The following is a 57,037-nucleotide window of genomic DNA, read 5'->3' as shown; positions in this document are numbered from 1 at the left end:
TCACCGTCGTCGGCATCGGCGACATGAGCGGTGACGTCTTCGGAAACGGGATGCTGCTCAGCCCCCACATCCGCCTGACCGCGGCGTTCGACCACCGGCACGTCTTCATCGACCCCGATCCCGACCCGCGGCGGTCGTGGGACGAGCGGGCACGGCTCTTCGCGGTCGGCAGGTCGAGTTGGAAGGACTACGACACGGCGGTCCTCAGCGACGGTGCCATGATCGTCGACCGGTCGGCGAAGTCGGTCCGGCTGACACCGCAGGCCCGGCGCGTTCTCGGGATCGAGGACGATCGCGTCCTCACCACCGTCGAACTCGTGCGTGCCGTCCTCGGTGCGTCCGCGGACCTGCTCTGGAACGGCGGAGTCGGCACCTACGTCAAGGCGACGACGGAGAGCCACGCAGACGTCGGCGACAAGTCGAACGATTCGGTCCGGCTCGATGCGCCCGCGCTACGCGTCCGGGTGGTCGGCGAAGGCGGCAACCTCGGGCTGACCCAACTCGGGCGAATCGAATACGCGCGCAACGGTGGTCGCGTCAACACCGACGCGCTCGACAACTCGGCCGGCGTCGACTGCTCGGACCACGAGGTCAACATCAAGATCGCGCTGGCGGGCGCCACCGCCGACAACACCCTCACCGCGCAGGACCGGCGAGAGCTGCTGTCCGACATGACCGACGACGTCAGCAGGCTCGTCCTCGCCGACAACCGCAGCCAGAACGAGATGATGAGCCTGAACCGGGCGCAGGCGGGCACACTCGTCAGCTTCCACTCCCGCATGGTCGACGACCTGGAACGGCGCGGGCACGTGGACCGCGCGATCGACGTGCTCCCGACGTCCGCGCAGTTCGGGGCACTCGAACGTGAGCAGAAGGGGCTGACGAGCCCGGAGTTGGCGCAGCTCACCGCGCAGGTCAAGCGTTTCATCAAGAGCGAGGTGTCGGGCACCAGCCTCCCCGACAACGGGGTGTACGCCGGCCGGCTGCACAACTACTTCCCGCCGCGGCTCGGCCGGGAGTTCGCGCACACGGTCGCCGCGCACCCGCTGCGCCGGGAGATCGTCACGACGTCGGTCGTCAACGACATGGTCGACCGCGCGGGGATGACGTACGCGTTCCGGCTGCGGGAGGAAACGGGCGCCGACTCCGCGGAGGCGGTGAACGCCTTCACCGCGGTCACCGAGATCTTCGACCTCGGAGCGACTTTCGAGCGGATCCGGGCGACGGCCGACACGACGCCGACGGCGGGCACGAACGCACTGACGGTGCAGACCCAGCGACTGATCGACCGCGCGTCGCGGTGGCTGACCACCCATCGGCCGCAACCACTGCCGCTGGAGGCCACCATCGCCCGCTACCGGCCGGTCGTCCGCGACCTCGGGCCGCGCGTGCGGGAATGGTTGCGGGGCGACGAGATCACGGCGGTGGAGCGGCGCACCGAGGCCCTCACGTCGCGCGGGGCGGACGCCGGGCTGGCCGCGGACGTCGCGGACCTCCTGCACACGTACTGCCTCCTCGACATCGTGGACATCGCGGAGATCTCGCAGCACCGGCCCGAGGACGTCGCCGAACTGTACTTCGCGCTGTCCGCGCACCTGCACATCAACACCGCACTGACCGCCGTGACGGCGCTCCCCCGGCTGGACCGGTGGCACGCACTCGCACGGCTCGCCCTGCGCGACGACCTGTACAGCTCGCTGCGCGCCATCACCCTCGACGCGCTGTCCGTCAGCGAACCCGGCGAGGACGCGGCCGACAAGGTCGACCAGTGGGAACAGCACAACGCCGCCCGGCTCGCCCGCGCGCGTGCACTGCTGACGGAGATCGAGTCGGAGGTCGCCACCGAGCCCACCCTGGCGCTGATCTCCGTGGCGGCCAGGCGGATCCGGGCGATGACGCGGTAGGCGCTTCGCGCCCGTGCGTGGTTAAGGAGTCTCTGGACTCGTCAACCGCGCACGGGCCGCGGAGCGGCCTACAGCACCTGGGACAGGAACTGCTGCAGCCGTTCGGTTTCGGGCTTGTCGAACAACTGGTCCGGCTTCCCGGTCTCGACGACGGCGCCGTGGTCCATGAACAGCACCGTGTCGGACACCTCGCGGGCGAAGCCCATCTCGTGGGTGACGACGACCATCGTCATGCCGCCCTTGGCGAGGTCGGCCATCAGCGCGAGGACGCCCTTCACCAGTTCGGGGTCGAGCGCCGAGGTGGCCTCGTCGAAGAACATCACCTCGGGTTTCATCGCGAGGGCGCGGGCGATCGCGACGCGCTGCTGCTGCCCGCCCGACAGGTTGCCGGGCCGGGAGTCGGCCTTGTTGGCGAGTCCGACGAGTTCGAGTTGCTCGAGGGCCAGCGACCGCGCCTCGTCCTTGGACATCCCCTTGAGCTTGCGGGGCCCGAGGGCGATGTTGTCGACGACCGTCTTGTGCGGGAACAGGTTGAAGTGCTGGAACACCATGCCGATGCGCTGCCGCAGCTTGTCCGGGTTGTCCTTCAGCACCGACTTTCCGTCGAGGAGGACGTCGCCCTGATCGGGTTCGTGCAGCCGGTTGAGGACCCGCAGCAGCGTGGACTTTCCGGAGCCGGACGGTCCGATCACGGTGACGGTGTCGCCGGCGTCGACGTGGAGGTCGACACCGCGGAGCACCTTGTTGGTGCCGAACGCGAGATGCAGGTCGGTGCCAGTGAGAGAGACGGCCATCGCCTTATCCCCTTTCCACGACGATGGACTGTTCCACCGGGTCGAGCGTGCCGGACGTGTCGGCGCGGCCGGTGCGCAGACGGTACCAGCCTGCGCGCGAGAGGTTCTCGCGCACCGCGGCATCGCGATCGTCCGAGGGACGATCGGGCGCCCAGGATCCCGATGTCGGGAAAGAACTGCAAATATTCTTCACCGACGACGCGAACTCTCGAACATCGTCTTTCGTCATCGTTACGTTTTCAGTCATCGCGCTGTCGCGATCCCTTCCGAAGTGTGTGTTGCGCTGACGAGTTCGATCAGCTGCTGAGTGTGTTCACCGAGACGCGGTGCAGAACCGGCGTCGGGTCGGGCATGTCCGTCGATCTTGAAGATCGATCCCAGTACGCTGACGGGACCTATCTCGGGCTGTTCGATCGTCTGCACGAGTCCGTTGGCGCGCACCTGCGGTAGAGAGTGCGCTTGCGTGATCTCGCGAACGGGTCCGGCGGGAACGCCGAGTTCCTCGAACGCCGCGATCCAATGAGAGACGGTATCGGTCTTGATCACCTCGGCGAATCGGTGTTTCAGCGAACTTCGCATCTCCCGTTCCGCCTGGTCGGCGGGCACTGCCTGTGGGTTGACCGCCCACGGGTCGTCGATACCGAGTAGCGCCTGGACTTTCCGGCGCTGCGCCAGATTGAGACAGGCCAGCGCAATGAATCCGTCCGACGCGGCGTAGCACCGGTAGTACGGCTCCAGTTCGTCCGACTCCGTCACCGTTTCGGCCAATTGCTCGAGTCTCGTCTCGTCACAGACTCCGGGCGCGTCGTCGAACTCGCCGTCACCGACCGAGACGAACCGCTGCACCTGCACCGCCAACGACGCCCCGAGCAGCGACACCTCGAAACCTTTGGACACACCGGTCTCGTCGTGTCGCCGGAAGCGGTCGGTGAGACCGGCAAGCGCCGCCGCGAAGGTGAGCAGGCCGGCGGTCAGATCGGCCATGGCGATGCCACCGGATCGACGTGGGACCGGGTCACCACTGCGCGCATCCGCGAGCAGGAGTCCGGACGCCGCCTGCGCGATCAAGTCGTAGCCCAGGGTCTGCGACTCGGGCCCGTCGGTGCCGAATGCCGACACGCAGCACCACACCGCGTCGGGGTTGACGGATTTGACGGTGTCGCGATCCAAGCCGAACCGCAAGGCCCGTTCCGGGGGCATGTTGTGGATCACGACATCCGCGGTACGGATCAGCGCACGACTGAAGTCCTGTCCCCGTTCCGTTTTCAGGTCCGCGACCACTGACTTCTTGTTGCGATTCAGCGAGATGAACCATCGTCCGCCATCCGGAGTCAACGGCTCGTAGTGCCGCCAGGCGTCACCGTTCGGTGGTTCCACCTTGATGACTTCCGCGCCGAGATCGGCCAGCATCATCGCCGCGAACGGGCCCGCGACGTACTGCGCGTAGTCGAGGACACGCAGCCCGGCGAGCGGCTTGGCGGTCGGTACGGTCATGACGCTGCGCCTACCCTTCGCCTGGAGATGTTCTTGCGTTGAATGTCCGAAACGCCGCCCGCGATGGTGGTCGCCGCCGCTGCGCGGGCAAGTGCCGCGAGTTTGCCGTCGAGCACTGCGCCCGGGCCGCTTTCGATCAGCGCGCGGGGTCCGAGCACCTCTACGGCCGCGTCTGCCAGTTCCTGCAGCAGCAAGGCGATCGACAGTTTTGCCATCGAGGACTCGGCGCTCGCGTCCTGTCGTGCGTCGAGTCGCTCCGTGGCCCGGCGTCCGTGCAGGCGCGCGATCTGTGCGTCGCCGCGGAGCCCTGCGAGAATCTCGCGATCCTTCGGCGACGTGACCAGAGGGGCCATGTCGTCGAGAAGACGCAGGACGATGCCGACTTTCTCACTGGTAACCCTCTCGAAATCGAGTGTGCCCATGAGAATTTCCCAGCCCGCATTCTCTTCGCCGACGATCTGATCGGCCGGGATGGACACGTCCGTCAGGGTCAGTTCGCCGAGAGTTCCGCCGCCGAGCGTCTTGTGTACGTCCACGACGATGCCCGGCGTCGTGATGTCCACGAGGAAGACGGAAAGCCCACGGTGACGTGCCTCGGTGAAGCCGGTACGGACCGCGAGGTACACCCAGTCGGCGTGTTCGGCGCTCGATGTCCAGATCTTGCGGCCGTTCACGATGTACCGGTCACCGTCGCGGCGCGCCGTGGTGCGAAGTGACGCGAGGTCGGTGCCCGCTTCGGGCTCGGAGAACCCCTGGCAGAAGATCATGTCGCCGGACGCGATCTGCGGGAGGAAGATCTGGCACATTTCCTCACTGGCGAACTGAAGTAGCGCATTCCCAATCGTTTTCACCGACAGGAGGTAGCTCGAGAGTGGCAGCCAGTTGTATCCGAGCTGCTCCTCGACGGCGAAGGTGAACAGTGCGTCCAGCCCGCGGCCGCCGTAACGCTGCGGCCAGTGCATCCCGATGAGCCCGGCCTTCCCGTATGCCGCATAAGCCGCGCGGGAATCGGCGTCGGAAGGTGAACCCTGATTGCTCGGCACTCCGCAGCCACTGACTGCAAACTCCTGCGCCAAGCGGGCTGCCGTTGCAGCCGTGTCCTCGAGCGTGAGAGCGGGGTTTGCGATCTCAAAGCCTGCCGTAGTCATAGGCTTGCCTCAACTCCATTTGGTTTCACTGTATGGAAGTAACTTTTGCTATATGAGAATAGCTCCGCGGATTGGCGGGTGTCAATGAAAATTGGGCGCCCGTGCGAAGGTCAGATGTCCAGGACCAGGCGCGGCGAGCAGGACCGCCCGACGCAGATCATCATGACGGCATTGGAAGCCCGCTCTTCGTCCGTGAGCACATCGTCCTGATGCTCCGGCTCACCTTCGACGACGCGGGCTTCGCAACTGCCGCAATACCCTTCGCGACATGCCCACGGCCAGCCGGGGACGACCTCGAGCACCCGATCGAGAATCGACTCCCCCTCGTCCACCACGACCGTCGTCCCCGTCGAGGCCAACTCGACCTCGAATCGCGCCAACCCGGACGGGGCGCCGGCATCGTCGGTTCGGCGCGTCGAGTCGCCGGGAAGGCGAGCGCTTCCGAAGCGTTCGAAATGCACGGCGCCCACATTTTCGTGATTCGCGCAGCACTCCTCGACTGCTCGCAGCAGCGGTTCCGGACCACAGCAGTAGACCTGCGTACCGGCCGGTGCGTCAGCGAGTGCCCCGGCGATATCGATCCGGCCGCGCGAGGATTCCGGCACGAAGTCCGTGTCACCCTGCAGCTGTCGAAGCTCTTCGAGGAAGGCCATCGACTCGGTCGTCCTGCCGCCGTAGACAACTCGCCAGCGCTTCCCCGCCGCCGCCACGGCACGGGCCATGGGGAGGATCGGCGTGATGCCGATGCCGCCGGCGATGAACAGGTACGACTCGGCGTCGACGAGGGGGAAATGATTCCTCGGACCGCGTACCTCGATCGTCGCTCCGGGGGCGATCGAGGAGTGAAACTCGCGGGAACCACCGCGCCCCTCGGGCTGGTCGAGCACCGCGACCAGGTAACTGCGATCATCCGCGGGATCGCCGCACAACGAGTACTGGCGAGTGAGGCCCGACGGGAGGGTGAAGTCCAGATGGGCGCCCGGTTCCCAGGCCTGCAAGGCGCCGCCATCAGCACGTTCGAAGCGAAACGACGAGATACCGTCGGCTTCGCGCCGCACTTCACGGGTCACCAAGAAGGCCGACTCCGCCCTCCCCGTTGCGCCGTTACTTTCAGGGAGAGAAATTGACTTTCGCATAGCGAGAACAGTACGGACGGCAAGAACTGGCCGTCAACAGTCAGTTGCGGCCTGGAACGACTCGAGGTCGAAGCGGTTAGCGCGCCGAGACCGCTGCTGCCACGTCGCGCAGCATGGCAATCGCCGTAACCCGGAATTCCTCGGTCGCGCGACTGAGCGGCAACGAGATGTTGATCCCGCGCAGGGTCCCGTCCGACTGAGGCGGCAACGCGATCGCGATAGAGGTCAGGCCGATTTCGTACTCTTCGTCCGAGATCGAGATCCCGGTCTTGCGAACCTCGTCCAGCCGCTTCTTCAGCTCGGGCCAATCGGCTGCGGTTCGCTTCGTCGTCCGATGATACGGACCTTCACCGATACGCTCCTTGACCTCCGCGTCGTCCAACTGGGCGAGCAACGCCTTCCCCAGCGCCGTGTTGTGCGCGGAGATCCGCGCACCGATCGTCGCCTGCGGCGTGAGCATGCGCGATCCGGTCACCCCATCCAGGTAGACCACCCACGGTCCGAGCAACATGGCCAAGTTCGTGGTTTCGCCCGACTGGTTCGACAATTCGTGCAGCTTCGGACGTATCACCACGGTCGGATCGCTGCGAGCGATCAACGGTCCCGCGAGCTGCAGCAGCGTGCTGCCCAATCGCAGATTTCGACCGCCCGCGACCGGCTCGAGGAACCCGTGACCGACCAGCGTTCCCACCAATCGGTGGACGGTCGGCATCGGCAGGCCACACCGTGACGCGATGTCACTCTGGCTCAACTCCGGATCGTCCTCCGAGAAGAGCTGCAGAATCTCCAGACCGCGAGCGAGGGTCTTGACCGAGCTCGGCGAGGCTTCCGATTGCGCGCGCACGTCTGAAGTGGACATGCACGCAAAGCTACTAGCACCCCGGCCGGGCCGGGACGGCATCCCCGCCGAGCGGGACACAACCTCCTCGGCGTCGCGTACGACCGTGGCCGTCTCCACCCGACCCGGAAACCGGTGCGCACCTCGCGGGAATTCGGGTCTTGACGGCCATATCCCCCGGTAGATACAGTTCTCGTCATGCGGAAGCTGATTTCATTCCTCGAAACTTCTCGCTCCTGGGGCGAGAAGCGAATGACATCCGGCTGACAGCGCTCATCTCCGACCTGCGCTGCTCCGCGCCGACCCGAAAGGGTGGTGATTCGGCGCCGGTCGTCGAAATCGACAGGTGAGCAGCAGCGCCGCCGGCATTCGTGCAGCGACTCCTGCACTCCTGGCCTCCAGCCGCGTCGAGGCCTCACACACCATGAACCACACTGTGGTTCGAACTTCACGAAGCGGAGAAACAATGCTGGACGTGATAGTCCTCGGGGCCGGGCTCGCCGGCCTCTCAGCCGCGCGGGATCTCATGCATGGAGGTCTCGATGTCCGGGTCCTCGAGGCCAGGGATCGCGTCGGGGGCCGGGTCAAACAGACCCGACTCGACGACGGCCGGATCGTTCAGCTCGGCGGCGAGTTGGTCGGGAGTTCCCACACGTCGTACATCGGTCTGGTGAACGAACTCGGATTGTCGCTGCGTGACAGCTACATCTCCGAACCCGGCCAGACGGTGTGGGATATCGACGGAACCGTCATCCGTGATGACCAGGCAGCCTGGATGACCGAGGAAGATGTTGCGGACTACGAGCGTGTGACTCAGATGATGGTCGCTCTCGCGAAGCAGGTTCAGCCCGAGAATCCGTGGGCACATCCCGACGCGAACGTGCTGGATTCCCTGTCCTTCGCCACGTGGCTCGACGAGGTTGCGGCTCGACCCGCGGTGAGTCGCATGTTCGAGCTGGCCAAGGCGGGACTGGCGGCGGACGGCACTGCCCGGACTTCGCTCCTGGCCGAGCTGCGCAAGATGTCTTCGGTCGGCGCGACCGCCCTCGAGAGGTATTACGACATCGACCAGTGGACCCGGTCGACGGTTGCGGAGGGTAGCGCAACGGTCGCGCATCGTATGGCTGCTGAGCTCGGAGACCGAATCGAACTGTCGAGCGCCGTCACCGCTCTCCACGTCGAGCCCCACCGAGTCACCGTGGAGCTCCGCGGCGGTCGCACGGTCGCCGCCGCGAATGTGGTGTGCGCGATTCCCGTCGCTCCTCTCAGGCGGGTCGCCATCACCGGGCTGTCGTCCGAGCGCCTCAAATCGCTTCACCGGATTCGCAACTCGCTCACGGCCAAAGTGGTCGCCGCGTACGAGACTTCATTCTGGCGCAGTCAGGGTCAGAGCGGATCCGCCTACGGCGATGGACTTCTCGGGTCCACCTGGGTGCAGGGGCCGGGTGTGCTGTCCGCGCTCGTGCCGCCGGCGCAGTTGTCGTTTCACCTCGCCGGAGATCAGGCTGCGCGTGACGTGGACGCCCGCACGGCATTGTCACGGATGTACGGAGACGCCGCCGCCCACCCGACGGCACTGTTCACCGAGGAATGGTCCATCAAGCCATACTCATTGGGATACATGGCGCATTACGCTCCCGGTGATCTCTCCGCCATCGGCCCGCTACACGCGGCGCACGAACCGCCGTTCTTCGTCGCCGGATCCGACTACTGGGTCTCCGGATACATGGAGGGCGCAGTCCGGACCGGGCGTTCGGCAGCCCAGGCGGTACTGCGGCGATAGCCCGCTCGGTCCGCCGGCAGCCCACCTGCCGACCCGAATCCGCGGCAAATTCACCTGATCGACAACATGTTCCGTCATCGCCCGGGATCGCCACCGATCCCGTGCGATGACGTGCTGACGGTTCGCTGTCACAATCACGAATGAGGGAATGAATGAGCACAATCCGTAAGTCAGTGCTGCGCCGTGGGGCCCGCGTTGCCGGTCTCGGTGCCGCTGCGGCTGTAGTCCTCGGCCTGATGTCCACCGGTGCGGCCAACGCCGACACCTTCGTGCCGCTGCCGGGTGGCGAAAAGGTCGTCAACGCGGGAAGCGTCACGGCCAAGATCGCCCGCAACGCGGAGAGCGCTCTGGTTTCTCCGTCGCTGGCCGCCAATGGCGCGGGCCGCGTTGCGTGGGTTTCGGGTGACGTGTTCGCCGAGCTCGGTGGCGAGATCCCGGAGGAAGGCGCGACGCTGACCACCGGTTACATCGTGGGTTGCCAGGCCGACATCACCGGCCTCGAGGGTGGTCTGAGTGCCGATCTCGGTCTCGACTCGCTCGGCCTGGGTGGTTCGCTGTCGATTCCGATCAGCGCCGGTGAGGTGAAGTTCGCGACAGTGAAGTCCAAGACGGACCTGAAGCCGGGTGTGTCCGCGATTCAGTACCGCGACCAGCAGATCGAGGTTCAGGGTTGCGGCGGCTACGCGCAGGCCCGCGCGTACACGGTCCTCGAGATTCCGGGGAACCACTACGTCAAGTCGACCCTCTACGGGCAGCCGTTCAGCATCGGCTGATTGCTCGTAAGCAGATCCCACTTCACGACTCTCGCGTCAGCGACAAGCAACCCTAGAGGGGAACAATGAACAGCAAGACCCTGCGCCACGGCGCCAAGGCCGCCGGCGTGGTCGCCGCGGCCACCGTCGCGATCGGCCTCTTCTCCACCGGTGCGGCCAACGCCGACACCTTCGTTCCGTTGCAGGACGGCACCGTCACGCAGACGCTGCTCGACGGCACCGTGGTGACCGTGCGCCAGACCGGCAACACCGCGAACATCAGCCCGTCGATGGGTTCGACGCCGCTGCACCGCAACGTGTGGACGTCGGGCTCGATCGACGTCTCCATCGACGGCGGGACCGCGGAGGGTGGCAACATCGACGCCGGGTACATCGTGGCGTGCCAGCTCAACTTCGGTGGCTCCGTCAACGGTGAAGCAGGTGCCAGCCTGACGCCGTCCGACCTCATCGGTGCGGCCACCGGCGGCGCTGCTGCCGCGATTCCGGCCGAGGGTGGTGCCGGCAGCGGCATCACGATCGGACCCGGCCAGGCCACCAACGTGCCGATCCTCGACGTCGAGTACACGGACAGCTATGGCGCCGAGGCGCACACCAGCGACTTCGATTTCGAAGGCAACAGCGGTGGATTCACCTACTCCGACGAGACGTTCGGCGTCTCCGGTTGCGCCGGCTACGCGCAGGCACGCTCCTACGCGACCGTTTCGGTCTCGACCGACTCGGTCGACGGCACCGTCACCCTGTGGGGACAGCCGTTCAGCCTCGGCTGACCGCCGGCACACGGAGGAGCCCACTGCGTTACCGCACGGCGTCGAACGCGCGGCTGCGCTCTACGATCCGCTGCGCGCGGGCGAGCCTGGGCAGATCACCGCCGTCGCCGATGTTCCGGCCGTCGGAGCCCAGACGTTCGATGATGGCGAGTGCCCAGCTGATCTCGTCCCGGCCCGGGCTCAATGCGGCATTGATCGTCGCCGCGTGACTCTCTGCGAGACAGAGCTTTCCGGTCATACCCATCTCTGTCGCAGCGCCAACGCCGGCAATGACGTCGGCGCTGTTCTCGCCGAGGGTGGGCCCGTCGATCGGTGCCGCGATCCCCGCGACTCGGCTCGCGATCACCAGCTGGGATCGAGGGAAAGCCAGGGCAGTAGGAGTGTCGGACATTCCGGTGTCACGACGGAAGTCACCGGTCCCGAAGGCGAGCCGGACGACGGACCGCTCCGCGGCGATGGACCGGTTGCAACGCGCTGACGTCCTCGAGCCAGCGTCTGGTCATGAGGCGGGCCTGCTCCTTGTTCCGCTCCGGCACGCCGTCTTCGATATCGATGATGACCACGTCGGCGTCCGAGTTGTGTGCTGCGCGAAGCCGTTCGTCGTCCACCGCCGGTGCGAGGAGCCATGACCGGGCAAGTCCGTAGGGGATCGCGGGCGTCGAGATAGTCACAGTTGACCTTTCCAGCGGGGCAACGGTCGCTGCCGGGACCGGTGTCACGAAATGTTGTGGCGGTGTCGCTCGTCGAACCGGTGGATCTCGTCGATGACGGTCTCGACGATGCGTGGCCCGGCACCACTGACGGAGGTCGCGACCGCGAGTATGCCGACCGCACCGGGTTTGTCGGCCGGGTGGGGTGTCCAGGCGGGGACCACGCCGCAGTCGACCGTCACGCCGGGCGCCGGCTCTACCCCGCGCCCGTCAGGCGTGCCCGACATTCGCCGGGCGGCGCCGAGTGCAGTACGGGTCGCGGATTCGAGCAGTTCCGCGGCGGCACCGTCGGTCCGGGAGCAGCACATCAGATTTCCGGCGTCGTCGACCACGCTGACGGCGACAGCGGCGTCGAATGTCGCGGCATGGCGCCGAGCGAGATCGAGGGCGAGTTGCGCACGTGATGCGGTGAGTGTCATGGCGTTCTCCGGTGATAGATCGCGGACGATGCGGCTCAGCTCACCTTCTTGATCAGGTCGGCGAGCTCGGCCAGTTCGACGGCGTCGAGGTCGGTCAACGGCGCGCGGACGGGGCCGGCAGGTCGGTCGATCACCTTCATGCCGGCCTTGATGATGCTGACCGCGTACCCCTGCTTCTTGTTACGCAGGTTGCAGTACGGGATCACGAACTCGTTGAGCGCGTTGATGACGAATGCGTTGTCTCCGCTGCGGAGCGCGTTGTAGAAGTCGATCGCGAACTTCGGCACGAAGTTGTAGATGGCCGAGGAGTAAGTGGTGACGCCCAGCGCGAGATACGGCAGTGCGAACATTTCGGCGGTGGGCAGTCCGCCGACGTAGGTCAGCCGGTCGCCGAGACTCGCGTAGATGCGCGTCATCTGCTCGATGTTGCCGACACCGTCCTTGAAACCGACCAGGTTCGGGCAGCTGTCCGCGAGCTCCGCGACGGCGGCCTCGGTGTAGACGGCGTTGGCGCGACTGTAGATCGTCACACCGAGAGTGGTTGCGGCACATACCTCTTTGACGTGGGCGACGAGTCCGTCCTGGCTCGCCTCCGTGAGATACGGAGGCAGCAGCAAAATGCCGTGCGCGCCGACGCTCTCCGCCGACCGGGCCATCTGCACGGCGGTGGCCGTTCCGTACCCGGCGGGCGCGATCACCGGAAGACCGTCGGGTGCCTCCTGCACCGCTGCCCGGACCACCTGCTCCACCTCCGGCGGGGTGAGCGAGAAGAACTCGCCCGTGCCACCTGCGGCGAACAACCCCGAGGCGTCGAACTGCCCGAGCCAGCCGATGTTCTCGCGGTACGCGGCCTCGTCGAACGAGTGGTCATTCTTGAAGTGGGTGACCGGGAACGACAACAGACCGGAGCCGAGCTTGTGGGCGATCTCGTGGGGGGACGCAGTGGCCATGGGTTTCGTTCTCCTCGTTCGCAATCGCGTCACTTTCGGTGCGCGCTGTGTCCACAAGGCTAGGAGCGACAACCATTCAAGTCCAACACTAGTTCTGGATCTATTGATACCCAAAAGGTATTGCGCTCCCTGGACGAACGGGACGCTCGTTCGACCTGACGCAACGAGCGTCCCGTTCGTTCAGGAGAGGTCGAGGGCGGCGCGGGGCAGATTGTCGATCCAGGTCAGGAACGCGAGGCCGATCACCACCGCACCGAGTGGGACTGCCATTTCGGGAGCCGCCTCGGGTTTTACTTCAGAATTTGACCACGCGTCCTTCCCTCGCAAGGAAATCCTCGTCGATTTCGAAGCCCAGACCGGGGTCGTGGGGAACGTCCAGCCACCCGTCCGTGTGCTCGAGTGGGCTCGTTACCAAAGAGGTCCGGAACGGATGCGAGGAAGTGTCGAACTCGAACAACGGCTGGTCGGCGAAGAGAGAGTAATGCGTTGTCGGTGTCGCCGCGATCATGTGAAGTGATGCGTACTGTCCGACCGCGGTTCCCCAGACATGGGGGTTCACCTGGACCCCACCGGTCTGCGCAAGCACATTGATGTGGCGCAGCGCGGTGAAGCCGCCGGCGAGGCAGATGTCGGGTTGCGCAATATCGACGGCTTCATGTGCGATGAGGTCCTTGAACCCATACATCGTGAATTCGGCTTCGCCGCCGGCAATCGGGACATCGAGAGCCTCCCGGACGCGCCGATAGGCGGCGTAGTCCTCGGGGACGACGGGTTCCTCGAACCACGCCAGATCGAAGTCGGCGAGCCGGCGCCCGAGCCGGATCGCGTCGCTGGATCCGTAACCGTGGTTGGCATCGATCATGAAGCCACTGCGGTCTCCGACCGCGGCCCGGATCTTGCTCATCACGTCGAGATCGTCGTCGAGTCCAAAACCAAGTTTGACCTTCATCAGGGCGAAGCCGGCATCGGCGTGACGGGACGCCTCTTCGGCCATCGCGGCCGCTTGCCCCCGCCCTTTGGTGCGGAAGAAACCGGTGGCGTAACACTGGATCCGGTTCCGAAAGGCGCCGCCGAGGAGCTGGTACACCGGGCGGCCGACGCTCTTGCCGATAATGTCCCACAGCGCGATGTCGATCGCGCTGATCGCGCCGACGACGACGCCCTTCCGCCCGAAGTCTCGTGTACGCAGGTACATCTCATTCCAGAGCACCTCGACGTCGAACGGGTCCCGGTCGAGGACGAGGGGCTTGAGGGCCGACTCTACGACGGTGGCGGCGATCTCCGGCGGCTGTAGTCCGACGCTGAAGGTCTCACCCCATCCTTCGACGCCGTCATCGGTTCGGATCCGGACGAGGGTGGTCGATCGGGCGGTGACCCAGCCTTGGGAGTAGGCAAAGGGTTGCGGCAGAGGGCTTTTGAGGATGTACGTGTCGATGCTTGCGATCTTCATGCGGCTTCCTGATGACTGGTTGCGGTGATGATCGGTCGGCGGACGCCGAAGTGGTAGAAGACGAGGGAGAGAACGCCGACGATTGCTGCCGAGAAGAAGACGAGGTTGAAGCTGTCGGTGGCATCGATGATGATGCCCGCGACGAGGGGCGAAACGGTGGCACCGAGGAAGCCGCCGAAGTTTTGCAGCGAGGCGACGGAGGCGACGGTCTCGGTGGTCGTGACTTCGGCGGCCATCGACCAGGCGTGTGCGACGACGGCGCCATTGAATCCGAGTGCGAACGCCATCAGCGTGATGGTGAATGCCAGGCCGGTCGAATTCGACATGCCGGCTCCGTGGAGTGGAATGAGCGCGACGAGTCCGGCCTGGAAGGTCAGGGAGACGGTGATGATCCGCATCTTCGCCTTCTTCGTCGTCCAGCCGGCACGCTCACTGAGGCGCTTCGACAGCAAGCCGCTGGCCAGGTCGCCGATGATCGCTCCGATCCATGGGACGCTGACGATGAGTCCCATGGATTTGAACTCGATTCCGAATTCGTTGATCACGAACAGTGGAATGAAGGTCAAGAAGATCTGGTACACCCACATGTTGCAGAAGTAGCCGGCCATCATGCCCCACATGGTCGGGCGGGTGAAGAGTGCGCCCCACGGCACGTGGTCGGTCTTCGGGCTGCCGCTGTCATGGTCTTGCCGGATGTAGTCACGTTCTTCGGTGGTGAGCCTCGGGTGATCATCCGGGTTGCGGTAGCTGAGGAGGAACAGTACGGCGAAGACGATTCCGGCGACACCGGCGATGAAGAACAGTGTTCGCCAGCCGAACGCGGCGACTATCCACACCAGGATTCCTGTGAAGAAGGCGGGTCCGGCCTTGAGGGCGGCGTCCCAACTGGCGTTGGCGATGCCCTGTTCCTTCTTCGGGAACCAGTGGGTGACGATCTTGTTCGTCGCGAGGAGTGAGGGGGCTTCGGCCAGCCCGAGCCACGCCCGAGCCACAACGAACCATCCCATCGTGTTGAACATGCCCATGGCGGCGGTCGCCAAACTCCAGAGCACTACTGCGCCACCGAGCAGGCGGGTTCCATAGCGGTCGATCAGCCAGCCCGACGGTAGCTGGCCGATCGCGTAGAACAGCGCGAAGGCGCTGCCGAGCAGGCCGATGTCGGTGGCGGTGAGACCGAGATCGGCCTGCATGGCCGGGGCCGCGACCGACAGGGCGAGTCGGTCTATGTTGTTGATCAAGGCGAGCAGACACAGCAGCCCGAGAACGACCCAGCGTAGCCGGCCCTTCGGCTTGGTCACGGGCGCCGCGTTCGTTGCTTTCGTCATCTCGACTTCGTCGGATTTGGTGATATCCATCGCGATTCTCTCTGCGTCTCGTGGAGAATTTCAGATTCGTCCGAATTTGTCGAGCAGGTCATGGAAGGTTGCGCCCTCGAGAATGAGCTCACGCATGCGCTCCTCGTTGCGGGCGATTTCCTGTGCGCGGGCGTAGACCTCGGCCATGTCGGCGCGCGGAACGACGGCGACCCCGATTTCGTCGGCAACAATCAGATCGCCCGGGTGAACGAGGACGCCACCGCAGCTGATCGGCACATTGATCTGGAGTGGCTCGCGTCGCCCGCTGACGGCGGTATGTGCTTGTCGGGGTCCGCTGGCCTTGGCGGTAACCGGAAAGTCGAGGAACCTCGCCTCGTCGGTATCGCGGCAGCTCCCATCGATGACGGCGCCGACAACTCCGGCATTCTTCGCCAGTCCGGTCATCAGGCCGCCCCAGATCGAGGTCTCGGTCTCACCGAAGGCGTCGATGACGATGACGTCGCCGGGCCGGGCCACATCGAGGGCGTCGAGGCAGTCGACGATGTCGCCGGCAGTCAACTGGACGGTGAGTGCGGTTCCGATGATCTTCTTGTCCGCGCCCTTGGGCTTCATGTCGTGGCGCATGGTGCTCGAGCGCACAAGTGCGTCGGAGACGACACACGAGAGCGACATCACCGAGTCCATGGCCTGGAACTGTGCGACAAGTTCGGCGTCGGTGTCGGGGCGTGGGTGAACGGTAATGGTCATCGTATCGAGTTCCTTTGCTGAATAGCTCACGTCAGTGGGCGAGTGCGAGTGCGGGGACGGCGACAGGGTTGAGCGGTTGTTCTCCGAGCAGCACGGCCCGGACGTTTTGTGCGGCGGTCAGCCGGCACTCGTCCAGCGCCTCCTGGGAGATGTACGCGACGTGGGGTGTGATGACGCAGTTGTCGAGGCCGAACAGCGGGTTCTGATCCGGTGACCACGAGTCCTGCTTGGCAGGTTCCTCTTCGGTGTCATCGAGCGCAGCGCCGGCGAGGTGACCGGAGATCAAAGCCTTGTACAGGGCGTCGTTGTCGACGACCTTGCCTCGCGCGCAGTTGACCAGCAACGCCCCTGGCTTCATCGACAGCAGCGCGGCCTCGTCGATGAGATGGTGGGTTGCGGGAGTCCACGGACACATGACGTCGACGACGTCGGCTACTTCGAGTAGCTCGGCGAGTTCGGTCTTACGGACTCCATGTGTGCGCATCAGGCTCTCGGACACGAACGGGTCGTACGCGACGAGGTCCAGGCCGAACGCCGCCAGTTTCCGGGCCATGTTCTGGGCGATGCGTCCGAAGCCGACGAATCCGAACACGCTGCCACGCATCCGCCGTACCGGCTGATTCCAGCTCGCCCAGTGCCACGTGCCGGACTTGGTGGCTCGGTCATATGCCGGGATGGATCGGATCAGGGTGAACGCCATGCTGATCGAGTGGTCGGCGACCTCTTCGATGCAGTAGTCGGGGACGTTGGTGACCACGATGCCCGCGTTCGTCGCCGCTTCGACGTCGAGGATATCGACTCCGATGCCGTAGCGGGCGATGACCTTGCAGCGCTCGAGCGCGTTGATGGTGGTCGCATCGATCTTGGCGTACTGCTGAATGATCGCGTCCGCGTCGCGGGCGAGTTCACCCAATCCGTGTCCGGTGCGGCACTGCAGACCGAGGACCTCCGCGCCGATCGGTTCGAGCACCGACCGCTCGATCTCCAGATCGGGATAGTCGTAGTCGCTGACGTAGACCTTGAACGTCATTCGTCCTTCCTTCCTTTGCTGACCAGCGGCGATTCATCGCTGAAAAAGTGTGTTGCAGAGGATGCAACTGTGATGCGTATTACGCTACACTGAAGCGGCGGGGTTTCGCTAGAGCCACTGAACCGTCGAAAGGATCTGATTTGTCGTGACCGCCCACATTCGCGTCGACCACCCCGACCCCGACCTTCGTTCGAGCCCCAGCGGCGGCGAAGTGGAGAAACACCCCGAGGTCGTCTGCATCGGGGAGGCGATGGCGCAGTTGAGCCCTGTTCCTCCCGCCCGACTGCGGGACGCGGCCGAAGTACGCCTCGCGGTTGCCGGAGCAGAATCGACGGTCGCGTTGTATCTGTCGCAATTCGGACACCGAAGCGCCTGGGTATCCCGGATCGGCGCCGACCCGCTCGGCTTGCGGATCCGAGATCAGCTCGAGCAATACGGCGTGGACACCAGGTGGCTCGAAACCGATCCGACCCGGCCGACCGGGGCATACCTCAAGGACCCCACCCCCTCGGGGACGACGGTGTACTACTACCGCAAAGGTTCGGCGGCCTCCGCCATGACGCCGGCCCTGATTACCCCGCCACTGATGTCCTCGGCACGGTTGGTGCACGTCACCGGCATCACGCCCGCACTCTCCGAATCCTGCAACGCCACCGCGACCGAAATCTTTCGCAGCGCCGCTGCGTATGGATGCACGATCTCGTTCGACGTGAACTACCGACCACAGGTCTGGGCCGATCGCGACGCCGCAGTCGAGTTACGAGAATTCGCCAACCTCGCCGACATCGTCTTCGTCGGACTGGACGAGGCCGAAGAGGTCTGGGGCACCACCACCCCGGCAGCTGTGCGCGCACTGCTGCCCGGTCCACGCGAGCTCGTCGTCAAGGACGGTGCACGCGGTGTCACCCTCTTCGACGGTGCCACCGACATATTCGAACCAGCCTTACCTGTGGAGGTCATCGAGCCGGTCGGTGCGGGTGATTCCTTCGCTGCCGGGTACCTGCACGAATGGCTCGGCGGCCACAATGGCAGGTGCAGGTTGCGTACCGGACACGCGCTCGCCGCCGCAGCGCTACGAACGACCGCAGATTTCGTCGAGTTGGAGGAGACCAATGTCGCAGAGCATCGAGCGAGCCATGCGGGTGCTGAACTTGCTAGCCGAGGAACCGCAGACCCCCTCAGAGATCTCGCGGCGGCTGGACACCCACCGGTCGACTGCGCTACGCATCATGGAAGTACTCGCTGACCAGCGGCTGATCCGCCGGCTCCCAGACGGCCGGTACGGCATCGGGCCGGGACTGATCACGCTCGCGCAGCGGGCCCTCGACCAATTCACCGTCGTTCAACTCGCACGCCCGCATCTGGTGCAACTCAGCGAGCTGTACGACCAGACCGTCCATCTCGCCGAACGGCACGACGATCACATCGTCTACACCGACAAGATCGAACCGAAGCGATCCATCCGGCTCGTGTCCCGGGTCGGTGAGAACGTCCGCCTCCACACCGCGGCCGTCGCCAAGGCGATCCTGGCATTCCTTCCTCCCGTGACGCGCACGCGGCTCCTCGCTAACGCCGACTTCACCCGCTATACCGACACGACCATCACCTCCGCCGATGAACTTCTCGGTGTTCTCGCCGAGGTCGCCGCGCGAGGATGGGCGATCGACAATGGTGAATACGAGGACTACATCACCTCCCTGGCCGCTCCCATTCGTGATGCGTCCGGCGATGTCGTCGCGGCAATATCGGTAATCGAGCTCAAGGCGGTGAGCACTGCCGAGGAACTCGAGAACAATATCCTTCAGCCGCTGCTCGATACGGCCGCGACGATCTCCACCGAACTCGGATGGAGCCCCGATGAATCCGAAACCACTCCCCCAACAGCGGCATCCAGTTACCCGCTGACCTAGTCCGTTAGGAACTTCATGTCGATCGACAACTCTTGGTTCGACACCGCTTTCGGTCCCACGCCGCTGATGGCCATCCTCCGCGGGCTCGGTCGTTCCCGCGCGATCGAGACTGCCCACGCTGCTTGGGGACTGGGTGTTCATCTGATCGAAATCCCCATTCAAACTCCCGAAGACATCGAAACCCTCGCCGCGCTCGTCGACCTCGCCCGCCCCAGAGGGTTGGCCGTAGGTGCAGGAACAGTCACCACCCGCGAACACGTCGATCAGGCACGCCGCGCCGGGGCCCGGTTCGTCGTCAGTCCCGGCTGGGACCAGGACATCAACGCCTACGCCGCCGAACAGGGAATCCACCCGCTACCCGGCGTCGGATCGGCCACCGACGTCCAAGCGGCCACAGCACAAGGCCTGACCTGGCTCAAAGCCTTCCCCGCCGCCGCTCTTGGCAGCAACTGGATCAACCTGATGAAGGGCCCCTTCCCACGCATACACTTCATCGCCACCGGAGGCATCAGCGCCGCAAACGCCGACGAGTTCCTCAGGGCCGGCGCCCAAGCGGTTGCGGTCGGCTCGTCACTCAACGACCCCGAGCAACTCCCACTGCTCGCCCAGATCCGCATCTGATCTGGGGCGGTAAGTCCGAAGAAGATCGCGACCGTGACTTCGCTGCAGGATGATCCCGCTGATCGTGGAATCCAAGACACAGCACTTACCTATCCCAGGCAACACCGGGAGGGCGTCATCGGGTGCTGCGACGAAGTAGGGAACCTGCATTGGTTGAGCTGCTGTCGTAGTTTGCGTCTCTGACCACGGCAATACCACGAACGAAGACGTGCTCGACCATACCTCGACCTATGTAGTCGGTGTAGAGGTCGAAGGTATTGGAGGATGCGGCGGGTAAGTCTTTCCCTGACCATTGGCGTGCGGGGTCGAGAACGACCAGATCAGCGTCACTCCCGATTGCGATGGTGCCCTTGGCCGGATATAGGCCGAGGGCCTTGGCTGCCGACTCGGCTGAGATAGCAACGAAGTCGCTTGGCGTGAGGCCACGTCGGTTCACACATTGGTCCCATAGAACAGGGGTGCGTGCCTGTATACCGGCGGCTCCTGGTGGAGTGAGACGGTGGTCGTCGGGGTGGGCGGACTTACTGGCGAGACTGTACGCGCAGTGGTCCGAGCCCACGGAAGTCATCGTTCGGTCGGCGATTGCCTCCCACAGCCGCTCATTGTCGTGTCGTCCACGAATTGGCGGAGTGATGATGAACTTCCATCCGTCGGATCTGGAAAAAACCGAATCGTCGAACGCTAGGTAGTGGGTGCACGTTTCGGCGTGTACCACTGCTCCGGCACGGCGGCTCTCCAGGACGGCATCGAACGCCTCCGCACCGGAGACATGGAAGATGTAGACAGGGCTACGAAGAGCCCTTGCCATGTGGCTGACAGTTTTGATCGCAGTCGCTTCGGCCAGTGCGGGCCTGCTTCCGGGGAAGTCCGGTACCGCGATTCTTCCGTGCTCGACTAGCTCGTGCAGACTCTCGGTGAGGACGTCGTGGTTTTCTGCGTGGAAACCGGGCAGTCCGCCGTGAGCAACGATTTCCTGCATGAGTGTCCAGATCTGGCCGTCGTTCACTCGGTCGTCATAGGTTGTGTACATCTTGAACGATGTCAGTCCAGCACCGATGACCTTCGAAATATCCTGCTGGACAGACTTATCGGCGCGGTTGAGGATCGGGTGCAAGGCCACGTCGATTGCGCAGCCTGATTCGACTTCGGCAATTCGCTCTTCCGCTGCGTCGATGAGTCGCTGATCGGGGCGAAGCGGGGGCACGAAGTCGACGAGGGTTGTCGTGCCTCCGAGTGCGGCCGCACGGCCAGCACCGGTGAACCCGTCGTCCGTGCGTGTTCCGTCGGCGAGTGGCCACGAGACATGTGTGTGGGTGTCGATGCCGCCGGGGAGAACGTAGCACCCCTCGGCGTCGACGATGTCGTCTGCCTGGATTGCGCTGCCGGGTGCCAGGAGGGCCGACACTCGACCGGCAGTGACCGCTACATCGAGCCTCTCGAGGGCATGGCCCGTGACGACGATGCCACCGCGAATCAGCAGATCGGGATGACGGTCGCTCATTCGTCCACCTCGCGTGTGACTGCGACGGCCTCGATTTCGAACAACAAGTCCCCTGCCCCGGCGAAACGTACGCCGACTGTGCTGCGGGCAGGAAGCGGAGCGGAGAATCGACGGGCGTAGATCTCGTTGAATTCAGCGAAGTCAGCCGGATCGGCTAGGAAACACGTTGACTTCACCACGTGCGCGAGGGTCGAGTTCGCAGCCTGCAGTACGAGTTCGAGATTGTCGATCGCCTGCTCGACCTGCTGAGCAAAAGTAGGTCGCAATTTACCGGACGGATCCGCACCGACCTGTCCGGCGGTGAAGACGAGGTGATTGGTGTGGATGCCGAGACTGAACGCTCCGCCGGGAGCGGGAACGGCATCGGTGTTCACGGGTGTCCGTGGTGCCATTGGTACGCCTTTCGTCGGGATACCGAGAAGCTAACTCCCTTGAAAGACGTTCGTCAAGATTGAGGAACCTGATGGAGCGCGGCGATCAGGTTCGGGAGCACCTGCGCCATTGATCCCATGGAGAATTCCTCGACCTCGCCGATGAGGCGGCTCAGGTGGGAGTGCATCGCCCCGCTGGCGGCGTCTGCGTCGCGATTTCGGACGGCTTCGAGCACGATCGCGTGTTCGTCGGGCGAGTGCCCTATCGTGCCGTGCCCCCCAGTGATGACGTCGAGGGCTCGTTCCACCGAAGCCAGCGCCGGCGAATGCAGACTCCCGGCCAGCGCCTCGAACAGCGGGCTTTTCGCCGCCTCGACCAACAGCTGATGGAAATACATGCCGGCGGGCGTCGGATCCGCGCCGCGCAGGATGCAGCTGCGGTGCTCGTCGAGCGCCGCCTGCAACGATGCGAGGTCGTCAGTCGACACGCGTTGCGCAGCGAGCGAGGCGATTTCGGTCTCGAGCGCTCGGCGAGCACGCAGCCAGTCGAGTATCTCCTGGACGCTTCGTAGATCGAGCGCGCGGGTGAATTGTTCGTGCCGATGCCGGCTGGACAGGGTGGACGAGACGTGCCGCCGCCCCCGTGGGCTGAGAATGCGCCCCTTCCTGCCGACGGCTTCGGTCAGGCCCAGGCCGTCGAGTCGAAGAAGCACTCTCGACACACTCGCCTCGCTGAGGTCGCGGCCGAATTCTTCGACGAGAACCCGCCGAGCCACGCGTGCACCAACCGGCTCATCGGCGCGGTGCAACACGAGAAGGAGCGCCTCCGCGTCGCCACCCAGGTCGCCTACCCGGCCCTCCGGCTGCGCGGTCGCATGGTCTGCATCCGTCGACACGACATCTCCCTTCGTCCGCATTGCAGCGTAACCGACTTAACAGGATCTTTACTGAAAGGGCTTCCTCAAATTTGAGGATGCCGCTATGTTTGTGATGGATCTCGCAAGGGCGGCGCGGCCGCCGATCCGTTCGGAAAGGGAAATCATGTCTTTCGACTACAGCGAAGCACACAGCCTCGACAACGCCGAAATGGTCCGCCTCTACCGAGAGGCCGGCTTCGGTGGGCGATCAGGGTGGGGCAGCAAGCCCGCACTGCTGGTCATCGACCTCGCCGGCGCGTGGACCGCACCAGAGGAGCAGCTCGGCTCAGACGTCGAAGGTGTCATCGATGCGACGGTTGAACTCCTCAACATTTTCCGGGAGAAGGACCTGCCCATTATCTTCACCACCATGGCGTACGACCCGGCGCTGATGGAGGCTGGTCCCGTGGTCACCAGCAAGACCCCACACAGCACGCTCATGCTCCGCGACAGTGAGCGCGTACAGCTCCGCCCCGAGCTCGGTCGCCTCGATGAGGAACCACTGGTCGAAAAGCCCCGTGCATCGGCCTTCTTCGGCACCAATGCGCTGTCGATGTTGATCGGACAACGCGTCGATACCGTCGTCGTGGTCGGCGTCAGCACCAGCGGGTGCGTGCGCTCGACCTGCGAGAGTGCCTTCAACAACAACTTCCACGTCATCGTCCCCCGCGAGGCGGTCGGCGACCGCAGCCACACCGGGCACCAGGGCGCGCTGCTCGACATCGACTCCCGGTTCGGCGATGTCGTCGATCTGGCGGAGACGATCAGCGAACTGAAGCGGTTCTGAGCGACCATGATGCCCCGGAATGACGAACCATATCTCGGCGGCCGACTCGTCGGACCCTCGGTAGTCATCGCCGGCAGCGGCGCAGGGAACGGCCTCGGCCGTTCCCTGGCCCTCGGCTTCGCCCAAGCCGGAGCCGACCTGACCCTCAACTACTTCCGTGAAGATGCCGCGGCATTCAACGGGCTCCTCGCCGAGCTGAGAGGCCTCGGTGCAAGGGTCACCGCCATCGAAGGCGACATCTCCGTGGAGCCCACCGCCGAGGAACTGGCAGCCTCCGCATTACGTGAGTTCGGCCGGATCGACGTTCTGGTCAACAACGCCGCCATCTCCACGCCGACGTACACCCACGAGATGAGCCTGCAGACCTGGCAGCGGACCATCGACGTCAACCTCACCGGCACTTTCCTGACCACCCGGGCGGTACTTCCGACGATGATCGGCCGGCGCCGGGGACGCATCATCAACATCTCATCTCAAATCGCGCTCAAAGGTGGTCGAGAACACGGCCATTACGCGGCCGCGAAGGCCGGAATGATCGCATTCACCAAATCCGTCGCACTCGAGGTCGGGGCGTACGGCATCACAGCGAACTGCATCGCGCCCGGCCCCTTGGACACCCGCTTGATGACCAATGTCAGCGATCAATGGAAGCAAGACAAGCTTCGCGAACTGGTCATCCCCCGCTTCGGGACACCCGACGAGGTAATCCCGACCGCTCTCCTCCTTGCATCCGACCCCGCCGGAAACCTTTATACCGGGCAAACCCTGGGCCCCAACAGCGGCGACGTGATGCCCTAACCCCTCAGAATCGAGACCGAAGTGATACACCACACCGTCTCAACACCTATCAGCAACAAGCTGGGACTGAACAACCCGGACATGCGCCCACTGCGCCCGGACGAACGTCGATGGACGTGGTGGAACTACTCGACCATCTGGATGGGTATCGTCCACAACATCGTCGCCTGGGAAGTCGCGGCAAACCTCATCGCGATCGGGATGAGCTTCTGGCAGGCTCTCGCCTGCGTCTGCTCGGCCTATTTCATTGCCTTCCTTGCGATCCTCGCCAACAGTGTCCTCGGAGCGAAGTACGGACTGTCCTTCCCCGTCCTCATCCGATCGGCATTCGGCCGTAACGGAGCGCAAGTACCGGTGGCGCTGCGGGCCCTTATCGCCGTGTTCTGGTTCGCCGTACACATTTACATCGGCAGCAAGGCCATCGCCGCGGTCCTGTCCTCCGCGCTCCCCGGCTACTCGAGCCTGCAGCAGTACCACCTGTTCGGCATGAACGTCGACGTCCTCATCGCTTTCCTGGTGTGCTGGGCGCTTCACGCCTGGATCATGGGGCACGGCATCCAGAGCGTACGGCGGTTCGAGGTCTGGGCCGGGCCGTCCATCATGATCCTCGCGATCGGTCTCGTAATCTGGGCCGCGATGACGGCCGGCGGCTTCGGTCAGCTCGTGCACACTCCCTCGACCATCGCCCCCGCAGAGTTCTGGCCCACATTCGCCGCATCGATGACCGCGCTTCTCGGCACCGTCGCCACACTGATCCTCAACATCTCCGACCTGACGCGGTTTTCCCGGTCCCAGAAGGACCAGGCCCTCGGGCAAGGTCTCGGCTTCCCCATCATGTTCTTCGCCTTCTCCGCGATGAGCCTGCTCGTGGCGGTCGGCACCAAGAACGCATTCGGGGAAGTCGTCACCAACCCCATCGACATCTTGACCAGGTTCGACAACCCCCTCATCGCCATCTTCGGTGGCCTCTGCATCCTCGTCGCCACAGCCTCGGTCAACGTCGCCACCAACGGTGTGTCGACCGGGTTCGACCTCACCAACCTGTGGCCCGACACCCTCACCTTCAAACGATCCGGACTCATCGCCGTCGCCGCCGCCGTGGTCTTCTGCCCGTGGCTGTGGTACGACAACGCCACCCTGGTCACCGAAATCCTGGGCATCATCGGTGCCACGATGGCGCCGGTATCGGGCATCATGCTCGCCGACTTCTATTTCGTCCGCAAACGACGGCTTTCCGTTGCCGGCCTGTTCACAGAATCCCCGGCCGGACCGTACGCCTACACCAATGGGTGGAACCCCCGCGCGCTGACCGCATTCGCACTCGGAGTCCTCGCCGCCGTCAGCGGCCTCCTCATCCCCGGATGGGACGACCTCTACGCCTACAGCTGGTTCCTCGGAATCGCGTTCGGTGGCGGAAGCTACATGGCGCTGATGGCCCGCCACCGCCGAAGCACCGGCGACGCCGACATCGCCTACCCCGATGTCGACCCCGCAGCAATCCCTTGACACCCCCGAAAAATACCGGAAAGCGACACCACCGTGACCACCACCTATCCGCGCGATCTGATCGGATACGGCGCTAACCCGCCCGACCCGCGCTGGCCCAACGATGCCCGCCTGGCGGTCCAGTTCGTCATCAACTTCGAAGAAGGCGGAGAACGATCGATCCTGCACGGCGACAGGACCTCGGAAGCTTTCTTGACCGAGGAACCCACCCGTGAACTGCCGAATATCCGGAACCTCAACGTCGAGTCCCAATACGAATACGGCAGCCGAGCAGGGTTCTGGCGGCTCCACCGCGCCTTCACCGAACGCAACATCCCCGTCACCGTCTTCGGCATCGCCCAGGCTCTCGACCGCCACCCCGACGCCGTCGCCGCCATGCACGAAGCGAACTGGGAAATCGCCTCCCATGGACTGCGCTGGATCAACTACGCCGAAATGTCCGAGGACGCTGAACGCGACCACATCACCCAGGCGATCGAACTTCACGAAAAGGCCACCGGGTCTCGGCCCACCGGGTGGTACACCGGTCGAATGTCGCCGCAGACAAGGCGATTGATCACCGAGGCCGGCGGATTCCGGTACGACTCGGATTCCTTCGCCGACGATCTGCCCTACTGGGAAAAGATCGGTGACGAACCCCGACTCGTCATCCCCTACACCCTCGACAACAACGATGGCAGATACCTCAACGGTTTCGGCTTCCAATCGGAATCGTTTTCCACGTACCTCACGCACGCCTTCGACCTACTCCGCGCCGAGGGTGCCGCGGCCCCGAAGATGATGAGCATCGGCTTGCACACCCGCATCGTCGGCAAGCCTGGCCGCGCAGCAGATCTGATGCGGTTCCTCGACACCGTCGCGGCCAGCGATGACATCTGGCTCACTCGCAGAATTGACATCGCCGAACACTGGCACCAGCACCACCCCTCCACCTACCAATGACGGCACACACCGTTCCCGAAGAGGACTCCACCATGACCGACTCGACCTGGTCGACCCTTCCCAACTGGAAGTTTCGACTCTTCCCCCGCGACACCCGCACCATCGTCACCTGCGTGTTCCTCGGACTGCTGATGGCTGTCTTCCTGCAGATCACCGAACGCCTCGACCTCGCCCTGACCGGCGGCACCGTCCCCATCGTCTCCGCGGTCGTCGTCTGCGCGATATGGGTACCCGCTTCCTCGTTCTACGGAATCACCGGGGCGCTGATCGTCGCATGGATCAATCCCATCATTTCCAATCTCACTGCTTCACAACCCCTTGCACCGTTCCTGTTCGTCACAAACGCCGCCCACACGCTGCCGGTTGCACTGCTGGTATGGCTGATGAAATCGCGGGACCGCGGCCTGAATCTGTGGCAGGTACTGATCATCGGCCAGGTCGGGGGTATCTGCGACGCAATCGCTTTCGGATTCGGCAACGCGATCATCCTGCACATGCCCTTCAACTTCATCGTCGGGCAGATTCTGGTCGTACAACCCGCCTTCGTCGCCGGCAGCTTCATCACCTACATCGTCATGCGACGACTCCTGAAAACGGGACTGATTGCCCGTGAACGCGAAGCCTCCAGCGCCGTCGGAGTGGTGTGACATGAGCACCGACAACACCGATACCCACGGATCTGACACATGAGTGGCACCATGCTCTACTCCCCCGGAGTCTCGCAACTGCACCGCGCCGACCCCCGAGCGAAGATGCTCGTGGTGCTGGGCGTCATGATGTGCGCTCTCACCACCACCCGGATCGACGTCCTGCTCCTCATCCTCGCGGTCGTCGTCGCCGGTCTCCACCTGCTGGGCAACATCGGACTGACCTCCTACTGGAAGGTGCTTACCGCGGTCGTTCCCCTGATCGCCCTTCTCGTGCTGTTGCAATCGATCATCCAGTCCGGGCCGGCACTCGCCACAATCGCCGGAATCGAGTTGTCTCGGAACGGGTTCCTCCTCGGACTCGGCATCGGCATCAGGCTCATCGCACTGGGAATCTGCTTCTACGGCTTCTCCGTGGTCACCAGCCCCACCGACATCTCCCTTGCACTCCATCGTGCGGGAATACCGTACAAATACGCCTACCTGACCAGCTTCGCCTTCCGCTTTCTTCCCCTGATGCAGGACGAGGCCCGCACCCTGCTCACCGCGATGGCCGTACGCGGGTCGTCCGACACCGCCGCCAAGAATCCCGTCGTGCGCGTGCGTGCCCTGGTCCGCATGCTCTTCCCCATGCTGGTCGGCGCGCTCCGGCGAAGCGGGGACACCGCCTTGTCCATGGAACTCCGCGGATACAGCCAAGGAGGACCACGCACGTTCATCCGGACGTTGCGTTTCACCCGCAGCGACTACGCGCTCGTCGCCGGCGCCGTCCTCCTCGGCGTCACCACCGTCCTGCTGCGCCTCTACCACCTCGGTTGATCAAGGAGCCACCCATGACCGCACCCGCCATAGTCGTACGCGATCTCAGCGTTCGCTACAACGGCGCACCACACCGGGCGCTCGACGAAGTCAGCTTCGAAGTCGCAGCCGGGTCTATTGTCGGGATCCTCGGTCCCACCGGAGCCGGAAAATCCACACTCCTCAAATGCCTCGCCGGTGTCATCCCACACTACGAAGACGACGCCGCGACCGCCGGAACCATCACCATGCTCGGCACCGACATCGACACATTGCCGAATCTTGCCGCCGCCACCGCCCGCGTCGGCCTGGTGTTGCAGGACCCCGAGGTGCAACTGGTCAACACCGTCGTCCGTGAGGAACTGACATGGGGAATGGAGAACCGGGCTGTCCCGGTCCATGAAATCGAGACCCGCCTGCAACGCGCCGCCGAACTGTTCGGCATCACCGGACTGTTGGACCGGTTCACCCATGCATTGTCCGGCGGCGAAAAGCAACGTGTCGTCGTTGCCGCGACGTTCTGCCTCAACCCGTCCATCATCCTCCTCGACGAGCCCACCTCCGAGCTCGACCCCGAAGGCACCCACGACGTCATGCGGGCAGTCCACACCATCGCCCGAGAAGGGGTCACGGTCGTCATCGTCGAACACAACATCGAAGAACTCGCCGGCTGCGCCGACCAGTTACTGATCCTCGAGGACGGCCGCGTCACCGCCCAGGGCGACCCGCGCCACGTGCTCACCTCCAGCGCGGCTCCCGATCGCCCGCAAGTCGTCGATGTCGCCGTCGCCCTGCGCCGGCAATCGCACTGGCCGACAACAACAATCCCTCTCACCGTGGAAGAGGCAGTACAGCAATGGACAGAACACTCGACGCCGAACCACGCCCAACCGTGAACGTCCCCGCCACCACCGACCCCGCGTTGACGTTGGACAACGTCGAACACGTCTACAACAACACGGTCCGAGCACTCGACGGGGTCTCGCTCGATATCATGCGCGGCGACTTTCTCGCCATCATCGGGAAGAACGGTTCGGGCAAGACCACCTTGGCGAAGCACTTCAACGGCCTCCTGGCACCAACGAACACGGCCGGCACCGTCCGGGTACATCGACGGGACGGGACAACGATCCCGGTCGAAATGACCCCGCTCCACAAGATGGCATCCACGGTCGGGTACGTTCTCCAGAACCCGGACAGACAGATATTCCACGACACCTGCTTCGACGAACTCGCCTTCGGTCCCCGAAACCTCGGCGTCGACGAGGACGACATTCGGCGCCGGGTCGAACAGACACTCCACTCGACCGGGCTGTCCGGTCACGAGCAGACGAACCCGGTCCACCTCAGCCGCGGTCAACGACAACGCCTCGCGATCGCGGCCACACTGACCATGCACACCGAGATCGTCGTCATCGACGAACCCACCACCGGACAGGATCGCGGGGAAGCGCGCCTGATCCTCGACTGCCTCGCCGAGTGTCACCGCCGTGGAACGACAATCGTCATCATCTCGCACGACATGGCACTGGTCGCCGAATATGCCACTCGCATCGTCGCCATGCGCAACGGGTCGGTCCTCGCGGACGGCACACCCCGCCAGGTCTTCGGGCGTACCGACGTGCTCGAGACAACCAACATCCGCCCCCCGCAAGTCACCCTGCTCGGCACTGCCCTCGGCCACCCCGGGTGGCTCACTGTCACAGACGCCGTTACCGGTCTGCGTGACACGCCTGCACCAAAACCCCACACGACGGAAGCAGCACACCGATGAAGTATCTGATCACCGGCGCCAACGGCTTCGTGATGAGCGTTTTCGCCCGCCACATCCTCGAGCACGAACCCGACGCCCGGATCTGCGCCCTCGACCTGAACACCCCCGACGACATCACCCTCGACTATCTCGGCGACACCGGGCGCGTCGAGTTCCACTCCGTCGACGTCCGCGACGCCGGAACCATGCGGGCCGTATTAAGCGAGTTCGCACCAGAGGTTGTCGTGCACGGCGCCACCGTCACCCACGTGCCGCGCTGGGAGCACGACGACCCCACGCGGTTCATCGACATCAACACGATGGGCACCATGAATGTCCTCGACGCCGCACGACGCACCGCCTCGGTGAGACGTACGGTCCTGATCAGCAGCGCGGCCGTGTACGGCAACGGGTACGAACTTGCGGGTACCGCGCTACCCGAAACGTCGCCGCCGGACCCCGACGAGATGTACGGCATCAGCAAACTCGCCGGCGAACTCATCGCTCACAGGATGTCCACGCTCTACGGTATGGATATCCCGATTCTCCGATTCAGTAGAGTCTTCGGTCCCATGGAACGGCCGACCGGGACCCGGGCAACGATGTCACTGCCGTATCACCTCGCACGTGCACGAACAACTAACACCTCGCTACGCGTCACAACACGCACCCTCACCGCCACCGGCGACTGGATCAGCGCCACCGACGTCGCAACCGCGCTTTACGCAATCTGCACTCACCCCTCGCCGTGCACCGACTCCTTCAATATCGGTTCGGGCCACCACTCCACCGTCACCGACCTGGTCGACCTGTTCAAAAGCGCTGTCACGGTGGACGACTCCGACGGCGTCGACACCGATCCCAACGAAGCGACCGGCAAGAACGGACTCCTCCACATCGGCCGAATCGCACACGCAACCGAATGGCAGCCCCGTCCACTCGCCGACCAAATCGACGAATACGTGAAATGGGCTCTCGCCCATAGCGATCACTTCGACTGACCCCATATCCCAGCCCACACCCCCTTCGTGCGCGCAACTACGCAAGAACACACCAGAATGGAGCAACACTGTGCCCCTCGACGCCACCCTCACCCCAGCAGAAGTCCTTGACCGCCCCCAACAGCGCAAATACCTCGACCCGTTCCGCCAGTGGCAAGGCATCCCGTCCATCGAACGAACCAGAGGCGGCCGCCTCTACGTCAACTTCTACACCGGCGAAGACACCGAGAAAGGGGGCAACTTCGTCGTGGTCGACACCAGCGACGACAACGGCGCCACATGGGAACACGTGCGATTCGTCGTCTCACATCCAGACCCCGAAATCCGTGCCTACGACCCGTGCCTGTGGGCGGACCCCCTCGGCCGACTCTGGATGACCTGGAACCAAAGCCGAGACTTCTTCGACGGCCGAGTGGGCGTGTGGGTTTCAATCTGCGAGAACCCCGACGATTCCGACCCCCAATGGTCACCGCCGCGCCGCATCGGCAACGGTCTGATGATGAACAAGCCGACCGTCACCGCTGCAGGCGAATGGCTCTTTCCCACCGCCATCTGGGCATGCCACCCGCCCACCGAAGACCATCCCGACATGGCCGACGAACGGTTCTCCAACGTCTACGTCACTACTGACCAGGGACGAACATTCCACTACCGCGGTGGCGCCGACGTGCCCAACCGCAGTTTCGACGAACACATGATCGTGGAGAAACAAGACGGTGCACTCTGGATGCTCGTACGGTGCTTCGACGGCATCGGCGAAAGTTACTCCGTCGACGGCGGCGCGACCTGGGAACCCGGCAAGCGCAGCCACATCGACGGCCCCTGCTCGCGGTTCCACATCAGACGACTGGCCTCCGGACGACTCCTCATGATCAACCACGTCGGCTTCAATGAACGCAGCGACCGCACCGACATCGAAGAGCAAGGCAACGTCAAGGCGTGGAAGGGACGCTCCCACCTCAGCGCCCTACTCAGCGAAGACGACGGCCGCACCTGGCCCTACGCTCTGCTCCTCGACGAGCGCGACGATGTCTCTTACCCCGACGCCACCGAAGGCACCGATGGGTACATCTACGTCACCTACGACTGGGAACGGTTCGCCCACCGCAACATCTACCTCGCACGCTTCACCGAGGACGACATCCTCAAAGGCACGATCCACGACGAACGCTCCGCCACGGCGATACTCGTCAACCATGCCGGAGCACTATCCGAGAAATACTGACCCCTACACACCGTTGACCCGTCGACCGAAAAGATCACACTCTTGTGAGAACTCGTCACACCGCACTCCGCCACGCGAGAGTGCGCATACACTCGACAGCACCGACCGCCCCCCTCATAGGCCAACCGCGTCGCACCGACGAAGGTCTGCTCGCCCTCACCGTCCTGAATGCAAGCGACGGAATCCGTGCCTCGGCCCCCGACCACGAATCAACTGGGCCAGGGCCCGAAACCACTCCCGTCATTCTCCGAGTACAGCCCGAAACAGCTATCGTCACTTCACCTCCCACCTATGCTCCACTCAGCGAATCTGAACTCAGCCTCAGTGTGAACCCAGACCGGCTCTACCCCGAACCGATAGGTTCGAACGGTTTGTCTGCCGAAGCTGCCAGCGAAGTGTTCGGCGCCGATCGGGCACGACCGCCGCGGGGCAACGCCCGAGACGGGCGCGCTCAACGGTATCGAGCTTGCCGGGCCCTCCACAGCACCGCTGAAGCCTACGAAGCGACACCCGAATGACCACGAAGCCGGCCCTTGTCACGCTGGGCGAAACGATGGGCCTGCTGGCCTCGCCCACACCTGGTCCCCTCCGACATCAACACAGCCTCGAACTCTCGATCGGCGGAGCCGAATCCAATGTCGCAATCGGTGTTGCACGACTCGGAATCGACGCGACCTGGGTGTCGAGACTCGGCGACGATGCGATCGGTGATCTCATCGAACGCGAGCTCGCCGCCGAACACGTTCGAACACATGTCACACGACACCCGCAAGCCCGTACCGGTCTCATGATCAAGAACCGGCACTCTGCGGAACGAACCGAAGTGCTGTACTACCGATCCGCAAGTGCAGCAACCACGCTCATACCCGAGGATCTCGACTCCTCCATCTTCAACGACGCAACACACGTCCATCTGTCCGGAATCACTCCGGCATTGAGCAGCAGCTGCCACGAGGTCACCAACCATGCGATCGCACTCGCCCGAAGCCGGGGCATCCCCATATCGTTCGACGTCAACTTCCGCAGCGCACTGTGGACTCAGCATGCCGCTGCGAGCACCCTCCGTCCGATGCTTGCCCGGGCCGATATCGTCTTCGCGAGCCTCGACGAAGCCCACCTGTTTACCAGCGCGCGGGACCTTCGCTCCACCTGCGCGGCGTTGACCGACCTCAGCGACGGTCACGCTGTCCTCAAGCTCGGTGCCGATGGCGCCGCCGCCGTTGTCGGCGGCACCTTCTACCGTCAAGAGGCGCACCCAGTTACTGTCACCGACACCGTCGGAGCGGGAGACGCCTTCGTCGCCGGATATCTCGCCCACACGATGACCGGACACGACGTCGCGGATAGTCTCCGTGCCGCCGCGGTGTGCGGCGCACTGGCATGCACAGTGTCCGGTGACTGGCACGGCGCGCCCACGGTCAGCGACCTTGCGTACGCACTGGCACCACAAGCCGATCCCGTCACGCGCTGACAAGAAGCCGGCTGCGCACACATAACCCTGTAACAATCTGCCCACACGGCCTTCACCAGCCACACCCGGGCTATCGACCAGGCAAGCGGCATCGATAACCACGATCGGAAAGAACATGGCTACCAACCGACCGCACAGATGCTCACCTCGAGCCGACGATGCGCAGACGTCCACCACCGCACATCCACTCACTGCCGACGAAGTCCACCTTGTCCTCTCAACTCTCCTGGGCACGATTCACGATGCGCCATCAATGGCAGCCGAAAGGAACGACCATCGCACAAACAAGCCAGGACCAGGTCCCGAAACGACGTGAACGATCTATGGACCGACAGCTGACTTCCCCAAGAGAGGTTCGACTGTTCGCGACGGACCTCGACGGCACCCTGCTCCGATCAGACCGCACCATCTCCGCGCGGACGGCGGCAGCGATGAAGGCGACCCAGACGGCGGGGGTCGAGGTGGTGTGGGCCACGGCCCGCGCCCCGCACTCCGTTCACGAATTAGCGCAGTCGTGCGGGTTCAGCGGCAAGGCGATCTGCGCGAACGGGGCCGTCGTGCTCGACCTCACCGATGGCAGCCCTATCGTCACCGCCACCACGACAATCACCATGGCTTCGGCCACCGCGGCAATGAGCCGCGTCCGGACCCTCATGCCCGGCGTCGTGTTCGCGAACGTCGGACCGACCTGTTTCGTCGCCGAACCCGCCTACGCGGCGCTGTGCGAGTTCGTCGACCACCACCGGCAGCCGCACGAGATGACGCTGTCGGAGTTTCTGCCCGCCATGGACGAGCCGATGGTGAAGATCGTCGCGCGGCACCCCGAGGTGTCGGGCGCGGACCTGTACCGCACCGCGATGTCAGCGGGAGTCGACGGCGTCGAGCTCACCCACTCGGGCGCACCGCACGTTGAAATGGCCGCCGCTGGAGTGTCGAAGGCCAGCGCCCTCGCAGAACTTTGCGCCGCCGACAGCATCACCGCAGACGAGGTCGCCGTCGCGGGCGACGCGATCAACGACGTCCTCATGCTGTCATGGGCGGGTATCGCCCTGTGCCCGTCCAACGCTCGGCCCGAGGCCATGTTCCTCGCCGACCGTGTCCTTCCAAGCAACGACGACGACGGTATCGCGATCTACCTCGAAGAATTGGTGAGATGCTCAACAAGTCGCAGTAGAAGGGTTCACCGAGACCTTGCTGACCTGCCATCTACGTCGACCAATGGCGTGAGATAGCGAGTGTCATCGCTGACGTGATCCGATTGCAGCCGGTCCGCGGGTGGTCGATCACATTTCCATCGTCGATAAGGATCGAATCTCGTTGGGAGGAAGAAACGATTGTCTCCATTACCGCGGCAGGCGTTGGTCACCCAGGAAGCGCAACGCTCGCGATTACCTCTACATCCCGAGTAGCGCGATGAGTTCCTTCTGGGTACCGGGTGTGGATGCCTCTGCATAGGCGGGCCGCACGTAATTGGCCGGCAACGGTGGACACCCCGGGGTGGCGTTGGGTGACGACGTTCCTGTCGCCGCGGTATTGAGGATCTGTTGACCTTGTGTGCTCATGAGGAAACTGAACAGGAAGCTGGCAGCATTCGGGTGTGGCGCCGTCGCCGAGATGGTTGCCGCTGACTCGGCTCCCATGATCGGAGCGTTCGTCGGTAGCAGACCGCGGACGGGTGCTCCTTGGCTTGTCTGGTCGTTCACGTTGGTCTGGCTGCACGGCAGGAAGAGTGACGAACCACCTGCGGCCAATTGTTGGGCCCCGGACGGACCACTGTCGATCAGTCTCGGCCGTTGAGCGGCGAACTTCCGAAGAAAGTCGTCTCCGTATGTTTGGCGGATCATGTGCCAGAAGTAGAAGGCGACGCCGCCCACGTTTTTCAGGTCGAGTGTGAGAGCGTTGCCGTTGAATCGCGGGTCCAGCAGGAACGTCCAGTCTTCCGCCGACGCAGCGTCGACCATATTGGTGTTGACGCCGATGCCTTCCGGGTTGATGACGACGATGCTGTAGTAGGGATCCTTGAATTCGGTCGGCCATTGCGCCATGGCGGGTTGGGAGTCGACCTTGGCCAACCATCCCTTCTCACTCCATTCGGGTACGAGCGCGGGATCGCTGATCATGACGACGTCGGCGTTCGCCTTGCCGACCGCGGCCTCGGCCGAGAAGCGTTGGGACAGTTGAGACGAGTTGAGCCGCTGCGGGACGACGGTGATGTCCAGTGTCGCGAGGGCTGCGACCACCTGGTCGAGAATCCCAGGCGGGGTGGAGGTGTAGAGCGTGACGGTGCCCTCCTGCTGCGCCTTGGCCAGCAGCTCCTGGTCGGTCGAATTCAGTCCTGACACATCGATATCGGGTACCGATGCGTCGCTGTTTCCTCGCGGACTGCACGCTGCGACAAGCAGGCTGAGCGCGCCGCCCAGTCCCCATCCGAGTGCGGTACGGCGGGACAAAACGAGTCGCTGGTGAAGGTCCTGCTCTGTCATTTGTACTCTCCTTCGTCCCTGCACGTGTTACGGATCGTATTGAGCGGGGAACCGAGCGTGGGTGATGATGGAAGGGGAATGTATCTAGGGTGGGGCTGACATCGGCGAGTGTCTAGACGCAGGTCTCGTGTCCTAGGTCCGACGATCGGGTGACGTCATCGAGCACACGGTGCAGGTCGACCGCGGTCTCGAACGTGGGAGCAGCATTGTTCCCGGTGCGTATTGCTTCGGCGAAGACACTGTAGAGCTGACCCACGTTGAACGGATTGCCGCGCGGAAAGTCGGGCGGAAGGAAGTCGAATCGGCCCGGGATCTCGAGGTCCGCGAGTTCGTTGGTGCCCCGCGCAGCCTGTAGGCGTAGCGTTTCTCCACGCTGGGGTGAGATGCTGTTGCTCACCACCATCGTTCCGTCCCGGCCGTAGATCTCCATGCGGAAACCTGTGCCGGCCCAGGGAGCCGCAGCCACATGCACCGATGCGACCGCTCCACTGATCAGCCGCCCGTTGACCTGCACGTCGTCGGGCGCGGTGACGTCTACTGTCCGACCGGTGTCGGTCTCGTGCCACTTCGGAGTCTGCACGCTGAGCAGGCTGCGCATCTGCGCGAAGTCACCGGCGACGAACCGCAGGGTGTCGATCACGTGCCCGAACGCGATCGTCAGCGTGTTCGCTCCGTTGGCGGCGTCGGCGAGCCAGGTCCTGCTCGACGGCCGCTCGGAGGGGCCTCCATATCGGAAGCCGCTGAGGTTATATGACAGCACCTCGCCGAGGTATCCGGACTCGATAAGCTCCTTGACGTACATGAGGGTGGGGCTGAGCCGCGACTGCAGCCCCACAACAGTCTGGACTCCCGATGCGCGGGCGAGCGCGGCGAGTTCCTCCGCCTCGGTAGTGTTCCGCGCCAACGGCCACTCGGTGTACACATGTTTTCCGGCTTCCAGTGCTGCCTTTGTCGGTTCGTAATGCTGCGGCACTCGTAGCACCACCCCGACGGCGTCGATTTCCGGGGAGTTCACCATTTCGCGATAGTCGTGGAAGGCGAGGCGCGCTCCGAGGGCGACGCGCGCTGCTTCAGCGCTCTCGGGCTTGCTCGTGCAGACTGCGGTCAGCTCGACATCCGGACTGGCTGCCAGTGCGGGGAAGTGTGACTCTGACGCCCAGTGTGACGAGAGGCTGGCTCCCACTAGTCCCAGACGAATCTTGTTCGGCATCAGTGCTGCTCCTGAGAAGTTGGATGGGTGATAATCGGTGATGCAGGGTTATTCGTCGAAGAGAGCGTGGGGTCCGAAGAGGTCCTCGACCTGGTAGCGCGTCGTCGTAATCTTTTGGTGGTGGGCGAACTCGCAGAGTGTGTCGATCGCGGCTCGGTTCGGGCTGATGCCGTACGGAAGGAAATCGGGTCCGACAATGGAACGGCCGCGCGCCTTCAACTCCGTGGGATCGTCGAGAACGTCGAGGTACGCCTGCTTGGCGGTGGTGAATGCGTCGAACAGGGTGCGGGCGATGTCGGGTCGGGCGGTGAGGACTTCTTGCTTGATGACGATGACGTGCAGTATCGGGTAGACGCCGGTTTTCCGGTACCAATCGGCAGCGTCCTGAGCGGGGTTCGGGACGAGGGGCTTGATTTCGGTGCTGTCGTAGTCCCAGCGTTCGCCGCGGTCACGCCACGGCCGGCCGGGGTCGTCGGCGGCATCGATATCGCCGCTGGCCAGTAGCTCGGCCAGGCTGGATCCGGCCGGCGCCATTTCGACGTTGGAGGGATTACGAAAGTCGTCGAGGTGAGCGCCTTCGAGCGCCACCCACGTCACGCGGTTCAGGTCGACGCCGTACTGGTCATGGAGGATTCCGCGACCCCATACAGGGGCGGTCTGTGGGTACGACTTGACGCCGATCCGTTTTCCTTCGAGGTCCTTCGGGACCTCGATGCCCGAGTCGGCTCGGTACAGGATGCGGTCGTGGGGGAAGTTGCGGTTCGGGAAGATCGGCAGCGCGACGAGCGGACGTCCCAGTTCCCGAGCGATCATGTAGTCAATCAAGGTGATCTCTCCGACATCGAACTGAAGACCGTCGGCGACTGCGTTCATGGCACTGCTGATCGGAACGGCGTCGACGAAGTCGATCGACACTCCCGGGATCGCGAGGGTGCCGTCCGCGACTGTGCTTGTGTAGCCACGGGACTCGAACACCGTCCGCAAAACGCGTTCTTTCGGCAAGGTTGTCTCCCAACGAGTTTCAACTTCTGAATTTGTGTGGCATGAAGCACACCATTCGGGTCACCCCCAAGTCAATCGGAGTTCTCGATTCGCGAGAACTCCCGAATCGGCTCTGCAAGCGAGACTTCCGCCGCTCATGCTTCTACTGGCGAGAGGTGTCAAAGGAATCACCCGAGTCGTCGAGGATGCTCGCGGCGTCGAGTCACCCGGCAAGACCGACTCGGGGCCTGCTCCACATTCGCCTGATCTTCGAGACCTAGGGTGTGTCTCCCAATGATTTGTGGTGTTGTGCTGCAGACTCTTCGGTGTGGCAGACGTTGTTGATCGGTTTGAGGTGTTGACGGACAAGCAGTGGGAGTTGCTCGCGCTGCTGTTGCCCAGTTCCGATGGGCTCCGGGGGCGGAAGTTCCGGAACAATCGTGTGGTGGTCGAGGGGATGCTGTATCGACTGCGGACCGGGTTGCCCTGGCGAGATCTCCCGTCGCATTTCGGGCCGTGGAAGACGGTGTGGAAGCGACATCGCCGCTACGCCGGAGACGGAACCTGGGATCGGGTGCTGACGGCTCTGGTCGCGATGGCCGACGCCGGCGGGAACCTGGACTGGGCGGTATCGGTCGATTCCACAGTGGTCCGTGTCCATCAGCACGGTGCGAACGCCGCCCGCCACACAGGGGGATCTACCGAATTACACGAACCTGCGTGACGAGCCTGCCGATCACGGCATCGGCCGGTCGAGGGGCGGGTTGACCAGCAAGGCGCACCTGGCGTGCGACGGTCACGGGCGCCCACTGTCGGTGCTGGTCGGCCGCGGCCAAGCCGGTGACAGTCCGATGTTCGCCCACGTGCTGGAGGGCATCTGCGTGCCGCGGCTCGCGGGCGGAGCGCACCGCACGCGCCCCGACGAGGTCCGGGCCGACAAGGCGTACTCATCACGGGCAAACCGGGAACTGCTGCGAAGCAGAGGCATCAAGGCGGTGATCCCCGAGAAGACCGATCAGGCAGCGAACCGGGTGAACAAGGGCCGCGCGGGCGGGCGGCCACCGAACTTCGACCCGGAGTCCTAATGGGAGTCGATCAGCGAGCCTTCGACAGGAAACGGATCACGAGGGGGAAGCTGATCACCGAGCCGCCGGCCGGTGAGCACTGCGAGAGCCTGGAGAGAGGGTCGATTCAGATTCCTGATTGTAGAGCGTGCCCCGGCCGGTCGGTGAGGTCGCCTGTAGCGCTGATGGGATGTCGTGCCAACCTCGAGCACTGGTCCATTAGGTAGCCGCCGGGTGTCCTTGGGCTCGAAATTGATTGAGCGAGAACCGAAGGAAGGGGCGGTGATCGATGATCTTCGTCGGCGACGATTGGGCCGAACAGCATCACGATGTGTATCTGATGGACGAGGCCGGGCGGAGGTTGGCATCTCGGCGGCTGCCGGAAGGGCTGGCCGGCATCCGGCAGCTCCATGAACTGGTAGCCGAGCACGCCGAAGAACCAGGTCAGGTCGTGGTCGGCATCGAAACCGACCGCGGCCTGTGGGTGCAGGCGCTGACCACCGCCGGCTATCAGGTGTACGCGGTCAACCCGCTCGCGGCCGCGCGCTACCGAGACCGGCACCACGTCTCGGGCGCGAAGTCCGACCCCGGTGACGCCAAGCTGCTCGCGGACCTGGTGCGCACCGACCGGCACAATCATCGCCCGATCGCCGGAGACAGCGCGGACGTGGAGGCGATCAAGGTCCTCGCCCGCGGACACCAGAATCTGATCTGGGCTCGCACCCGGCAGACCAATGCGCTGCGGTCGGCGTTGCGCGAGTACTACCCGGCCGCGTTGGAGGTGTTCGACGACCTGCACGACCGCGACGCGCTCGCCGTGCTCGGGCGTGCCTCGACTCCCGCCGAGGCCGCGCACCTGACCCTGCCGGCGATCCGATCCGCCCTCAAAAAGGCTGGTCGGCAACGCAATATCGACACCCGGGCCCGCGAAATCCAGGCCGGTCTGCGGGTCGAGCACCTCACCGCACCGGCGCCGGTCGTCGCCGCGTTCGCCGCCACCACCCGCGCCGCCGTCGGCCTCATCGCCGAGTTGAACCGGCAGATCACCGAACTCGAGGCCGACCTGGCAACACATTTTGAAGCACACCCGGACGCCGACATCTACCGCTCCCTGCCAGGACTTGGTGTCATACTCGGCGCCCGGGTGCTCGGTGAGTTCGGGGACGACCCCGACCGTTACACCGATACCAAGTCTCGCAGAAACTACGCCGGCACCTCCCCGCTAACTGTCGCGTCCGGCAAGAAACGCGCGGTGCTCGCCCGCCACGTCCGCAACCGGCGCCTCTACGATGCCATCGACCAATGGGCATTCTGCGCACTCTCGTCCAGCCCCGGCGCCCGCGAGTTCTACGACCAGCGACGCGACGCCGGCGACCTGCACCATCAAGCTCTCAGCGCCCTGGGCAATCGCCTCGTCGGCATCCTCCACGGCTGCCTCCGCCACCGCACCCACTACGACGAACACATCGCCTGGGACCACCGCCGCACCACCCAAGCTGCTTGACGACTTGCGCCCCTGGGATGTCTACAAGGGGCGCAACGTGGTCGAACGGGCCTTCAACAAGGCGAAACAGTGGCGTGCGGTGGCCACTCGCTACGACAAACTCGCCCTCACCTACCGCGCCGGATTCCTGCTCGCCGGCATCGTCGAGTGGCTCAAGTTATTGGGAGACATGCCCTAGTCGGGCTGAGCCACTAGTTGGACTGCTTCTATCCCCGCGACCGCTGCTGCTTCGTCATTGTCCGAGGAATCGCCCGTGACTCCGACGGCACCGATCAGTGCCTTGTCGGCGTTGCGGACCAGGACACCCCCCGGCACCGGTATCAGCGAGCCACCGATTGCGGTGGTCACAGCCGATATGAAGAACGGCTGCTGCTCGGCGCGTGTCATGAGAGCCCGCGTGCCCATACCTAGAGCCAAGGCTCCGTGGGCTTTCGCAAAGGCGATTTCGAACCGCTTCGTAGACGAGCCGTCCTCGCGCTCGGCCGTGATCACGTTGCCTCCGGCGTCCAGCACGACGACAGTCAATGGCTTGAAGCCGCGACTCCTCGCTACGAATCGGACTTTGGCCACGATCTTCTTCGCGGTCTCCAGCTGAATGGTCATGCGATGCTCCTGTCGGCCGACGTTCGTCGGCTGGTTTAGCTGCAAGATGCGCTCATATTTCCCGGCATCCCTCGTCAGCCTCGCCCAATGAAGGTCGAGGGCGATCGTGGTCGGCTCGCGGTGTCGTTCATCCGTGCGGCGCGAACTTACAGATCGGCCGATCTAGGTCCGATACCCTCGATCGTGTTCACGATGTGCTGGAGTCGTTCCTTGAACCGGTGGGTGGACATTCCGAAGCGCTCGAAGGTTTCGTCTTCAGGAACGCCGCCAAAGGGTGCCCACCTGCGGGCGAAGTCGAGGATCTCTTCTGCTTCTCTGCTGACCTTGGGATGGTGCTGCCTGCGCCGTTCGACCACCCTGCGTCGATCTCGCCACCGACGGTAAACTTTGATGTCGCCCTCGATGTCACGAGACACGTCTGATTCCATGTCTGCTGGTCGATTGGCCATCTCCGCCTGGAGTACCTCGTGAGTGCTTGCCGTCATGTCGTCTCTTTTCTCGCTACCGCTCTGTTGTCGCGCGCTAGCGGCGATCCGCATAGGGGATCTTCGCTTCAGCCGTCATCAGTTCGAGCTCCCGAGATAGTTCGTGGGCTGCCTGCGTCAGGATCGGTACTGCCTCGGTGATGACCACTTCGGTCATTCGTGCCTGGGGGCCGGAGATGGACACCGCACCTCGGGCAGGTGAACCGGGAAGGGCGACGGCGACACAGGAGACACCGAGCTCCTGCTCGCCCAGGTCGAGACCGTATCCACGTGCTCGGATGGCGTCCAGCTCCTGCATCATCTGGTTTGGTGTCGTGATCGTGCGGTCGGTGTGCGCTTGCATGTCGGCTCTGTCGATCAGCTGCGCAGCCTTGCACTTCGGGTAGGTGGCGAGGATGGCCTTGCCGACGGCCGTGCAGTGCACGCTGACCCGCTGACCGACTTCTGTAAACATGCGCATCGAATGGTGCCCCGGCGCCTGGGCGACGTAGACGACGTGTGCACCGTCCAGCAGCGCGAAATTGGCGCTCTCCCCGACAGCGTCCGCCAATCGGCGGAGGTGCGGATTCGCCCACCCCTCGAGCAGTCGACTCGCGGCTTCACCCAACCGCACGAGCCGAGGTCCCAGCGCGTACGCGCGTGACGGTTCCTGCCGGACGTACCCCAAAGCGACCAACGTACGCAGGAAGCGGTGGATTGTCGGCAACGGAACATCCGACATCTCCGCGAGTTCGGAGACGCCGGCCACACCGCCGGCATCGGCCAGCGTCTCCAGCAGTGCGAACACTCGGGCGACGCTCTGCACGCCCCCTTCGGGCCGAGTGTGTTCACGGGTCGTGGGGACCGCGAGGGCAACACCGGTTTCCTCCGTGGTGAGGTCGCGAGCACTAGATGTCATGGCGGACCTCATGTTTCCGAGAGATCGAAGGTGGTGAGGTCGTCGAAATCGGCGGAGAGACGGGCCTGCACGCTGGTCTGCCTGACGGCCTGGTAATGGCACTCGCCCTCGATCAGCCCCATAGGGAGATCGTGCCCTGGAATCACGGTGGTGTTGGGGACTTCTTCCCATCGCGTCCAGATCCGAGCGATCGAGTCCCTGCTCAGCGGGGCGTCGAGTGTGGCGTCCGCGCGACGGCAGACGAGTTCAGCACGGTTCTTGGCGGCGTCGCCGAGGAAGATCGTCCGCGTGTCCTCGTGGTCGACCGTCACGATGAGGCTGCCCGGGGTGTGGCCGGGGACGAGTTCGGCGCGGATGCCCGGCACGATCTCGTCCCCGTCTTCGAGCAGTGTTGTCGCCGGGCTCGACGCCAGTTCACGCACGTAGAGTTCAGGGACGGGGCCCTCTCCGTGCGGCACTCGAAGCGCCCACTCCATCTCGATGCGAGACACGTACACGCGGGCGTTCGGAAACATCGTCCAGTTCACGCTGTGGTCGTGATGACAGTGGGTGAGCACGACGTCCGTCACCTCGTCGGGCGCGACGCCGTGCTCGGCGAGGCGTCGGCGCAACAAGTCTCGTGCGCCGAACGGTCCGGTATCGACGAGAACGATCCGCTCCCCGGTTCGCACGAGTCCGACCGAACTCCACCCCATCCCACCATTGGATGGTGACACTCCGGGATAGCCGGTGATCAAAATGTCCACGCCGGTCACTGTCATAGTTCCTCGCTAGGTTCGGTGAAGGGTCCGAGGTCTGCGATTGCAGCACGAGCTCCCCGCAGTTGGAATGCGGTGTCGGTCCCGACGGAGACGTAGCGCGCCCCGCTGTCGACGTAGCGCCGAGCCAGGTCGAGCCGACTCGACAGCCCACCGACGCCGAGATACTTCCCGTGTTTTCGGCACGCCGCACCCACACGCTCGTAGGCTCGGGCAAGCTTCGCGTGGTCGTACTGGCCGGCGATCCCGAGGTCGCCGAGAAGGTCGTTGGTTCCGACCAGAAGTAGGTCGACGCCCTCGACCGCCGCAATCTCGTCTACCTGCTCGACGGCCGCCTCAGCCTCGATCATCACCGCGACCAGGGTGGCGTCGTTCAGCACTTCGTTCGCGGTCGAGGCGGGCAGCGGTGCGTAGTTCAATTGGACGGTGGCACCGGCGGCGGACCGCACACCGCGGGGCGGGAAGCACGCCACAGCAACCGCGGCGCGGGCCTCGTCCGCCGACATCACGTGCGGAACGATGATGCCGAGCGCCCCGCCGTCGAGGACGCGGCCGATCACGTCCAACCGGCCAGGCGGTATCCGTACGAGTGGGGTGACACCGCTCGCCTGGGCCGCGATGCAGATCTGGCTCGTCTCACCGAGGGTGAGCGGTGCGTGTTCCAGGTCGACGTAGAGGGAGTCGAACCCGGCCGCTTTGGCCATGACGGCGATCTCGGCGCTCCGGCTGTACCGGACGACCATGGATGTGGTGACGGCACCGGCGTCGAGCCGGGTGCGGAGACGATTGAGCTGGGTGTGCTCGAGCGTTGTGTCGGTCATGACGCTGACGTCCTCCTCGCTGCAGCGAGCCACGGCCATCGCGGCTCCTTGATCACTCCTGTGCCGAGTCGGAAGTGCCGGGCCTCTTCGAGGGTCTCGACCACCGGCAGCTCGGACGAATACGCGTTGTGGCCCATCGGGTGGGGGCCGGCCTTGGACACCTGCCCACCGAGCGGGCGGCCGATCACCTTCTCGAGTTGCCACGCGAAGTCGATCAGGGCATCGATGTCGACGCCGGTGTCGACCCCCATCATGTTGAGGAGATTGACGAGGTCCTCGGTGGGCGCCATGCCCGTTGCCCGGCCGTTTCCTCCGTAGGGGCAGCCGCCGATGCCGCCGACCGTCGTATCCAGCTCGAGGGTGTGCCGCTCGTCGAGTGTGCGGATGGCGACATAGGTGGAGGCAAGAGCCAGGCCACGCGAGTCGTGGAGGTGCAACCGCACATTCGTGATTGCCGGCCAGCGCTCGAGGATGCGGTTCAGTTGGGTTTCGATGACGTGGGGCATCACCCAACCCATCGGGTCGCTGAGAAACACACTGGTGACGGGAATACCCGCCTCGTCCCAGAGGGCGGCCTGCCGCTCGAGCATGGCGAAGGCCGCGTGATCGCCGGGAAAGTCCCCGAAGTTCGAACCGAATGCGGCACCGATTCCGATGCCCACCGAGTCGGCGGAGTTCGCCACCGCCCGGGCGACGATATCGGGCCACCCGGCGATCTCGTCTGCCTGTGAACGGTTGTAATTGCGGCGGACGAAGATGTCGCTGAAGTGGCAGTGCAACCGCGGGATCTGCACGTCCTGGCTGAGCGGCGGGGTGTACTGCGCGGCGCGTTCGCGGCCCTTGGCGTTGAAAGCCCGTGCGATGTACTGGACGCCGGCCTGCGGCTCCAGTCCGTCCAGGATCCGCTCCATCTCCGCCATCTGCGGCGTGTATCGCGGACTCACGAACGAGCCGACGACGATTCGTCGCAATCCCGTGCGTGACAACGAGTTCAGGAGACGGATCTTGTCTGCGACCGGGATCCCGGCCGACTCGATCTGCATACCCTCGCGCATCACCTCTTCGGTGATCGTGATCGTGGGCAGGCCACTCATTGTGCACCTCCGTGCTCGTCCGCCGTCGCAACAGCCGCCGTAGTTTTCTCGCTTGCAGGGACCCTCGCGCACAGGGACGCGACGGCGTCGGCGACCACGTCGCTGTACGCGCCACCAACGGACAGGATCGATCGATTCCCGAGCATCTCGGAATAGTCGTTCGCCGACGCGGGCAACGGATTCTTCGGTGTCAGCGCGACAGCTCCGGTTCTGCTGTCCGCCACCACCTCGTCCGGGCTCACACCGGCGTCGTCGCACAGCACGGCGGTGGTGTGTTCGGCGAAACGCGGCGCGCGCCCGCGTGTGCGGACCTCGATCCCGCCGCCCGACCAGGTGAACGGCCGGCCGATGATCGGTCGGGGGCTCAGGTCGCGGAAACCGTCGACGACCTCGTAGAAGCCGCGGTGGACGAGTTGCGGATCAGCGAGGAGGTCGCGCGCATCGAGTACCTTTCCGGCCGCGATTCCGGCTTCCTGCAGCGTCCGGGCCGCCTTCGCCGCCTCCAGATCCGTGGTCCACTCGGCGACCGCGGTTCCCACGTCACGTCCGCGTACCGCGGCGGCCCCCGAGACGATCCGAAGCAATCGCTGTACTTGTTCGTCCGTCGTCGCACTGAAGGCCAGCCACTCCTCGTCGCCGGCGCAGGAGACGACGCCACTCGCGAGTGCGTCGATCTCGTCGTTACCGACGCGCTCGTACTCCTTGCCGTCCACTTGGTGACGCAGGATCGCCTCCGGCATGACCGACACACCGAGTTCGTACATCCCCAGGTCGATCCACTGGCCGCGGCCGGTCCGCTGTCGTCCGAGGAGGGCGGCGAATACGCCGACGAGGCCGGTCCAGGTGGCCAGGAAGTCTGGGTAGGATTGTCCTGCCTTCATCGGCGGGCCGCCGTGGTAGCCGGTGTAGCGGGAAATACCCATCGTGGCCTCGAGCGTGGTCCCCTGCGCCTTGAATCCCGACCAGGGACCGGTCGAGCCGAACCCGCTGTTGGACAGCATGATCAGGCGCGGATTGATCTTCCGCAGGGCCTCGTAGCCCAACCCCAGCCGGGCAAGCACTCCGGGAGTGAAGTTCTCGATGACGATGTCGGCTCCGGCGACGAGGCGACGGAAGATGCCCGTCCCGCGCTCGCTCTTGAGATCCAGCGAGATGGCCCGTTTCCCCCGGTTGATCACCTGGAACGTCGACGTCCGATTCCACGGGTCCTCACCCGGGTCGTTGTCGAAGTATCCGCCGTAGTCGGTGCGGGCCTGGTCGAGTCGATACGGTGACTCGATCTTGACCACGTCCGCCCCGAAGTCGGCGAGTAGTCCACCAAGGTAGGGGCCGGCGAACACCTGACTGAGGTCGAGTACCCGCAACTGGTCGAGTGCGGGCTCTCCGGGGCGCGCTGCCCCGGCAGCATCCCCGACATCGGACGTCGACTGCGATTCCTCTCCGAGTCGAGGCGCCCGGCGCGTCGGGACCGTCTCTCGCCAGCCGCTGAACCTCCCGAGGCTCGCCGGGAATCGCATCGGGTCGCCCGTGTGGCCGGCGATGTTCGGAAAGCTCTGGAATGCTCCGCGGGCCTCCAGTTGGTCGCAGCCGAGCATCTGGCTTGCGTCCTGGACGACTCCAACGAGAAACCCGTCCTTCGACGCATCGACGAACAGCTCTCGCGCCGCAACGGCCTCGAGGTGCGGGGCGAGGATCTCCCGCAGCTCCCCGGCCAGGGCGGTCCGGCGCTCTTTGCTCGCGTAGCGTGGCAGCGTCAGCGCCGGCTCGCCGAACAACTCGGCCAGCCGGCACATGGGCGCAGCCGTGCTCGCCTGCACGGTGACGAACCCGTCGGCGCAGGGCAACGGATACCCGCCGAACGGATCCGCCGTTGCCGGTGGTCGCGACTGCAGGACGCCGAGGAATGCGTACAACGACTGGTTCATCACCAATTCCGCGGCGACGCAGTCCCGGACAGCGACGTCGATCAATGCGGATTCACCCGACGTGCGGGAGGCGTAGACGCCGGCCATGGCTGCATAGGCTGCGTTGAGTCCGGCGTAGTACGTGCTCTGCCGCAGTCCACGTTTCACCGGTTCACGTTCGGTCGCGCCGCTGATCGACATGACACCGCCGAGCGCCTGGACGATGAGTTCGGTCGCGGCGAGATCGGCGTACGGTCCGTCGCTGCCGAAGCCGGTGACGGACACGACGACGCCCTGACGGGTCCACGAGCGCAGGTCCGCCGGCGTCAGCCCGAGTGATCGTGCCTGCGCGGGGTCGAGGCTGGTGACGACGATATCTGCGGTCCGTATCCGCTCCCGCAGGCGGTCTCGATCGAGGGAGTCGCCAAGGTCCAGGACAGCGCTGCGCTTGTTCCAGTTCAGGTACTCGAAGAGGAGCCCGTCGAGACCGCCCGGCCACGACGGATCGCGAAGAGGATCTCCGCCGGGTGGCTCGATCTTGGTGACCGCGGCACCGAAGTCGCCGAGAATGCGCGCGGCGAAGGCTCCACTGAGCCCGGTGCCGATTTCGACGACGACGAGATCGGCGAGTTCGGTGCTTGTCGTCGACTCGTGGCTCACACTCATCGGTCCCGCCCCCAATCCCATTCGAAGGTGCAGGGATAGGGAACGGCGGGTCCGCCGGCGAGCGGAACAATTCCCAGTGCGCGGCCGGGAGTGCTCTCCTGGCCGTCGTCGTTGGTGATCCCGATGTTGCACGTCACCAAGCCGTAGTCGCCCTGCACCCGCAGATCGGTGATCGTCCCCCAAGCCGTCAACGTTTCCCCGGCGACATTCATCCGGCGGAACTCGAACGTGATACCGGCCAACCAGCCGTCGGGGCGCAGCCACGAGGCGACCAGGTCGGCTAGGAGTTGCTGCTTCCAGCTCCCGCTGATCAACAACCCCGGAAGCCGTTCTTGCTCTGTCGAATACGGCACATCATAGTGAATGCGGTGCCAGTTCTCGGTGGCCGCCGACCACCGCATGAGGTGCGCGGAGGATAATGGGCCTCGCTGGAGGGCAGGAAGGTCCTGACCCACCTGTAGCTCTTCGAAGAGTGGTCGTACCGATGTTGAGATCGTCATCCACATCACCTCCGTATCAGAGTGCGAACAGTCCGGAGCAGGTCCATGCCGTTCTGCTCGAAGTACCGGACCTCCACGCGCACGATCAGCAACGGCCCCGACTTCCCCTCGCGCGGAGTGATGTCGAGATAGCGGGCCTGCGTGCTGATACGGTCCCCGACCTTCGCGAGGGCCACTACGCGTGCCTCCGTCCCGCCATTCAGGGTCTTGACGAGCGGCGTGTCGATCGGCGGCAGGTCGTACGCAGCCACTCCCCCCGCGGCATCCCAATGAGGGTCATCGCGCAGGCGGTCCAACGGATCCGGCGTTCCGAGCGCACGAACGAAGACGTTCAGGGGGTAGAGCGGCGGGGCCACGACACCACCGAAACGCGCGACGACGGCCGCATCGGTATTGCCGTAGACGTCGTCCGTGTTCATGGCCCCTTGAACGAACCGCCGGATCGAATCGAGGGAAACGGCATACGGCGCGGTGCGTGCTTCGCTCCACGTCCCCAGCAGGTGGTCGAACGGCGTGATGTCCTGTACCTGCCCTACGCTTGCCATAGCGATTTGCCCTGTTTCAGAATCGCCCTCGACATGAGGATGCGCTGAATCTCATCGGTCCCGCCCCCGATGCGACCGTGCCGAAGTTGGCGGTACCAGTGCGGAATCGGGGTTTCCGTCGTTTCTCCGATGCCGCCGAGAATCTGCATGATGTTGTCCATCGAGCGGTGACCCCAGTTCGCCCCGACGAACTTGCACATCGCGGCGTACGACCGGATGTCCTCGCCGCGGTCGGCGCGGGCAGCACAGTCGTAGCAGAGTGCCCGGATCGCTTTGAGATCGATGTAAATGTCTGTCAGCATCCACTGGATCGCCTGCCGTTCACTGAGCGGCTCACCGAAGGTCACCCGGTTCTTCGCCCAGTCAGTCGCGATCTCCAGACCGCGACTCAGAGCGCCGGTGGCCAGCGACCCGCGGGAGAGCCGGTCGAAGACCGCCAGCCACGACTGGCCGAGCGCGAACCCGCCCCCGACCTCGCCGAGCACGTTGCTGTCCGGGACGAAGACGTCGTCGAGGTACAGCGTGAAGGTGTGCGGTGAGTTCGTCAGCCACACATCGACGGGCGACATGGTCAGTCCTGGCGTATCGGCGTCCACGAGGAACATCGTGATCCCGCCGCGCTGCCGTTTCACCGGGTCTGTGACGGCCTGCAGCATGAAGAACGATGCGCGGTTGGCGTACGAGATCCATGTCTTCGTACCGTTGATCACCCAGCCGTCGCCCTTGCGAATAGCCGTGGTCGACATACTGTTTCCCGGGTCCGACCCGGCTCCGGGCTCGGACTGCGCGAACGCCGGGAACGCCTCGCCGGCGATCACCGGGTCCAGGTACTTCGGCCGTTGCGCTTCATTGCAGGAGTACAGGATGTTCGGGACGTAGCAGATCGGCAGCTTGACCAGGCAGCGGTTGAGTTCCTCGGCGACGACGAATGCGCCCAGAACACCGAGTCCGGGTCCGCCGTGTTCCACCGGCAGGTTGATGTTGTAGAGGCCGGTCTGTTTCGACACCGTCGTGAGCCGGTCGTAGGCCTCCCGTGGCAGCCAGCCGTCGGTGAACGATTCGCCGCGAACGTCTCCGGATCCGTGCTCTTCGCCGGCCGGGGGACGGCCGGTGAGGAAGTCCTGCTCCAGCGGAATGCATTCCTTGTCGACGACGTCGCGAACCAGATTCTTCAGTTCGACCAACTCCGGCGGCAGTTCGAATGCCGCCTCGGGCAGTGAATAGTTCACATCCATTTTTCTCAACCTCTCGTCACTGCCAGCGGGCGTAGGCCAGACCGATTCCGGTTGCCGCTTCACTGCGATAGATCGGTACGTAGTCGAGCAACTCCATCGACAGACCCGTGCCCTCCATCACCGCTCCCAGCGCCACCCAGTTGAGTGACTCGCCGCCGGCCGAGACCATGCGTTCCCGCGGAAGCGCCTGCAGCGCACCCGAGTCGCCACGCTGCAGCGCGTCGAGGACCATTCGGTCGCTTTCCTCGTCGGTAACGAAGTGGCTGAGCCCACCAGACGCGATGACCGCGACCTTGATGTCCTCGGGCCAGGCCGCGATGGCGTCGGCGATCGCGCGACCGAGCTGGTAGGACCGGCGTGGGGTGGGCATGTTCGGCGGGTAGCAGGTGTTCTGGAAGATCGGCAGGATGGGGCTGGGCTGATCGTTCATGAGGCGATGGACGACGAAGGCGAATCCGTGCGGCATGCCCTGCTCGTGCTCCGGGGTCTTCTTCACACTGGCGACCTCGTCGTCCGAGGGTCCGTACCGACGTGCAACTTCGCCGCCGTAACTGGGCTCGGCGTACGTGCTGTGCGCGATGTCGAAGTCGTGCTCGAGCAGGTGGTCGAGCACGAAACGGCCGAACCTGCTCGCCACGGGTACATCGAGCCGCGTCTCGCCGTAAGCGGCCGCCTGGTACTTGGCGAGGTCGGCGTCCTGTCCGCTCGCAGCGACGGTGGTGCGAGGGATCAGCGTGAGCGAATTGCCCCAGTAGAGCAGGAAACGAGGCATGTTGCTCTCGTAGAACCACTCGTCTTGGTCGTCGCTGATGATCACGGTGACGTCCGGCTGCGCAGCCTTGAGAGTTTCGGCCAACGTGTCGAGCGCCTGGTTGGCGGCCGCACTCTGGTTCTGGAACGTTTCGAGCTCCCGCGACCTGCCCGCCATGTCCTGTGCCACGTACTTCGCGCCGTTGTCGAAGTCGAGCACACGCGCGTCCGGCGGGTACACGTAGTCGGATCGCTTCCGGTCGAGCGTGGCGTACCGGTCCCATAATTCGGGCGGTACCTTCGTCATCGCGGTGTGTGACGTACCGATACCCAAAACGATTTGTGCCACTCTGTGCCTCCTTGATCATGTCCGGCTACGCCGGCGTGGATTGGGGTGAAAGTTGTTCTGCCGAGGGCGGTCAGCCCTTGGATTCGGCGAATCGGCGGTTGCTCACCAACAGGGACGCGAACACCAGGACGGAGGAGATGGCCCAGACCACGATCGCGAACGTCGCCATCGTGCTGAAGTCGCCCTGCGTGTAGAGATCGAGCAGGACACTGCCGACCACCGGATTGCTGGTACTCGACAGCAGCGACGCTGCGGTGACCTCGCCGAGCACGTGGATGAACACGAGCACCCAGCCCGCCGCGAGGCCGGGCAACGCCAGGGGCAGTAGGATCTTCGTCATCGTGCGCCGATCGGATGCCCCGAAGATTCGCGCCGCCTCGGCCAGGTCGTTGCCGACCACGCTGGTCGCGGTGCCGGCCGCGCTCGCCGCGTACGGCAACTGCATGACCAGGAAGGCGAGCAGCAGGATCGCGAACGTGCCGTACAGGTTCAGGGGCGGCCGGCTGAACGCAAGGATGAAGCTCACGCCGATGAGGCTCGGTGGGATCGTCGCCGGCAGGGAAGTGACGAGGTCGATCAAGCCCTTCCGGCTCGAGAACCGGTGGTGGATCTTCTTTCCCCCGGTCCGCCGGCCTGCACCGCCCCGATGCTGGTGGGCGTACAGCATGAGGAAGGCGCAGACAGCCATGGCAATCGTGCCGACGAGTGCTGCGAGAGCCACACTGTGGATCAGCGCCTGGTACGTCACCGGGTTGTACAGCAGCACGTCCTCGTAGTGGGAGAGGGTGAGATTCTTCCAGGGTGCGGTGGCAGTCCAGAACCGCTGGAAGGAGACGATCAGCAACCCGGCGACCGGCAGGACGACGGCGCTGAGGATGTAGACGATCACCACCAGCTTTGTGAGGATCCGCCAGGGTCCCAGCCTGATCCGGCCGGCGCGGGCACCCCTGCCACCGATCGTGGCTTGCCGGCCGGCGGGGAAGAAGTACGACTGGGCGAACCGGAACGCGAGCACGACCAGGAGCATTCCGCCGGCCAGCACCATCGCCGACGCAGTACTGGTCGGGTAGTTGGTGAGCAACCGCCACACCCGCACCGAGACCACGTCGATCCGGGCCGTCGTGCCAATGACCACCGGAACGGAGAACAGGCCGATTCCGTTGATGATCGCCAACGTCCATGCTGCACCGATGGACGGAGCAATCGCGGGCAGTGTCACCCGCAGCGCAGTGCGAAGGGGTCCGGCGCCGTTGATCCGCGCCGCTTCCTCGATCGAGGGATCCAGATTCTTCAGCGTGGGCGCGACGATCAGGTACACGAACGGCACCAGGTGTAGTGCCGTCAGGAGTACCAGTCCCGTCATCGAGAAGATGTTGATCGGTCCCTCGTCGCCCGGGACCGAGATACCCACCGTCCCCAGTACCGAGCGAGTCATCGAGTTCAGCAAACCGATGCGTGGATCGAGCAGGACGACCCAACCCAGCACACCGGTAATTCCAGGTAACAGCAGCGGCGCGATTGGCATGAACTGGCCGAGGCCGCCGAAGCCGCCGTCGGTGCGCTCGTTGATCCACGCCAGCCCGGTACCGACGATCACGGCGATCAGGCTGCCGCCGCCCACCACGACGAGCGTGTTCAGCAACACCGAGCCCAGATCGGACGAGAGGCCGCTGAGCGCCGACTGGCCGGGGGCCGCGGCTGACCCGTCGACCACACTGATAACAGCCTTGATGATCGGGTAGATCACCAGCGCCGCGAGGAACACCAGGAGCGACGCGGCCAGGGCACCGACGACGGTGACCCGGGAGCGTGGCATGCGGCGGCGCACGCCGGTGTCCTTCGTGTCGGCGTCGGCGGGGGGAGCCGGCATGAGATTTACCATCTCGACATAACCTCCTTTTCGGGCATGGTCTGTTACATCCCCATGCCGAGGAGCCGGATGAGCTCCTGCTGGACTGCCGGTGTGGCCGCCTCGGCGTACCGGGGTCGGACGTAGCTGGCGGGCAGCGCCGGGCATCCGGGCGTGTTGTTCGGCGACGACGTCGCTGTCGTCTCCGAGTTGAGTACTTTCTGTCCCTGTTCGCTCATGAGGAAGTTGAAAAGGAATTTGGCGGCGGCCGGGTGCGGGGCGCGCGAACAGATGGTGGCCGCGAACTCGGCACCTGTGACGGGGGCGTTCACCGGCAACAGGTCCTTGACCGGCGCTCCCTGGTTCGTCTGGTCGATCGCGTTCGTCAGGCTGCACGGCACGAAGAGGGACGCACCTCCGGCGGCCAGTTGCTGGGCACCGGCGGCACCACTGTCAATAAGGCGAGCCTGCTGTGCTGCAAACTGGGTCAGGAAGTCGTCGCCGTAGTTCAAGCGGATCATGTCCCAGAACTGGAACGCGACGCCACCGACGTTGTTCAGGTCGAGCGAGAGGATCGCACCCTGGAATTCGGGTTCGAGCAGGAACTTCCAGTCCTCGACGTTCGTGGCGTCGACCTTGTTCGTGTTGATCGCGATGCCCTGCGGATTGATCCCGACGATGCTGTAGTAGGTGTCCTTGAACTGCGCCGGCCATCCCGACCAGGCAGGCTGGGAATCCACCGGCGAGAGCCATCCCTTCGCCGTCCAGTCCGGAAGGACGACGGGATCACTGATCATGACGACGTCGGCGTTGCTCTGCCCGGCCGCCGACTCGGCCGAGAACCGTTGGGATAGTTGGGCGGAGTTGAGTCGCTGCGGTACGACGGTGATCTTCAGCTGGTCGAGGGCGGCCACGATCTGATCGACCGTCCCCGGGACGCTCGACGTGTACAGCGTGACCGTGCCCTCCTTCTGCGCCTCCGCCAGAAGCCCCTGGTCGGTCGAGTTCAGACTCGACACGTCGACCGTCGGCGCCGCTGACCCGCCACCGGGACGGGCGCCACACGCGACGAGGAACAGACCCACCGCGCCGCCCAGACCCAATCCGAGCGCGTTACGACGCGACATCATGGATCCGCTCAAGAGCTCATTGCCTGTCATCGAACATCTCCTCTGCCCCCGGACATGCCCCGACGCGTTTCGCGTGGAGACCTTTTCGGTAATTTGCGATGGGGTACAACACTTCTGGTTCCAGCCGGCCCGATCACTCCGCCGGAAACACCCGGACCATGGTCGGATCCAGCCGCACGGTGATAGTCGCGCCGGCCTTCCGCAGTTCCCCCTCCATCGTCTTGAGAGCCAGTCGCTGGCCTCCTGCATCGACGACGTACTCCACGTGCGAGCCGAGGAACATGGATCGGTCTACGACACACTGGATATGGTTTTCGCGGCCGGCGCCCCCGTCCGTGATGTGGCAGTGCTCGGGCCGGAACATCATGCTCACGGACTGCCCCTGGACCACCCGTTCCGAACCAGCGGATCCGAGGAGCGAACCGATCGGAGTATCCACCCGGGCGTACTCGCCGGCAAACCCGACCACGGTGCCCTTCAGTTCGTTGGCGCTGCCGACGAAGTCGGCGACGTACCGCGAACTCGGCCGGTAGTAGATATCGGTCGGAGTCCCGAGTTGTGCAACGGAACCCACTTCCATGACGGCGATGCTGTCGCCCAGCCCGGTGGCCTCGGTCTGGTCGTGTGTCACGTACAGCGCCGTGAACCCGATGCTGTCCTGCAGGGAGAGCAGCTGATCACGCAGTCGTTCGCGAACTTTCGCGTCCAGGTTCGACAACGGCTCGTCGAACAGGATCACTCCGGGATCCGCGACGAGGGCGCGGGCCAATGACACGCGCTGCTGCTGACCACCACTGAGCTGGCCGGGGTGGCTGCGCGCCAGGTGGTCCAAGCCCACCATCTGCAGCACCGCGTGCACGCGTTCCCGAACGTCAGCCTTCTTCACCTTGGCCGTCGTCAATGGAAAGGCTACGTTGGCGAACACGGTCATGTGCGGCCACAGCGCGTACGACTGGAAAACCATACTCAGATTGCGGTTCTCGGGAGCCACGACGATGTTTCGCGACGAAGAGAACACCGTCTTCCCCTGCACGGTGATCTCGCCCGAGTCCGGGTATTCGAGTCCGGCCACGCACCGGAGGAGGGTGGTCTTGCCGCAGCCGCTGGGGCCGAGCAGCACCATGACCTCGCCCGGGGCCACGTCCATCGAGACGTTCCGGAGTGCCGCGACGGGGCCGCGACGCGTGTTGTAGGTCTTGCACAGATTACGGACGCTGATGCGCGGCGCAACGTCCGCGGGCGCCGGACTCGCGGTGGTCGCGGACTCGTACAGATCGGGCAATTGAGTACTCACAGTGCACTTCCCTGTCGTGGGTTCCCTGCTACAACAACTCGGTCAGATGTGCTCGCCGAAGCGAACACGTCGATACGGCACGCTCGCGACCGTCTTCGACACTCGAATATCCAGCAACATCGGCCCGTCTCCGCGCAGGAACTCGTCCACGGCCGGCTCGATCTGCTCCAACTCGGTGATCAGCGCGCCCCGGCAGCCGAAGGCACGGGCTACTGCACCGAGGTCGGGTGTCGGGATGACCGCCGTCCGCGTATCCATGTTCTTGGGTGAGAATTTCTGGTACTCGGCTCCCCACGCCTGATCGTTGAGGGTTACGACGAGCAACTTCAGTCCCATCCGGGCGGCGGTCTCGAGCTCGTTGATGTGCATGAGCACACTGGCGTCGCCGTCGATCACGGCCACAGGATGAGGGGACGCGGCAGCGCCGCCGATCGCGGTCGGCAGGCTCTGACCGATGCATCCGAACGCCGAGATGTACCACTGCAGGTCACGACGCTTGGTCATGTTGATCGTGGCGATTCCGGACGTGTGGCCGTTACCCAGGACGGTCCCGACTTCGGCGGGGAGCGCCTTGTCGACCAGTGCGGCCGCCAGGCGTGGGTCCACGGTGTCCGGTTCGAGCTCGAACTCGCGGGGGTCCGGATCGGATTCCTTCAGAAGGGCTTTGACCTCGGGTGTGCGGAAGCCTGTCCGTGACGCGACACCTTCGGCTTCGAGCAGCTCGTTCAGTGCATCGACCGTCAGAAGCGAGTCGCCCTGCAGGTAGACGTCGGCGGCGCGGTGGTTGCCCATGATCAGGGTGGGACGTAAGTCGATCTGGACATACCGGGCATGCTCGAAGAGATTGCCGTCCTGCAGTGTGTGGCGGTTCAGGCTGGCCCCGACACCCAGGACGCAGTCGGCCTCGGCAAACAGGTCGACCGCCGTCCGGTTCGAGAATCCGCCGGCGACGCCGACGTAGTACGGTGAGTCGTTGCCCCAGCCCTTCATGGGCAGCGTGGTCGCGATCAGCGCCCCCACGCGTTCCGCCAGGCTCTTGACCCCTCCCTCTGCGTCGGCGTCGACGCCCCGGCCGACGACGACCACCGGTTTCTTGCTGCCTGCCAGGAGCCTGGCCGCGTCGCGCAGCCGATCCGGGTTCGGGAGCGTCTTCTGCGGCTCGGGATGCATGGCGATCGACGGCTCGTACTCGGGCAGAGACTCATCGTAATCCGCTTCCTGCAGATCCCTGGGGACGTTCAGGAACACGGGACGCGACTGCGACCGGGCAATGAAGAACGCTTCGCGCACAACCTCATTGACCTGCTCGGCCTTGAACAGCGGCACGAAGGCGGTCTCGGTCGCTTCCACGAACCGCCGCTGGTCGATGTACTGCAATCCGTTCAGGGCACCCATCACGCTGTCGCC

At 64.5% G+C, this 57,037-nt stretch carries 57 protein-coding genes and 1 pseudogene (2 of these 58 cut by a window edge); 23 read left to right on the top strand and 35 right to left on the bottom strand.

The annotated features are described in order from the left end of the window. On the top strand, positions 1–1,904 hold the 3' portion of the coding sequence (locus DTA22_RS15105; RefSeq protein ID WP_112299951.1) for an NAD-glutamate dehydrogenase domain-containing protein. Its footprint begins 1,489 nt before the window's first position; the window shows 1,904 of its 3,393 coding nt (coding positions 1,490–3,393); the start codon falls outside the window, past its left edge; the stop codon is at positions 1,902–1,904. Positions 1,905–1,972: 68 nt separating this feature from the next. On the opposite strand, the gene DTA22_RS15100 is transcribed toward DTA22_RS15105, so the two are convergent. The 6 genes from DTA22_RS15100 to DTA22_RS15080 all read right to left on the bottom strand — a co-directional run bounded on the left by DTA22_RS15100 (position 1,973) and on the right by DTA22_RS15080 (position 7,434). Continuing rightward, positions 1,973–2,698, bottom strand: coding sequence for an amino acid ABC transporter ATP-binding protein (locus DTA22_RS15100; RefSeq protein ID WP_005249317.1), 726 nt, complete (start codon positions 2,696–2,698; stop codon positions 1,973–1,975). Positions 2,699–2,702: 4 nt separating this feature from the next. Then, the gene (locus DTA22_RS35930; protein ID WP_146777772.1) at positions 2,703–2,927 is read right to left on the bottom strand and encodes a hypothetical protein; all 225 of its coding nucleotides are present in this window, start codon (positions 2,925–2,927) and stop codon (positions 2,703–2,705) included. 14 nt (positions 2,928–2,941) lie between these two features. After that, positions 2,942–4,192, bottom strand: a complete 1,251-nt coding sequence (locus DTA22_RS15095) for a CaiB/BaiF CoA transferase family protein (RefSeq protein ID WP_112299950.1) — start codon at positions 4,190–4,192, stop codon at positions 2,942–2,944. Beyond that, positions 4,189–5,235, bottom strand: coding sequence for an acyl-CoA dehydrogenase family protein (locus DTA22_RS15090; protein ID WP_245973421.1), 1,047 nt, complete (start codon positions 5,233–5,235; stop codon positions 4,189–4,191). The genes DTA22_RS15095 and DTA22_RS15090 overlap by 4 nt, the downstream gene beginning before the upstream one ends. A 215-nt stretch (positions 5,236–5,450) precedes the next feature. Continuing rightward, positions 5,451–6,410, bottom strand: coding sequence for a PDR/VanB family oxidoreductase (locus tag DTA22_RS15085; RefSeq protein ID WP_112299948.1), 960 nt, complete (start codon positions 6,408–6,410; stop codon positions 5,451–5,453). Between the two features lie 142 nt (positions 6,411–6,552). Further along, positions 6,553–7,434 carry an IclR family transcriptional regulator gene (locus tag DTA22_RS15080; protein WP_081792719.1) on the bottom strand — a complete coding sequence of 294 codons (882 nt, stop codon included), beginning with the start codon at positions 7,432–7,434 and terminating at the stop codon, positions 6,553–6,555. 346 nt (positions 7,435–7,780) lie between these two features. Between DTA22_RS15080 and DTA22_RS15075 the strand changes: the two genes are divergently transcribed. From DTA22_RS15075 to DTA22_RS15065, 3 genes are all read left to right on the top strand, one after another. After that, entirely contained in the window at positions 7,781–9,097 is a 1,317-nt protein-coding gene (locus DTA22_RS15075; protein ID WP_112299947.1) for a flavin monoamine oxidase family protein, read from the top strand. Positions 9,098–9,249: 152 nt separating this feature from the next. Further along, positions 9,250–9,870 carry an MspA family porin gene (locus DTA22_RS15070; RefSeq protein ID WP_112299946.1) on the top strand — a complete coding sequence of 207 codons (621 nt, stop codon included), beginning with the start codon at positions 9,250–9,252 and terminating at the stop codon, positions 9,868–9,870. A gap of 65 nt (positions 9,871–9,935) precedes the next feature. Then, positions 9,936–10,637, top strand: a complete 702-nt coding sequence (locus DTA22_RS15065; protein ID WP_037242745.1) for an MspA family porin — start codon at positions 9,936–9,938, stop codon at positions 10,635–10,637. Positions 10,638–10,665: 28 nt separating this feature from the next. Here the strand turns inward: DTA22_RS15065 and DTA22_RS37155 are convergent, their stop codons facing one another. The 8 genes from DTA22_RS37155 to DTA22_RS15030 form a co-directional block, all read right to left on the bottom strand. Beyond that, positions 10,666–11,028 (bottom strand): hypothetical protein, encoded by a 363-nt coding sequence (locus DTA22_RS37155; protein ID WP_409372707.1) that lies wholly within the window; start codon positions 11,026–11,028, stop codon positions 10,666–10,668. 19 nt (positions 11,029–11,047) lie between these two features. Next, a complete protein-coding gene (locus tag DTA22_RS37150; protein ID WP_409372706.1) occupies positions 11,048–11,308 on the bottom strand; it encodes an aldolase/citrate lyase family protein in 261 nt (86 codons plus the stop codon). A 44-nt stretch (positions 11,309–11,352) separates the two neighbouring features. Beyond that, positions 11,353–11,766, bottom strand: a complete 414-nt coding sequence (locus DTA22_RS15055) for a heme-binding protein (protein WP_112299945.1) — start codon at positions 11,764–11,766, stop codon at positions 11,353–11,355. A 35-nt stretch (positions 11,767–11,801) separates the two neighbouring features. Next, entirely contained in the window at positions 11,802–12,716 is a 915-nt protein-coding gene (gene kdgD, locus DTA22_RS15050; protein ID WP_112299944.1) for a 5-dehydro-4-deoxyglucarate dehydratase, read from the bottom strand. A 295-nt stretch (positions 12,717–13,011) separates the two neighbouring features. Next, complete coding sequence (locus tag DTA22_RS15045) at positions 13,012–14,166, bottom strand: mandelate racemase/muconate lactonizing enzyme family protein (protein ID WP_112299943.1); 1,155 nt, start codon at positions 14,164–14,166, stop codon at positions 13,012–13,014. Beyond that, positions 14,163–15,491, bottom strand: a complete 1,329-nt coding sequence (locus DTA22_RS15040) for an MFS transporter (protein WP_112300364.1) — start codon at positions 15,489–15,491, stop codon at positions 14,163–14,165. Before DTA22_RS15040 ends, DTA22_RS15045 begins: the two co-directional genes overlap by 4 nt. A 60-nt stretch (positions 15,492–15,551) precedes the next feature. Beyond that, positions 15,552–16,229, bottom strand: a complete 678-nt coding sequence (locus tag DTA22_RS15035) for an RraA family protein (protein ID WP_112299942.1) — start codon at positions 16,227–16,229, stop codon at positions 15,552–15,554. Positions 16,230–16,260: 31 nt separating this feature from the next. Further along, a complete protein-coding gene (locus DTA22_RS15030) occupies positions 16,261–17,259 on the bottom strand; it encodes a C-terminal binding protein (RefSeq protein ID WP_112299941.1) in 999 nt (332 codons plus the stop codon). Positions 17,260–17,404: 145 nt separating this feature from the next. Between DTA22_RS15030 and DTA22_RS15025 the strand changes: the two genes are divergently transcribed. Genes DTA22_RS15025 through DTA22_RS15015 form a run of 3 tightly spaced genes read left to right on the top strand, consistent with a single transcriptional unit; the run spans position 17,405 to position 19,790 of the window. Then, the gene (locus tag DTA22_RS15025; protein WP_218027712.1) at positions 17,405–18,505 is read left to right on the top strand and encodes a sugar kinase; all 1,101 of its coding nucleotides are present in this window, start codon (positions 17,405–17,407) and stop codon (positions 18,503–18,505) included. Continuing rightward, complete coding sequence (locus DTA22_RS15020) at positions 18,396–19,169, top strand: IclR family transcriptional regulator (RefSeq protein ID WP_409372705.1); 774 nt, start codon at positions 18,396–18,398, stop codon at positions 19,167–19,169. Before DTA22_RS15025 ends, DTA22_RS15020 begins: the two co-directional genes overlap by 110 nt. A 15-nt stretch (positions 19,170–19,184) precedes the next feature. Beyond that, entirely contained in the window at positions 19,185–19,790 is a 606-nt protein-coding gene (locus tag DTA22_RS15015; protein WP_112299939.1) for a bifunctional 4-hydroxy-2-oxoglutarate aldolase/2-dehydro-3-deoxy-phosphogluconate aldolase, read from the top strand. A 115-nt stretch (positions 19,791–19,905) separates the two neighbouring features. Here DTA22_RS15015 and DTA22_RS15010 read toward each other — a convergent pair whose 3' ends face one another. From DTA22_RS15010 to DTA22_RS15000, 3 genes are read right to left on the bottom strand one after another with little or no spacing between them, the layout of a single operon-like run. Continuing rightward, positions 19,906–21,291, bottom strand: coding sequence for an amidohydrolase family protein (locus DTA22_RS15010; protein ID WP_112299938.1), 1,386 nt, complete (start codon positions 21,289–21,291; stop codon positions 19,906–19,908). After that, positions 21,288–21,683: a RidA family protein gene (locus DTA22_RS15005; protein WP_112299937.1), complete on the bottom strand. Its 396-nt coding sequence runs from the start codon at positions 21,681–21,683 to the stop codon at positions 21,288–21,290. The genes DTA22_RS15010 and DTA22_RS15005 overlap by 4 nt, the downstream gene beginning before the upstream one ends. Positions 21,684–21,736: 53 nt before the next feature. Continuing rightward, positions 21,737–22,474: a FadR/GntR family transcriptional regulator gene (locus DTA22_RS15000; protein WP_160118518.1), complete on the bottom strand. Its 738-nt coding sequence runs from the start codon at positions 22,472–22,474 to the stop codon at positions 21,737–21,739. 229 nt (positions 22,475–22,703) lie between these two features. On the opposite strand from DTA22_RS15000, the gene DTA22_RS14995 reads away from it, so the two are divergent. The 12 genes from DTA22_RS14995 (at position 22,704) to DTA22_RS14940 (ending at position 34,739) form a co-directional block, all read left to right on the top strand. Next, positions 22,704–23,366, top strand: a complete 663-nt coding sequence (locus DTA22_RS14995; protein WP_160118517.1) for an isochorismatase family protein — start codon at positions 22,704–22,706, stop codon at positions 23,364–23,366. A 6-nt stretch (positions 23,367–23,372) separates the two neighbouring features. After that, complete coding sequence (locus DTA22_RS14990; protein ID WP_245973423.1) at positions 23,373–24,164, top strand: SDR family NAD(P)-dependent oxidoreductase; 792 nt, start codon at positions 23,373–23,375, stop codon at positions 24,162–24,164. An 81-nt stretch (positions 24,165–24,245) separates the two neighbouring features. Further along, on the top strand, positions 24,246–25,670 hold the full coding sequence (locus DTA22_RS14985) for an NCS1 family nucleobase:cation symporter-1 (RefSeq protein ID WP_146777771.1): 1,425 nt from the start codon (positions 24,246–24,248) through the stop codon (positions 25,668–25,670). Between the two features lie 33 nt (positions 25,671–25,703). Then, positions 25,704–26,612, top strand: coding sequence for an allantoinase PuuE (puuE, locus tag DTA22_RS14980; RefSeq protein ID WP_112299933.1), 909 nt, complete (start codon positions 25,704–25,706; stop codon positions 26,610–26,612). Between the two features lie 32 nt (positions 26,613–26,644). Further along, the gene (locus DTA22_RS14975) at positions 26,645–27,259 is read left to right on the top strand and encodes a hypothetical protein (RefSeq protein WP_112300362.1); all 615 of its coding nucleotides are present in this window, start codon (positions 26,645–26,647) and stop codon (positions 27,257–27,259) included. A gap of 39 nt (positions 27,260–27,298) precedes the next feature. Next, positions 27,299–28,078 carry an energy-coupling factor transporter transmembrane component T family protein gene (locus DTA22_RS14970; RefSeq protein ID WP_112299932.1) on the top strand — a complete coding sequence of 260 codons (780 nt, stop codon included), beginning with the start codon at positions 27,299–27,301 and terminating at the stop codon, positions 28,076–28,078. Between the two features lie 14 nt (positions 28,079–28,092). Further along, a complete protein-coding gene (locus DTA22_RS14965; protein WP_112299931.1) occupies positions 28,093–28,953 on the top strand; it encodes an energy-coupling factor ABC transporter ATP-binding protein in 861 nt (286 codons plus the stop codon). Further along, positions 28,914–29,831 (top strand): energy-coupling factor ABC transporter ATP-binding protein, encoded by a 918-nt coding sequence (locus DTA22_RS14960; RefSeq protein ID WP_112299930.1) that lies wholly within the window; start codon positions 28,914–28,916, stop codon positions 29,829–29,831. Before DTA22_RS14965 ends, DTA22_RS14960 begins: the two co-directional genes overlap by 40 nt. Beyond that, a complete protein-coding gene (locus tag DTA22_RS14955) occupies positions 29,828–30,811 on the top strand; it encodes an NAD-dependent epimerase/dehydratase family protein (RefSeq protein ID WP_112299929.1) in 984 nt (327 codons plus the stop codon). Before DTA22_RS14960 ends, DTA22_RS14955 begins: the two co-directional genes overlap by 4 nt. Positions 30,812–30,881: 70 nt before the next feature. After that, on the top strand, positions 30,882–32,036 hold the full coding sequence (locus DTA22_RS14950) for a sialidase family protein (RefSeq protein ID WP_112299928.1): 1,155 nt from the start codon (positions 30,882–30,884) through the stop codon (positions 32,034–32,036). A 514-nt stretch (positions 32,037–32,550) separates the two neighbouring features. After that, on the top strand, positions 32,551–33,507 hold the full coding sequence (locus DTA22_RS14945) for a sugar kinase (RefSeq protein WP_112299927.1): 957 nt from the start codon (positions 32,551–32,553) through the stop codon (positions 33,505–33,507). 323 nt (positions 33,508–33,830) lie between these two features. Continuing rightward, on the top strand, positions 33,831–34,739 hold the full coding sequence (locus DTA22_RS14940) for an HAD family hydrolase (RefSeq protein WP_112299926.1): 909 nt from the start codon (positions 33,831–33,833) through the stop codon (positions 34,737–34,739). A 162-nt stretch (positions 34,740–34,901) separates the two neighbouring features. Here DTA22_RS14940 and DTA22_RS14935 read toward each other — a convergent pair whose 3' ends face one another. From DTA22_RS14935 to DTA22_RS14925, 3 genes are all read right to left on the bottom strand, one after another. Continuing rightward, positions 34,902–35,990 carry an ABC transporter substrate-binding protein gene (locus DTA22_RS14935; protein WP_112299925.1) on the bottom strand — a complete coding sequence of 363 codons (1,089 nt, stop codon included), beginning with the start codon at positions 35,988–35,990 and terminating at the stop codon, positions 34,902–34,904. A gap of 112 nt (positions 35,991–36,102) precedes the next feature. Further along, entirely contained in the window at positions 36,103–37,200 is a 1,098-nt protein-coding gene (locus tag DTA22_RS14930; protein ID WP_112299924.1) for a Gfo/Idh/MocA family protein, read from the bottom strand. A gap of 48 nt (positions 37,201–37,248) precedes the next feature. Beyond that, on the bottom strand, positions 37,249–38,202 hold the full coding sequence (locus DTA22_RS14925) for an ABC transporter substrate-binding protein (RefSeq protein ID WP_146777770.1): 954 nt from the start codon (positions 38,200–38,202) through the stop codon (positions 37,249–37,251). Between the two features lie 337 nt (positions 38,203–38,539). Here DTA22_RS14925 and DTA22_RS36295 point away from each other — a divergent pair, with 337 nt between their 5' ends. From DTA22_RS36295 to DTA22_RS36055, 4 genes and pseudogenes are all read left to right on the top strand, one after another. Beyond that, positions 38,540–38,905 (top strand): IS5 family transposase, encoded by a 366-nt coding sequence (locus DTA22_RS36295; protein WP_162181273.1) that lies wholly within the window; start codon positions 38,540–38,542, stop codon positions 38,903–38,905. A gap of 40 nt (positions 38,906–38,945) precedes the next feature. Beyond that, on the top strand, positions 38,946–39,266 hold the full coding sequence (locus DTA22_RS36290) for a transposase (RefSeq protein WP_342769987.1): 321 nt from the start codon (positions 38,946–38,948) through the stop codon (positions 39,264–39,266). A gap of 268 nt (positions 39,267–39,534) precedes the next feature. Next, complete coding sequence (locus DTA22_RS14915) at positions 39,535–40,749, top strand: IS110 family RNA-guided transposase (RefSeq protein ID WP_112299922.1); 1,215 nt, start codon at positions 39,535–39,537, stop codon at positions 40,747–40,749. Positions 40,750–40,768: 19 nt separating this feature from the next. Next, positions 40,769–40,927: pseudogene (locus DTA22_RS36055) on the top strand (IS5 family transposase); the annotation flags it as partial. Here the strand turns inward: DTA22_RS36055 and DTA22_RS14905 are convergent. From DTA22_RS14905 to DTA22_RS14835, 15 genes are all read right to left on the bottom strand, one after another. Next, positions 40,924–41,352, bottom strand: coding sequence for a GlcG/HbpS family heme-binding protein (locus DTA22_RS14905; RefSeq protein WP_112299920.1), 429 nt, complete (start codon positions 41,350–41,352; stop codon positions 40,924–40,926). The pseudogene DTA22_RS36055 and the gene DTA22_RS14905 overlap by 4 nt on opposite strands. A gap of 146 nt (positions 41,353–41,498) precedes the next feature. After that, the gene (locus DTA22_RS14900; protein WP_160118516.1) at positions 41,499–41,837 is read right to left on the bottom strand and encodes a DUF3263 domain-containing protein; all 339 of its coding nucleotides are present in this window, start codon (positions 41,835–41,837) and stop codon (positions 41,499–41,501) included. 37 nt (positions 41,838–41,874) lie between these two features. Next, positions 41,875–42,735 carry an IclR family transcriptional regulator gene (locus DTA22_RS14895; protein ID WP_218027710.1) on the bottom strand — a complete coding sequence of 287 codons (861 nt, stop codon included), beginning with the start codon at positions 42,733–42,735 and terminating at the stop codon, positions 41,875–41,877. 8 nt (positions 42,736–42,743) lie between these two features. Then, entirely contained in the window at positions 42,744–43,481 is a 738-nt protein-coding gene (locus DTA22_RS14890; protein ID WP_160118515.1) for an MBL fold metallo-hydrolase, read from the bottom strand. 11 nt (positions 43,482–43,492) lie between these two features. After that, positions 43,493–44,314, bottom strand: a complete 822-nt coding sequence (locus tag DTA22_RS14885) for an HpcH/HpaI aldolase family protein (protein ID WP_112300360.1) — start codon at positions 44,312–44,314, stop codon at positions 43,493–43,495. Continuing rightward, positions 44,311–45,408: a beta/alpha barrel domain-containing protein gene (locus DTA22_RS14880; protein WP_112299917.1), complete on the bottom strand. Its 1,098-nt coding sequence runs from the start codon at positions 45,406–45,408 to the stop codon at positions 44,311–44,313. The genes DTA22_RS14885 and DTA22_RS14880 overlap by 4 nt, the downstream gene beginning before the upstream one ends. Then, positions 45,405–47,978 carry a CaiB/BaiF CoA transferase family protein gene (locus tag DTA22_RS14875; protein WP_160118514.1) on the bottom strand — a complete coding sequence of 858 codons (2,574 nt, stop codon included), beginning with the start codon at positions 47,976–47,978 and terminating at the stop codon, positions 45,405–45,407. Before DTA22_RS14875 ends, DTA22_RS14880 begins: the two co-directional genes overlap by 4 nt. Continuing rightward, positions 47,975–48,478 carry a MaoC family dehydratase gene (locus DTA22_RS14870; protein ID WP_112300359.1) on the bottom strand — a complete coding sequence of 168 codons (504 nt, stop codon included), beginning with the start codon at positions 48,476–48,478 and terminating at the stop codon, positions 47,975–47,977. The genes DTA22_RS14875 and DTA22_RS14870 overlap by 4 nt, the downstream gene beginning before the upstream one ends. A 5-nt stretch (positions 48,479–48,483) precedes the next feature. Continuing rightward, entirely contained in the window at positions 48,484–49,023 is a 540-nt protein-coding gene (locus tag DTA22_RS14865; RefSeq protein ID WP_112299915.1) for an FAS1-like dehydratase domain-containing protein, read from the bottom strand. Then, positions 49,011–50,258: an acyl-CoA dehydrogenase family protein gene (locus DTA22_RS14860; RefSeq protein WP_112299914.1), complete on the bottom strand. Its 1,248-nt coding sequence runs from the start codon at positions 50,256–50,258 to the stop codon at positions 49,011–49,013. The genes DTA22_RS14865 and DTA22_RS14860 overlap by 13 nt, the downstream gene beginning before the upstream one ends. Positions 50,259–50,274: 16 nt before the next feature. After that, positions 50,275–51,357, bottom strand: coding sequence for a DODA-type extradiol aromatic ring-opening family dioxygenase (locus tag DTA22_RS14855; protein ID WP_115948486.1), 1,083 nt, complete (start codon positions 51,355–51,357; stop codon positions 50,275–50,277). A 70-nt stretch (positions 51,358–51,427) separates the two neighbouring features. Further along, positions 51,428–53,227, bottom strand: coding sequence for an ABC transporter permease (locus DTA22_RS14850; RefSeq protein ID WP_160118513.1), 1,800 nt, complete (start codon positions 53,225–53,227; stop codon positions 51,428–51,430). Positions 53,228–53,271: 44 nt separating this feature from the next. Beyond that, entirely contained in the window at positions 53,272–54,366 is a 1,095-nt protein-coding gene (locus DTA22_RS14845; RefSeq protein WP_160118512.1) for an ABC transporter substrate-binding protein, read from the bottom strand. Positions 54,367–54,469: 103 nt separating this feature from the next. Continuing rightward, positions 54,470–55,630, bottom strand: a complete 1,161-nt coding sequence (locus DTA22_RS14840) for an ABC transporter ATP-binding protein (protein WP_146777769.1) — start codon at positions 55,628–55,630, stop codon at positions 54,470–54,472. A gap of 42 nt (positions 55,631–55,672) precedes the next feature. After that, on the bottom strand, positions 55,673–57,037 hold the 3' portion of the coding sequence (locus DTA22_RS14835) for a thiamine pyrophosphate-binding protein (protein ID WP_112299909.1). 288 nt of this gene lie beyond the right edge of the window; the window shows 1,365 of its 1,653 coding nt (coding positions 289–1,653); its start codon lies beyond the right edge, outside the window; the stop codon is at positions 55,673–55,675.

Source organism: Rhodococcus wratislaviensis (assembly GCF_900455735.1).
GTDB lineage: Bacteria > Actinomycetota > Actinomycetes > Mycobacteriales > Mycobacteriaceae > Rhodococcus_F > Rhodococcus_F wratislaviensis.
The sequence above is the reverse complement of the archived record's forward strand: the minus strand, read 5'-3'. Positions and strand labels throughout refer to the sequence as shown.

Coding starts and splice junctions, on each gene's coding strand:
- DTA22_RS14895 (WP_218027710.1), bottom strand. CDS start 42,735: ATGACATCTAGTGCTCGCGACCTCACCACGGAGGAAACCGGTGTTGCC.
- DTA22_RS14850 (WP_160118513.1), bottom strand. CDS start 53,227: ATGCCGGCTCCCCCCGCCGACGCCGACACGAAGGACACCGGCGTGCGC.
- DTA22_RS14870 (WP_112300359.1), bottom strand. CDS start 48,478: ATGACGATCTCAACATCGGTACGACCACTCTTCGAAGAGCTACAGGTG.
- DTA22_RS15070 (WP_112299946.1), top strand. CDS start 9,250: ATGAGCACAATCCGTAAGTCAGTGCTGCGCCGTGGGGCCCGCGTTGCC.
- DTA22_RS14940 (WP_112299926.1), top strand. CDS start 33,831: ATGGACCGACAGCTGACTTCCCCAAGAGAGGTTCGACTGTTCGCGACG.
- DTA22_RS14960 (WP_112299930.1), top strand. CDS start 28,914: ATGGACAGAACACTCGACGCCGAACCACGCCCAACCGTGAACGTCCCC.
- DTA22_RS14845 (WP_160118512.1), bottom strand. CDS start 54,366: ATGACAGGCAATGAGCTCTTGAGCGGATCCATGATGTCGCGTCGTAAC.
- DTA22_RS15100 (WP_005249317.1), bottom strand. CDS start 2,698: ATGGCCGTCTCTCTCACTGGCACCGACCTGCATCTCGCGTTCGGCACC.
- kdgD (WP_112299944.1), bottom strand. CDS start 12,716: ATGGCCACTGCGTCCCCCCACGAGATCGCCCACAAGCTCGGCTCCGGT.
- DTA22_RS15020 (WP_409372705.1), top strand. CDS start 18,396: ATGCGGGTGCTGAACTTGCTAGCCGAGGAACCGCAGACCCCCTCAGAG.
- DTA22_RS15015 (WP_112299939.1), top strand. CDS start 19,185: ATGTCGATCGACAACTCTTGGTTCGACACCGCTTTCGGTCCCACGCCG.
- DTA22_RS15035 (WP_112299942.1), bottom strand. CDS start 16,229: ATGACCATTACCGTTCACCCACGCCCCGACACCGACGCCGAACTTGTC.
- DTA22_RS15040 (WP_112300364.1), bottom strand. CDS start 15,491: ATGACGAAAGCAACGAACGCGGCGCCCGTGACCAAGCCGAAGGGCCGG.
- DTA22_RS14930 (WP_112299924.1), bottom strand. CDS start 37,200: ATGCCGAACAAGATTCGTCTGGGACTAGTGGGAGCCAGCCTCTCGTCA.
- DTA22_RS15010 (WP_112299938.1), bottom strand. CDS start 21,291: ATGAGCGACCGTCATCCCGATCTGCTGATTCGCGGTGGCATCGTCGTC.
- DTA22_RS14865 (WP_112299915.1), bottom strand. CDS start 49,023: ATGGCAAGCGTAGGGCAGGTACAGGACATCACGCCGTTCGACCACCTG.
- DTA22_RS15005 (WP_112299937.1), bottom strand. CDS start 21,683: ATGGCACCACGGACACCCGTGAACACCGATGCCGTTCCCGCTCCCGGC.
- DTA22_RS14975 (WP_112300362.1), top strand. CDS start 26,645: ATGACCGACTCGACCTGGTCGACCCTTCCCAACTGGAAGTTTCGACTC.
- DTA22_RS14935 (WP_112299925.1), bottom strand. CDS start 35,990: ATGACAGAGCAGGACCTTCACCAGCGACTCGTTTTGTCCCGCCGTACC.
- DTA22_RS14955 (WP_112299929.1), top strand. CDS start 29,828: ATGAAGTATCTGATCACCGGCGCCAACGGCTTCGTGATGAGCGTTTTC.
- DTA22_RS14990 (WP_245973423.1), top strand. CDS start 23,373: ATGATGCCCCGGAATGACGAACCATATCTCGGCGGCCGACTCGTCGGA.
- DTA22_RS35930 (WP_146777772.1), bottom strand. CDS start 2,927: ATGACGAAAGACGATGTTCGAGAGTTCGCGTCGTCGGTGAAGAATATT.
- DTA22_RS14970 (WP_112299932.1), top strand. CDS start 27,299: ATGAGTGGCACCATGCTCTACTCCCCCGGAGTCTCGCAACTGCACCGC.
- DTA22_RS14880 (WP_112299917.1), bottom strand. CDS start 45,408: ATGAGTGGCCTGCCCACGATCACGATCACCGAAGAGGTGATGCGCGAG.
- DTA22_RS14885 (WP_112300360.1), bottom strand. CDS start 44,314: ATGACCGACACAACGCTCGAGCACACCCAGCTCAATCGTCTCCGCACC.
- DTA22_RS15045 (WP_112299943.1), bottom strand. CDS start 14,166: ATGAAGATCGCAAGCATCGACACGTACATCCTCAAAAGCCCTCTGCCG.
- DTA22_RS15030 (WP_112299941.1), bottom strand. CDS start 17,259: ATGACGTTCAAGGTCTACGTCAGCGACTACGACTATCCCGATCTGGAG.
- DTA22_RS14985 (WP_146777771.1), top strand. CDS start 24,246: ATGCGCCCACTGCGCCCGGACGAACGTCGATGGACGTGGTGGAACTAC.
- DTA22_RS14965 (WP_112299931.1), top strand. CDS start 28,093: ATGACCGCACCCGCCATAGTCGTACGCGATCTCAGCGTTCGCTACAAC.
- DTA22_RS14945 (WP_112299927.1), top strand. CDS start 32,551: ATGACCACGAAGCCGGCCCTTGTCACGCTGGGCGAAACGATGGGCCTG.
- DTA22_RS14905 (WP_112299920.1), bottom strand. CDS start 41,352: ATGACCATTCAGCTGGAGACCGCGAAGAAGATCGTGGCCAAAGTCCGA.
- DTA22_RS14875 (WP_160118514.1), bottom strand. CDS start 47,978: ATGAGTGTGAGCCACGAGTCGACGACAAGCACCGAACTCGCCGATCTC.
- DTA22_RS14915 (WP_112299922.1), top strand. CDS start 39,535: ATGATCTTCGTCGGCGACGATTGGGCCGAACAGCATCACGATGTGTAT.
- DTA22_RS14900 (WP_160118516.1), bottom strand. CDS start 41,837: ATGACGGCAAGCACTCACGAGGTACTCCAGGCGGAGATGGCCAATCGA.
- DTA22_RS15065 (WP_037242745.1), top strand. CDS start 9,936: ATGAACAGCAAGACCCTGCGCCACGGCGCCAAGGCCGCCGGCGTGGTC.
- DTA22_RS14995 (WP_160118517.1), top strand. CDS start 22,704: ATGTCTTTCGACTACAGCGAAGCACACAGCCTCGACAACGCCGAAATG.
- DTA22_RS15095 (WP_112299950.1), bottom strand. CDS start 4,192: ATGACCGTACCGACCGCCAAGCCGCTCGCCGGGCTGCGTGTCCTCGAC.
- DTA22_RS15075 (WP_112299947.1), top strand. CDS start 7,781: ATGCTGGACGTGATAGTCCTCGGGGCCGGGCTCGCCGGCCTCTCAGCC.
- DTA22_RS14860 (WP_112299914.1), bottom strand. CDS start 50,258: ATGGATGTGAACTATTCACTGCCCGAGGCGGCATTCGAACTGCCGCCG.
- DTA22_RS15055 (WP_112299945.1), bottom strand. CDS start 11,766: ATGACACTCACCGCATCACGTGCGCAACTCGCCCTCGATCTCGCTCGG.
- DTA22_RS37155 (WP_409372707.1), bottom strand. CDS start 11,028: ATGTCCGACACTCCTACTGCCCTGGCTTTCCCTCGATCCCAGCTGGTG.